This window comes from Amedibacillus sp. YH-ame6 (assembly GCF_053848845.1).
The window spans coordinates 1-43,419 of the sequence record NZ_JBSPEZ010000024.1; the positions used below are offsets into that span (position 1 = coordinate 1).

A 43,419-nucleotide genomic window follows, 5' to 3' on the forward strand; every position below is an offset into this window, starting at 1 on the left:
GAGACAATTGATATAAAAGCTTTACTACCCTATTCGCCAACAATTCCACAACGATTAAAAATCAAATGATGAAAGCCATCTCCTCTGCTACCTGCATAGTATAGACGATGGCTCTTTTATTTTCTAGATGTGCTGTATTAGACGCTTACAATCGTATACTACAATTATACAGTTTTGGTAGTGTTTTAGGCTTTATTAGCTACCATGTTCTATCAGGGCATGTTTTATCGACGCATTGTCGACACACTGTATTGTATACTTATATGGTAAGCGAAAGAAGAGGGATATATTAGGATGAAGTATATACTTAATTACAGTACATTTACTTCTGAGAGGTGTACTAGGAGGTAAAAATCCCAATGAAAAGAAGGAATCTAAAGGTGTATATTTGCACTTGTTTCAAGGACAGGAGAAGAATGTAAATATGTTAACAATTGATGACAATTCATATGAGTTGTCAAAAATCGTAGACGCAGTCAAGGAAATATTAGAAAGTGCCAAATACATTTATTCTCGACCTACTTTTATCTACAAAATTCATTTGCAATAACCAGGTGGACATGGTGTTTTAGCGGATGATATGCGTCCAGTGACGCCAATAAAACGAATGCCATCTGCGTGGGGACACGATTATCGCATTTAGCTCTTATTCGGCGAGAAACTTGGAAATTAGATGAAGAAACTTGTAGTGCAGTAGGGGACGATTTACAAACAAGCAAATAAAAAATGAAAAAATAAATATCATTTAGGAGGAAAAAGCAATGACACACAAGAAACTGAGTGCAAGGATACTATCCCTTGTACTAACGGTAGCAATGGTTGGTACCATGATGCCGTCAACCGTGCTTGCGGCGGAGGGCGAGGCAGCTCTTGGCACAAGCAGTACCGAAAAAATCACACGCACTATTACAGCATTTGATGAACTGGAGGGCTACACAAAATCTGTTCCCTTTGACGAACACACCTATGCGGTATCAGTGGCGCTGAACACACCTGTTGAAAAAATCAAACTGCCTACTGAGCTTAGTGTTACGGTGGAGAGCACTACAACCACCACACCACCGGCGAAGGATGAGGTTGTCAATTCTGGAGAGGCGCCGGAGGAGACTACTCCTGCTTTGGAGCAGGAGGAATCCTCTGTTACAACCGTGACAGAAGAAACAATTCCAGTCACATGGAAGAACGACAAGGAATATAACCCCACCGAGAACAGCAAGATGATTTATACCGCCGTGCTACCAGAGAGCTATGCCATAGCTGATGGTGTAAAAACACCACAAATTTATCTTATAGTGGGTAAGCAGGCAAGAGCGAGGGAAGTTGTCATAGTTAACACAGTGGAAGAGCTGCAAACTGCAATCACAAGTACGACTGATGATCTGAGCTTGCAACTTTCAGACACATTTGATAGCACTAAAAACAATACATCCATCGTCATTGCGAGCGAAAATGACAATGATATAACCATGGATCTGAATGGTAAAACATTGAATTCAACAGCGGGTATCACCATTGAAAACTTTGGAACTGGCACATTCACAGTTGCAGATACAAGTGGTGGAAGTACTGGGATATTGAGCAATACATATACGGGGTATTACGGAAGTAGTACTGTGATTGAAAATAGCTCCAGAGGAACAATCAATATCACTGGAGGCACGATAAGGGGGAGCAGACTAGCAAGTTCTGAGACAATTTCTAACGCATATATAAGTGGGACCGTTCCTTTGGGTGGTACAGTCAATGTTTCTGGTGGAAAGGTGGAGGCTATCGCATCGGTGGATGGAAAAGCAATCACAAGCTATGGCACAGTAAATATTTCGGGTGGTACTGTGGAATCAACCGGAAAAAGTGGTTCTGCCATTTTTCTTGACTATGCTGCAACTACCACTATTACAGGGGGTACAATATCTGCTACGGGCTCTGCAATAAAGATTCAGAGTAACAGTACTGGTATAGTTAATATTGGAGAAGATTCTGGAATAACTACTACAATCAGTAGTGATAGCGCTACAATTTATCATCAAGGCACTGGCGCTCTTATTATAACTGGTGGTAAGATAAAGAGCACTGATAGTAGTGCGGTAATGATAACTGCGGCAGGGAAAACTACCATCACTGGTACGGCAAAACTTGAAAACTCTGCTACTGACTCAGATTTTGCTACCATTAGTTTGACGGCAGTTCCGACTGTAACTACAGCGGACAAGGTTGTGTTAACTATAGGCACTGGTGTCAGTGTAAAAAATACGTATCTAAAGGGATATTCTGTAAAATTTAGAAATAACATCGCAACAAAGTATAATGTCAGAAAATATTACAGCATTGAAAACACTGCAGTTGGAGGAGAGAGCAAAATTTTCCCTGAACCAGCTAAATTCACCTTGAAATTCGAAGGCATTACTGATCCCATTAAGGACATAACAGGGTATGCTAATGATACAATTACATTGCCAATACCTACTTCAGATAATGAAACCACATTTATCGGGTGGTACACATCTTTAGATTCCACAGGTAAATTGGTAACTGCAGACACAGTGTACACAGCATTTACAGACGTGATTACCACTATCTATGCCAAATTTGCAAAGGCAATTACCTTTGACGCCCGTAATGGTACAACCATTTCTCCAGCGGAAATCAGTGCTGACGGCAAAATAACTCTGCCAGCCAATCTTACATGGGGTGATTACACATTTGATGGCTGGTGGACAGGCATTGACGGTACAGGTACAGAGGTAACAGTGGACACAGTTTTCTCCGCCAACACCACCGTCTACGCCAAGTGGACAAAGGGGAGCAAAACAGTCCGTACAGAACCACTGGATTTGACTGCAAGTCTACTTCCCACAAACCTCGGTGACCAAGGCTGGACATGGGACGCAGACAAAAGTACCCTCACACTGGACGGTATGAATATTGCTATTGGAAGCAGTTATATAGATGATGAATCTAAATCCCTAACCGCTATTAAAATGCCAAGTAATGCAATAATTGTGGTGAATGGTCAAAATAAGCTGAACACAATGGGACCGTCAACTACTTATGTTTATGGCATAAAGGGTACAAAAGATATCACATTTAACGGAACCGGTTCATTTGACCTAGAGATTTACGACAACGGCGGGAATCAGGCGTGCGGCATAGATGGAGAGTCACTTACCATTGACGGATCACTTAATGTGGGTGTGACGGGCGATGTGGGTCATGGTATTAAGGCTAATAATTCAATAATCATTAAGGGTGGTACTATTTCTGTACAAACTTTAGCTAAACCCACATACCCTGAACCTTATGCTTTCAAGGCAAAGAATGGAACGATTACCGCCGAAGGCGCAACTGTCACGGGTGCAAATCAAGTCTTTATAAGCGGTGTAACCAAAACTTTGACTGGTGGCACTGTTGTTATCAGTTTATCCCCGTCTATTGCAGTGGACGCACAGACAGGCGCGGCAACCTATGGCACGGCAGCTAGCCCAACATTTTCCGTGACAAATAGCAACTTTGGTGGCGGTTACCCTGATTTTGACCCAAGTGTTTTATGGATAGACGGCAGCGCACCGACAGGTGTGACGACTGCATTTAGCGGCACGAACAACGAAACACTTACCGTGAACACCACCAGCGCAACCCCTGCTGGAGAGTATAAGTTTAAGGTGGTTTCGGCTAAATCAAGCCCTGAAACCGGCGACTACGAATCCACTGAGGCAACCCTAAAGGTGGACAGACTCGTAGCGACCATCGCATGGGGGACAATAAATAGTTTCACCTATAATGGGAGTGAACAAGCTCCTACCGCAAGCGTTAGCAACAAGGTAGGTACTGATGCTGTTTCCGTTTCTGTAACAGGCGGGCAGTCAAATGTAGGCACTGACATTACAGCTACCGCAAATGAATTGATTGGTGCAGCGGCTAGCAACTATGCTATGCCAAGTAGCAAACCAACACAGGCATTTGCTATCAACGCAAAAGAAGTCACTGTTACCGACGGTACTTTAGAATTGAAAAAGGCTTTTGATAACAGCATGAGCGCAGGAACAGTGACTAGCGGTAAGCTGGGCTTAACTGGCGTTGTGGGGAGCGACGATGTTTCGGTAAAAGTAGATACGATTGGTGCCTATACTGATGTCAATATTGGAAAAAACAAAGCCGTGACTCTTACTATTTCATTGGATGGTGTTACAAAGGACAACTATACCTTGGGGTCAAACACCTACAGTTTTACAAAGGCTGAAATTACCAAAATAGCTTACATTGGCTTACCAGCAAGTGCTCCTGATAACACACCCGAAAACAAGAGTGATAAGAGCATTACTATTAAACCGGTAATTCCTCCAACAGATGAGAACGTGGAGTATGCTATGAGCAAGAATAGCACAGTTCCGACTTCGGATAATGATTGGCAGGACGGCACTACCTTTAACAATCTTAATCCAAACAGTGAGTATTTCTTCTTTGCAAGGGTGAAAGAGAACGATAACCATGCGGCTGGAGGAACCAGCTCGGGCACATCCATTACAACGGATAAGTCAAGCTACACGACAAAAACTTCCGCACCGGATGACAAAGTACAGAGCAAGACTGACATTAACATTACATTGAATCCAGTAACACCGCCTACAGGTGAAACGGTACAGTATGCAATGAGTAAAACCAACGTAGCTCCGACTTCGGACGATGAATGGCAGGATGAGAGAACCTTTGATAGCCTTGATTCAAACACGGATTATTACTTCTTCGCAAGAGTGAAGGAAAACGATATCCACAAGGCAGGACCTGCGAGTGATGAAACGAAGATTAAAACAGATTTAAGTGATGTAGATAAGATAGCTGCTGCAAAAAAAGTGGTAGAGAGTGCATTGAAGGAGTTCAATGCGACCAATGTCACGGATGCTAATGCTATCATGGCATTAGCGAACAAGGCAATTTCTGATGCTGGTATTATAGGAGTCACATTATCTTGGGATGTTTCTGGTGCCTTTGACAAATCAGAGGCAACAGAAGATGCTAAGGGTAAGGTAACCGGAACAATCAAACTAAGCTGTGGTACAGAGAATGCTACTGTAACATTGAATAAAACAATTGCACAGCTTCCTAATGATCCTAATGAAAAGATAGCAACTGTAAAGGCAGCAATTGAAGCGGCTTTGAATGCTTATACAGCGACCAATGATACTACAGTTGTTGACATCAAAGCTCTTGTCGATAAAGTAAATGTCGAATCTGGTGTAAAAGGTGTAAAAGTTGATTGGAAATTACCTAGTGACTTTAAGAATAATAATTCTACAAATGAAAAAGACGGAAAAATTACTGGTACACTTGTATTTAGCTGTACAACTAGCAGTGCTAGTGCAAGTGATACACTTTCAGTAAATCGCCCGATTTTACGCACGGATGATCAAAAGCTAGGATATGCAAAAGAAAAAGCAGAAGCGGCATTAAATGATATTATTGGTACCAACCTGACCTCTGCAGAGGAAATCATGAAAGCAGTGAATGATGCCATCGCTAAATTTGGTGTAAGTGCTACATGGAAAGTAGGAAGTGATTTCAAGAAAGTACTTGCAACAGATAAGGGAACTGGAAGTATTACTGGTACTATTACACTTGCCTTGAATGGAAAAACAGTGGACATAACTCTAGATAAAACCATTAGACGGTTCATCCAACAGGAATTGATAAGTACAGGCGAAACAGATAAGGTAAAAGTAAGTGGTATGATTAGCGAACACGGAAAACTATACGTGGAATTGATTGCAGCAAAAGGTGGATACGAAAATCTCAAGGCAAAAGTAGATACTACTAAAAATGAGATCATAGGAGCATTCGAAGCAAGGGTTATCGGTGGAACGTATGATGGAAAGCTTATCATCTCCTTTGGAATTGGTGAAAAGTATAATGGAAAGATCATAACGATTTATCACCAAAAAGCAGATGGAACTATTGAAACATTTATAACAGCCTGCAAGAATGGTGAAGCGGTGATTACCGTGGATGAACTTTCTCCGTTCGTTTTGAGTGTACCAAAAGATGCCTCTAATTCAGGAGGAATTACGAGAGAACCAAGTGTTCCTGCCACAGGAGACAATAGTAACTTGACTCTTCTTCTTATATTGCTTCTTTCTTCTAGCGGTACATGTACAGTACTGTTCGTAAGACGTAGAAAAGTAGCTAATAGATTATAATTGAAAATGGATTTTCCGCTCGACTTGATTTTAATCAAGTTGAGCGGGTTTTTATTGTCATGTGTAATTTTAAAATTATTGTAAAAAAAAGAATGAAAAGGTCGGATCATATATGAGAAACTTAAGGAACTATCTTCTTTTTCATGTCTGCGCAATTTTAGATATTTTAATCACAAAGCCGAATCGCCCGATTTAATTTAACAGATGAATTTGGCCTTTCTTATATGGTTCGTACACTTCTATTGGAAAAACAATTAAATTTAAGCTATAATGGGTACGAACATAAGTGAGGTAAAAGATGAATAGAAATTATCCTAACATAACAATTAGTGAAGAAGGCGAAACATGGCTTCGTAAGGGGCAAATGTGGATGTATAAAAACAATGCACAGGAAGTGGATGACAACATCGAAAATGGTGCACCTGTAGATATTATGACAACCCGTAAAGAATATATGGGAACTGGGTTTCTTTCTAGGGAAAGTCATATCACTGTACGTATTCTTTCTAAGGATCAAGAAGAATTGATTGACCGTGATTTTTTTAAGAAGAGAATTCAATTTGCATATGACTTTCGTAAAACATTAGAAGTAAATAATATTACAAATTGTAGATTGATCTTTGGAGAAGCAGATCTATTACCTGGTTTGACGGTTGATCGATACAACGATATATTAGTGAGTCAAATCAGTTCTTATGGTTTGGATAAAATCAAAGATATGATTTATGAAATTTTATTAGAGGTTTTACAGAATGATGGACAAGATGTAAAAGGAATCTATGAAAGAAATGATATCAAGGTACGTGAAAAAGAAGGACTACCTATGGAAAAGGGATATTGGAGAGGAATGGAGTTACCAACGAAAACCATTATTCAAGAAAATGGACTGTATTTGCATGTGGATGTAGAGAATGGTCAAAAGACAGGGTATTTCTTAGATCAAAAGGCAAATCGTGTGTTATTGAGAAATATGGCACATGGGAAACGGGTGTTGGATTGTTTTAGTCATACGGGAGGATTTGCGTTAAATGCAGCCTTTGGCAAGGCTAGTAAAGTCGTGGCGGTTGATGTATCTCAAACCGCATTAGATCAAGGATTAGAGAATGCAAAACTCAATCAATTAGAAGATCGTATTTCCTTTGTAAAAGCAGATGTATTTGATTATTTAGATCACTGCCAAGAAGAACAATTTGATATCATTGTACTGGATCCACCTGCATTTACGAAATCTAGAAGAACGATCGATCATGCCTATAGTGGATACAAGAAAATCAATAAAAAAGCAATGATGCTATTGGGAAAAGGTGGTTACTTAATTACCTGTAGTTGCTCACGCTTTATGGAAATCGATAACTTTGAAAAGATGTTGAGAGAATCCGCAATGGAAACTGGAGTAACTCTAAAACAAGTTTCAGTGACACAACAAAATCATGATCATCCTATTTTATGGACCATGGAAGAAACATCTTATCTGAAGTTTTATATATTTCAAATTTTATAAGAAAAAAACAGGGCGTTCTATCTTGTTAGATAGACACGGTCCTGTTTTTGTTTTGGTTCTTTCTTTGAAAAGAATTCGATTATCATGGAGATTGAAATAGAAATCAAAATACCTATCGTTGATACAAGTAAAGTTTTCTTAAAGAAATCAAAGGACAGTGTAGGAATATGGAGAATGTTAGGGAATAGGAATACCGCAAAAATAAAGCCCAAAACCATTACGCTACATATACATACACGAAGTCTTGTGAAGGGAATACAGGAGCGTATAACGGCTTGCATACTAATGATGGCTACACAGAAATACATCATCGTTTCCACAAGTTCACTATCGCTGAAGGAATTTGTAAATTGAATCATAAAGATTACAATTAAAATTGCAACTGCATTTGGTAATGCTTTTTGAAATACGGATGGAAGGAACTTTCCTTTGATAGGTGCAATGTTTGGTTCCAATATGGTAAGGAAGGCTGGAAAGGCTTCTACTGCTAGATCAATCAATGTGATTTGTATTGGAAGGAAAGGGAATGGGAAATTAAAGAGTACACATAGAATCGATAATATAACAGAATATATGGTTTTAATGAAGAATACACCAGCAACTCTACCCATATTATTTACAACTCGTCTTCCTTCTAGTAACACATCTGGAAGATAAGAGAACTCGGAGTTTAACAAGACAACCTGTGACATCTGTTTCACTGCGTCACTTCCTTGTGCAATCGCAATGGAACAATCCGCTTCTTTTAACGCCAGCATATCGTTCACTCCATCCCCCGTCATTGCGACACTATGCCCCTTCGCCTGTAGTGCTTGTACAAGCAATCTCTTTTGATTTGGTGTAACTCTACCAAATACACTATAGTCTTCCACAACATCCGAAATAGCTTCGAATGTATCTTCTACGGATGACATATCAAGGAATCGATCATACGTACTTAATCCTGCTTCTTTTGCAATCGCGGAAACAGTATCCACATGATCGCCTGAAATGATTTTGATATCAATGCCTTCCTCTTTGAAATAGGCAAGTGTTTGCGATACATTGGCACGTAAGGTATCACTTAATACGATGGCATACAAAGGTTCTATGGAGTTTATATTGGAAGTGGGTTCTATTTTGGTTGTGGTACGTCCTATGATGATGACGCGTTTACCGCTTTGAATATATTGTATAACGTTTGTAGGTATTTCTTGGAGTAGTTTATCGGGCGCACCAATGAGGAGTGTACCAAATCCCTCAAAACTAGATGCACTCCATTTACGTAGGGATGAAAAAGGTATTTGAGAACTAGGTTGATAAGGATGATGTTTAGGGAAATAAGAGCATAGTGCTTCATAAGTCGCATTGTTATCATCACTATAATATAAAGTGGAGGATACATAGTTTTGTAGTTTTTTGTCTTTATCTTCCACAAAGGATATGACATGTTCAACTTCTAGGTTTCCACTTGTAATCGTACCCGTCTTATCTAAACAAAGGGTATCAATATGCGCAAGAGTTTCCAAGGAGTATAAATCTTGAATTAGAATTTTTTGTTTCGCAAGTTTTCCTACACCCGCCGCCAAAGATACACTGATCAATAATACTAGTCCCTTTGGCAACATGCCTAAAAGCCCTGCACTACTTGATATCACACTACTTTGCAGTGATTGATCTCTTACAAAATAAGCTTGTACAAATAATAAGATACCTAATGGAATGATCATAAGACATGTAATTTTGGTAACTTTACGCATGGAATTCAATAATTCTGATTGTACATTGCGAACTTTTTTTACTTCATTGGCAATCTTCGCTGCATAATTATCATTTCCGATATGCATTACTTTCGCATAGCATTTTCCTGAAATGATACTACTTCCAGAAAGTAATTCACCATCCACTTCCTTATGAATAGCATCACTTTCTCCAGTTAATAAAGATTCATTTACTTCTATAGCACCATACACAATTTGACTATCGCAACAAACTTGCGTACCACTATCTAATATCATAATATCATCTAGTACAATATCATCCACTGAGATATGTTTTTCTTCCCCATCTCGAACAACATTTACTTCTGGTATCATCAACAAGGATAGTTCATCAACAAGTTTTTTTGCGTGTAATTCTTGTGCAATTCCAATGATTACATTCGCCAATATAATGGCGATAAATAACGTATTGCTATAAGCACCCACCAGTATTAAGGCAACCGCAATCAATACATTCAATAAATTAAAGAGTGTACATATATTTTCTTTTAAGATTTGTTTTGTACTTTTTGTAATAGAGTGTTGTGTTTGATTCACAAAACCCTTGGCTCTTCTTTGCTCAACCTCTTCCCTTGTAAGGAAAGGGATATTTTTAGGAAACTCTTTCTTCATAACATCAACACCTCTCCTTAATATTATGAGCGACAATTGTTAAGTAAGTCTTTCCATTGTATAAACTTTTCATAAACATTCAAAAGAGCGTAATTCTTATCTTTTTAGTATCTAAATTTGCAATTCTTCGTTATAATATACGTGAGGTGTTAAGATGGAACATGAAACTATGGAAGAACTGCAAAAACGTTTGAATTCATCTTCAATGTATTTGCAGAGTAATGATATGCATGTCGTAGAAGTGAAAGAAGGATATGCAAAAGTAGAGATGGTAATTGATGAACAAATATTAAATGTTCATGGGTTTGTACATGGTGGAGCTCTGTATTCTCTAGCAGATACAGCGGCAGGTGCCGCAAGTTTTGCGACCGGAAGAGATAGTGTGACGTTATCGGGTACTATCAACTATATCAAACCAGGTAAGGGTGGTAAGTTGATTGGTATTGCGCAGGAAATAACTGCAGGAAGAACGACTGGTTTATATGAAGTCTTTATCTTTAATGATCGTGAGGTATTGTTGTCAAGAGCTACCTTTACAATGTTTTTCTTGGATGGGGATCGTTATAAAAATAAATAGAAATTACGATAGAAAAGGCGTTTTCCAAGAGGAAGACGCCTTTTCATGTTAGGAGATAATATCTAGCATTTTTGCAATATCTTCTGATGCCATTTGAACTTTTGATTTCTCTATGAGGATATTTTTGCCTGTCATGATATAAGAGGGGATGATTCGTATATCCTTATAGTAGAAAGAAGTATCCCGTAATTTGTAAGTGGAAATGGATGGGATGACGGCCTTTTTACTTTGGTTCTTTGTGATTGTGTTATAGGCTTTTTTTGCGACATCACCCATTAACATAATGACTTTTACATTTGGAAATAAAGAAAGTTCTTTTTCTAGAATAGGTAAACTTCGTTCGATATCTTGTTTGGAAACTGTGGTCGTAAGTTTAGGGATTTTTATAGCGTTGGTGATATAGATACCAAGATCTAATATATCTTCTATCGTTTCTACATGTGCACCAGCATTTTGAAAGAGTGGAATGGTGGTACTTAAATATTCATCTCCAATCTCTCCATAGAAATCCTGTCTAGGGTCCATAGGAACTACCTCATTGATTATAATGGCATGAATGTTACTTGGATCTAGTGTAAGCGTAGGTACGCTCATATCGCTTGTTAATAGGGTAGAAAGTTCTTGTTTGATTTGCATAATGTCACCTCTTTATTTTAGTATAGCAGAGAAATGGGACAACAGTATGTCATATTCGATGATTATTGGAACTGACTTTCATATAATTGGGCATAGGAACCATGTTGAGATAAGAGTTCTTCATGTGTTCCTTGTTCGATGATATGTCCATGTTCCATAACGAGTATGAAATCACTATGAATGATGGTGGATAAACGATGTGCAATAACAAAGCTTGTTTTCCCTTCCATTAATTGTTTCATAGCGTTGTTTACATGTTGTTCACTGCGTGTATCTATGGAACTGGTTGCTTCATCAAGGATGAGAATGGAAGGATTCTTTAGTAAGACTCTTGTGATGGAGAGAAGTTGGCGTTGGCCTTGGGAAAGGGAACTACTATTGGTATGTAAGATTGTATCGTATCCATGTTTTAATTTACGAATGAATTCATGTGCTCCACTTTGTTTTGCGGCCTGCATGATTTCTTCTCTAGTTGCGTCTTTTTTACCATAGGCAATGTTTGCGGCGATACTATCTTCAAATAAGTAGGTATCTTGTAGTACCATACCAAATTGTTGTCGTAAGGAATCTCTTGTATACTCTACAACGTTCATTCCATCAATGGATATGGTTCCTGCTTGTATATCGTAAAAGCGCATAAGTAGGTTCACGAGGGTTGTTTTACCTGCACCAGTTCTCCCAACAATCGCAACTTTTGAACCAGCTTTGATATGTAAACATAAATTTTGCATAAGTGGTTGATCACTTACATAGGCAAAGGATACATCTGTGAATTGAATATCTCCTTTTGTTTGTTTCATATTTGGTAAATGTTCTTCTTGTGGTTCTTCTTCCATATCTAATATGGTAAAGATTCTTCGTGCACTCGCAACACCACTTTGTAATTGGGTGATCACACCTGTGATTTCATTGAAGGGTTTTGAAAACACATTAGAATACATTAAGAAGATGGAAATACTACCAATGGTAATCTCTCCAGAAAGGGCTAATAAAGCTCCTGCAAGTCCAACACAGGCATAGGCAATATTGGTCACAAAGCGTGTACTAGGGTTCGCAAGAGAACCATAGAACTGTGATTTCACACCTGCGTGATAGAGCACTTCATTTGTTTCTTGAAAGTGTTCATTCATCCAGGATTCAAATTGATATGCTTTTACTGTTTTTATTTGTGATAGCATTTCTTCACTATAGCCATTTAATTTTCCAAGGGTGTTTGCTTGTTGACGGAAATACTTTTGTGAACGTACGGTAATGGTTCTAGCGACAAGATAGGTAAAGGGAGCAGATAGAATAACAACGATACTCATTACAAGGTTAAGCTTTAACATAATCGCAATACAGAACACAACACTCACTGTTCCGCTAATAATTGTAGATAAACCTTGTAGTAATCCATCCGCAACAATATCGATATCATTGATATAACGGGATATTAAATCTCCATGTGCATGTGAATCAAAGAAAGAAATAGGGAGTTTTTGCATCTTATCATAAAGTAGTTTTCGTAAGGTTGCGCTACTCGAAAAAGCAATCTTATTGGACGTATACATCAGCACCCATTGAAATAGTGAATACCCAAGATACACACACGTTAATGCGATACAATATAGGACAACGCGATAAATTGAAGCGTGTGCTAAATAATCATCAATCGCATCTCCAATCAAGATAGGAGCTACTAGATTTAATACAACAAAGATAATGGAAGATAAAAATGCAAACACCAATAACCATTTGGATGTTTTCACAAATGCTAGAAGGCGACGTAAAATAGTTTTTGTACTCATGATGCATCCCTCCCAATTGCCTGTGTTTGACATGTTTCTTGATATACATCACAAGTATCGTATAAATTGGTATGGGTATCAAAACCAACCAGTTTTCCATCATGCAATACAAGGATTCTATCACAATCTAATAATGTCCCAACACGTTGGGATACGATGATTCTTGTCATTGGATAAGACCTAAGTGCTTTTCTTAACATCGCATCGGTTTTAAAATCTAAGGCAGAACAAGCATCATCTAGAATTAGAATGTCTGCTTTTCTTAATAATGCACGAGCGATACAAAGGCGCTGTTTTTGCCCACCAGAAAGATTTGCGCCTCCTCGTGTTAACATCGTGTGAAGTCCATCTTTCATCTCTTGTATAAAGTCCATTGCTTGAACATCACATAATGCTTTTTCAATATCGTTGGTAGCATAGTCTTTATGCAATGTGATGTTCTGTAGTATGGTGTCATTGAAGAGTTCACATGTTTGTGAAACAATGGCGATATGATCTCGAATAGAATTGTTTGTGAGGGTTTGAATAGGGTGTCCATAGAAAGACACTTGACCATCTGTTGCGTCATAAAAGCGCGCCATCAAATGAACGAGTGTAGATTTTCCTGATCCAGTACCACCAATGATTCCGATGGTTTCATTTGGACGAATGGAAAAACTTATATCTTCAAGAGAACGTTCACTATCATCATAGGAAAAACTGACATGATCAAACGTGATGGCATATTCTTTATCTTTTGTATTGGTTAGTTGTTCATGACCTTCTTTCATAGAGGGAGCATGCTCAAGAACTTCGTTCACCCTTTGCGCAGAAGCACTTGCCTTTGTGAAGATTACGATTAAATTACTTGTTGCGATAAGTGCAATTAAAATGGAGATAGCGTAATTGATAAAGGCGATAATCGTTCCTGGATCCATTGTACCTGTATGTATTTCGATAATCCCTGTCCATAATAAAAATACGATTGCACCATTGACAACAAGTGCAGTCAAAGGACTTAATAAGGCTGAACAGCGAGAGACTTTCATCATTTGTTTTGACAAATCATCCACTTGTGCATCAAAGGTTTGTTTTTCTTTTCGTTGGGAAACAAATGCTCGAATCACGCGTACTCCAGAGAAGTTATCATCTAGGATTTCCGCGAAACGATCAAGCTTCTTTTGATATGCACGGTATAAAGGAGAACTATAGCGAATGAAAATAAAGAGTATGGCTGCGATGAAGGGAATCGTTGCGATCAATATCAAAGACAATCGAACATCCAAGATCATCGACATAACCACTGCCCCAATGACGATGAAAGGAGAACGGATGAGCAAGCGAATTAACATGGCAATCGCAACTTGTAGTTGTTGAATATCATTGCTTAAGCGATTGCTAAGGGAAGAGGTGGTAAAGTGGTCAATATCTTGAAATGAAAATGATGAAATATGACGCATCATTGCATTTCTTAGATTTGTCCCAAAACCTTGTGAAGCAAGTGCCGCATGGTATTGACAAGTCATACTAAATCCAAACGCAATGATCACCATGAAAATCATGACGCCTCCCAAAATCATCACGACTTGAGTGTTATTTTTCACAACACCTTCATTGATGACAAATGCCATAATAGTCGGTAATAACAATTCTAAAATAGCCTCTATTAACTTGCATAGAGGTCCCACACTACATTGTATTTTAAAAGGTTTTAAGTAAATGGCCAGTTTTCTCATGTGTCTTCCTCTTTTTATCATTAGTATTATAACGTTTATCGTTCATGACATGCAAATAAGAAATCAAATTTCTAAAGAAAATCTATGAAAAAGGAAGGAAAATCCAAGTTTTCATGCTATACTATAAACAATAAAGGTGGTGCTAAACATGAGTAAATCGATACCCATTAGTGGGGCAAATGCTGTAAAAATTATCTTAAAAGATAAAGAGGATTTTATTTGTACGTTAAAGAATAAGATGGATGGCAACAATGAAGTAACGTATGTATTTGATATTACATATGGTACGTATATTGGAACATTTAACTTCCGTATAAAAGATGAAGAGTTTGTAGCCGCAAATCTAAATATTACAACTTTGAAAAAAGTGATTACGATGGATAATGATGCCAATATCAAAAAGCTTTGCGATTATGTATTTCAAACATACGTAAAATAAAAAACTGCTGTATCACACTCAGCAGTTTACAGGAACTATGGGGAAGTAGTTCTTTTTTTAATCTTTACTAGATACGTTAAAGTATACCATGGACAATGCCGGTTCGCTTTTTAAAGTGTCCTTTACGAAACGAACGATATCTTTGTCATCAGGATTTTCACATTCATATACCATATACATACCATCTTTACCTGTATAAGTAAACATGGGATCTTCGATTTTTAGAATAGCATCCTTGATGACATCAGCTTTTGTCGCAGCTCCAACAAGAATTTTCAAATTTACCCCTCCTTTTAAATATACCAGCACCTAAATTATATCACGTTTTCAGAAAGAAATAACAATTTATTGTAAAATTATTAGCCATTTTACATTTGTTTCATGGGTGTAAATATAAAGGGATTGCTTTTTATTTTTACGTATTTATATTACAATAAGGATAATGCCAGGAGGGTTTACTTTATGAAAGAGAATATAAACATAAAAGATTTTTTAGATTTCAAGTTTCTTTCAAATGTTCAATATGCAAATGATGGAAAACATTGTGCATTTGTGAAAAGTGTTTGCGATGAGGAAGAAAATACATATCATTCCTATCTGTATATCTATGATGGGAAACAATGTAGACAATTAACGAGCTATGGAAAAGAGAGTATGTATCTTTGGGAAGATGAAGAACATATTCTATTTGCAGGTATGCGTGATGAAAAAGATAAAGAGGACATCTCCAATGGAGAAGAAAGAACATGTTTTTATCGTATCTGTATCCATGGAGGAGAAGCGCAAAAAGCGTTTAGCATTCCTTTGTCACTGACATCCATAAAACAAATAGAGAAAGATCAATTTGTATTTAGCGCGAATTATGATTTGATGTATTCTTATATGTATGCACTTGATGAGGACAAAAAAGGACGCCTTCTAAAAGAAAAGAAGGAAATGCAAGATTATGAAATATTGGATGAAGTTCCTTTTTATGGTAACGGAGAAGGATTTACAAATAAAAAACGTAATAGTTTGTTTTTATATGATGTAAAGAATCATGAAATGACTCGTATAAGTGAAGAGTTATTTGCTTTACAGGATTATGAATTAAGTGAAGATCATAAAGGGGTATATTATGTTGGAGAAGCATACACTGCTTGTCCATCTCTAAAAGAGGGGATTTATTACTATGATTTCCAACAACAAAAAAGTGAGGTTTTCACAAAACCTGAGGTATATAGTATTTCTAAGATATTGCCTTATATGGGTACACTTCTCGTTATCGCTAGTGATCAAAAAAACTATGGAATCAATGAGAACAGTAAATTCTATGTATGGAATGCCACAACAAAAACTTTGGATTTATGGAAAGAGTATGAGGATTCTTTTGGTTCATCTGTTGGAAGTGATTGTCGATATGGTGGAGGACGTGTATTTAAAGTATACAAGGATGAAGTTTATTTTATAACGACATTATATAATCGAAGCGTTCTTTATAAATTAGATAAAGACGCAAATTTACAAAGTGTTTATGATGAAGAGGGTAGTGTTGATGCCTTTGATATTGCGAATGGATCGCTGGTGTTTGTTGGTATGAAACCAAATAAACTACAAGAACTATATCGTTACGATTTAGAAAATAAATCATGTACACAGTGTACGCATGAACATGATGCGTATCTACAAAGAAAAGATGTTAGAGAATGTGTTCCTTGTTCCATACAACAAGGGGATATGACGTTATATGGTTGGGTGTTAGAACCAAGAGATTATGATCCTAGTAAACATTATCCAGCGATATTAGATATTCATGGTGGACCAAAAACCGTGTATGGAGAAGTCTATTATCATGAAATGCAAGTGTGGGCGAATATGGGGTATTTTGTTTTCTTTATGAATCCAAGAGGAGGAGATGGAAGAGGAAATACATTTGCGGATATACGTGGGAAATATGGCACAATTGATTATGATGATTTGATGAAATTTACTGATGTGGTTTTAGAAAAATATCCATGTATAGATGCAAATCGAGTTGGCGTGACTGGTGGAAGCTATGGTGGATTTATGACCAATTGGATCATCACACATACCGATCGTTTTAAGGCCGCTGCCTCTCAACGTTCGATTTCCAACTGGATAAGTTTTGCGAATACTTCCGATATTGGAGAATTCTTTGCGAAAGACCAACAGGCAGCAGACCCACAAATTGATCATGAGAAATTATGGAGCCACTCTCCATTAAAATATGCGAAAAATTGTGTAACCCCTACTTTATTCATTCATAGTGATGAAGATTATCGTTGTCCTTTAACAGAAGGAATACAAATGTATATGGCGTTACGTAACCATGGTGTTGAAAGTAGACTTTGTATGTTTAAAAAAGAGAATCATGAATTATCAAGAAGTGGTCAACCAAGACATCGTGTGAAACGTTTAGAAGAAATTACGATGTGGATGGAGAAACATTTAAAATAAAAAAAAGTAGAGAAATTAGGGAGTTTTTCCTACGGGAAAAAGGAACATGTTATACTTCTACAAAAGGGGACATGTAGTATGAATGAGAATCAAAAGCAATATATCAAGGATGTGATTGAAACACTTTCCTCAAAAAAAGTGAATATAGCCCTATTATTTGTCTGTGGAATATTTGCCATGTTTGGCTTGGCTTATCCATTTCTATTGGTGGATATGGGAGTCGATGTAATACGTTTGCCAATATGGGATGTTCTTGTATTAATCATTAATGTAGTAAGTGCACTTGGGTTTGTATGTCTAGCTATTATGTTATATATTTCTGTGTACCTTAGACAATCTATCTTGTACTATATCAATCATCTTGCGATGATTCCCATCTTTTCAATTGCGGGTATGGTAACCTTGTTTATCCTCGCATCGAATTCCAATGAAACAACAACGCTACCTTTTGGTATAAGTGCTTGTTGTATGATGGGAAGTGCAGTCTTCTTTGTGTTCTTCTTTTTGAATATGAAAAACAGAAGATTACTGAAAGATAAAGTGTATCAACGTACGAAGAATTTACGAAGTGTGAAGATAGGTTTTATCCTTTTGATGCTAGTGATGATTGGGATAAAAATGTTGCCAATTCCTCAGGTTGAACGATATGCGAACATGATACTTATGGAACTTCTTGTGATTTTTATCTCTGCACTCATAGGACAACATTTATTAGCTACGAAACTAATTTCTCAATGTCGTGAGGAATTTATCGAAATTGAAAATACTCCTTATAACGCACGACTTCGTGAAGGCACGAGATGTCTTCAAAGACGGCTTTATATAGATGCGCCTATCTATCATGAAACAGCATTGGATGTGTTAGAGGAATATGGTTTATCTAGAAAGAAATGTGAACAAGCAATCTTGAAACATCAGAGTGTGTATACCTTTGTGGAAGGTATGCGATTGGACTTTGCCTATTTAGAAAAGCTACTACAACGTCTGCGGTATGAGGATATTTCCTTTCGTGTTGAAGAAGAACAAAATGGTCATTGGACTGCAAAAGATGCCTATTTTTATGATGGAATTATTGCGAAAAATGTACATCGAGTAGTGAAAGATGATGCTAAAAAGAAAAACGAAGAGGATACACCAGGACCGATTGCGAGTTTCATTGGATGGATGATAGTCCTTGCGGGCCTTTTGATTTACTTTGTGTGGACATTGATTTTTCCAGTGAACTTCTTTCGTCCAGTATTTCTTATGAAGGAAACATCCATAAAAGAATGTTTCAAATCTTTTACGTATTTTGATTTTAGGACATTTTATCATGGGTTCTTTATTTGGATAATCATCCTATTGTTTCTGTCTTCACCACAACTTCAAGAGGTATATTTAGAGTTGTCGGGTGTAAATGATTTCTTTGTGATTTTGATTGTGTTTGGGATTTTCTTTGTAGCTGAACTCTTTGTGTTTCCATTGTATTTACGACGTATGGAAAAGGTGTTGGAGAAGGAAACGATACAAGTACACAATTACGCAAAAGGGATTTGGTTTTTTATTATCGTTTCTTTTATCTTACGTGTATGGAATCGTGGACTTGTATTGTCACTTGTACAACTGACATTGATCATCTGTGCAATTGAGTCAGCGAAATTTATTGTGATTGTGTATCGTTATATTCGATATCGCAAAGATACGCCTAATGAAGATGTGGATACTCGTTATGAATTTCAAGAATACTATGATACGAAAGAGAATGAATATGATTATGATGAGATCGTGGATTCTGAATATGCGCCGTTTATCATAGAAGAAAATGGTGTACACTGCATTGTGTCATTAGAAATTGGTGTTTATTGTCGGGATGTGTTTGAAGATGTTGATGTATATGAAAATGGCTATAGTTGGGAAAGTATCGTGAAAAACATTTTAAAAACAAGATTGCCGGCCTTTCAAGATCAAGTGAGTTTTGACAGTGAAGCCGAACAATTTGTCATGTTATGTGAGGATTGCATTATTGCGAAAGCAATCGTAAAAGAAATAAAGCGTTGTTGTGAAAATAAAGAAATATGTTCACAACTTATACAGGTGATAGAATAAATGAGTTGGCTGAGAATGTGCGTATATCATTATGATAACGGAGCATTGTATGCCAGCTTTTTTCTTAGTGGGGAAGACATGAAAACATTGAAGTACACAGTAAAATGAATTATAATAGACAAAAGATGAAAGAAGTGATCAAGATGAAATTTTCAAAAAGAATGGATACATTATCAGTCGATGTTTTTACTCGATTAGACGAAGAGAAACAAGCATATATCAAAGCAGGAAAAGAAGTCTATGATTTTACCATTGGAAGTCCTAATATTGCGCCTTCAAAAGAAATACAAGAAGCATTGATTGGTGCGGCGAAAGATCCAAAGAGTTATATGTATGCACTGCATGATACTCCTAAATTAAGGAATACCATCAAAGAGTGGTACCATCGACGTTACCATGTAGAACTAGATGCACAAAATGAAATCTTGGCACTTCAAGGTTCTCAAGAAGGATTGGCACATATCGCACTTGCAGTTTGTGATGAAGGAGACATTGTTTTAATTCCAGCACCAAGTTATCCAGTGTTTGCGAATGGACCTCGTATTGCAGGAGCACAAATATATGAAATGCCAATGAAGGAAGAACATGACTATTTGATTCAATTTAATGAAATTCCAGAAGATATTGCTAAACGTGCAAAGATGATGATTGTATCTTATCCAAACAATCCAACGGGAGCTACAGCAAGCGATGCTTTCTATGAAGAATTGATTCGTTTTGCGAAGAAGTATGAAATTATTGTGTTACATGATACAGCTTATAGTGAATTGGTATTTGATGGAGAAGATGGAAAGAGCTTCCTTTATTATGAAGGAGCGAAAGATATTGGAATCGAATTCAACTCTTTTTCTAAGACCTATGGTATGGCAGGAGCACGTATTGGAATTTGTGTTGGAAATGAAGAAATCGTAGGAATGCTTCGCAAGTTGAAGAGCAATATTGACTATGGGATGTTTTTACCTATTCAAAAGGCTGCAATTTGTGCGCTAACACAGGATCAAAGCATTGTGAAAGAGACAAGAGAAATTTATCAACGCAGAAGAGATACCATAATCAAAGGATTTCATGAAGCAGGCTGGGTAGTGAAATCTCCGAAGAGTACAATGTTCATATGGGCAAAGATTCCACTCGATATGGATAGTGAAAGTTTTGCGATTGAGTTGTTACGAAAGAGTGGTTTGTTGGTAACACCTGGAAGTTCATTTGGAACATATGGAGAAGGATATGTACGTATTGCCCTTGTACAAAGTGATGAAGTAATTGAAAAAGCACTTGCTTCCTTAAAGGAATCTAAGATGTTTTTATGAAATTGATAGTCGCAATAGGGGGAGGCAGTTTTCAAAAGGGAGAAACCAAAGAACTTGATCAGTACATAATTTCTTGTACGAATAAAGTAAACCCAAAAGTCTTATTTTTACCAACAGCTAGTAAAGATGATCAAGGATATGCAAAACGTTTCAAACACTATTATCGTTCCCTTGGTTGCGAAGTAGAATCTTTGCGCTTGTTTCATACAAAATTAGGTAGAGATGAAATCAAAGAGAAGATATGTGGGTGTGATATTGTGTATATAGGCGCAGGCAATATGCGTATTTTAATGCAAGCTTTTCAAGATATGGGAATTGTTGAAATGTTACAAGAAGCATATCAAAAAGGGGTAGTATGTGTTGGAATGAGTGCTGGAGCGAGTTGTTTCTTTACATATGGATATAGTGATCTAAAGGATGATGGGACTGTATTTGATTATGTAAAGGGTTGTGATTTTATAAAGGGATGCTTTTGTCCACATGCACAAGATAAAAGACGCAAGGGGTTTTATGATTTGAAGGATACTATGCCGATACATATTGCTTGTGAAGATAAGAATGCTTTTATTATAAAGGAAGATGAACACTTTTATTTTTATGATTCCAAAGGCATATAAACATATGTTTCATGAGTAGTTTTACTAAGCAAATATCAAATTTATGGTAATGTCTGAATATCGTAGAACAACTCCTTATCACTAACAAGGATATTCTTGATTCCAAATTGGTTTTTTGCTTTTATGAAAGAGCTAGCTTCATCTAATGAAATATTCGTATGAGATATATTTAAATATGTCATATGAATATTTTTTATACTTTCTAGATTGTCAATGTCGTTATAAGAAATGTTTAATTCGCTTACGGATGCCTCCAAATCTTCAAAAGTATCTAATGAAGTTATTTTGGCGTTCATAATGCCAATATTGCTAAGCATGCTTTCATAAATATCTATCCATAGTCTCTCTTGATACCTTACACTCATAAAACTAAAATAAATTTCTTGTTGACGTAGTATTAGATTCTTAATAGGTGTTAAATCATTTATTATAGAGAAATTGATGTATAAATCTTTTAAGTAATCGAGATGAGATATAAAACTTATATCTTTTAGGTCAGGTGCTATGAAAATATATAATGCTTTTAAACTTTTAAAATGGTTTATAAGAGTATATTCATGTTCGCTTAACCAACACAAAATGAAGAGATGTGTATAGTCATATGCTATTTTGTTTATATAATTTATAAGGAATGAACTATCTCTTTGTTCAATTTTTGGTAATTCAAGGAATTCACATGGAACTTCTTGTTCGAATTCGCTAATATCGTACCATGGAATAAAGATTTGACTATCTAAAGGAACATAATCTGTGCTTCCTTTTTCATAAATAACAAGTCCTGTGTTCATGATTCTCTCTCTTCATTTTCATTTGATTGTTTATAATATAATATTTCATTTAATCGTTGTAGCATAAGCTCTTCACGTTTTTTTATTCTTTCTGTAGCATCATTTATAAAATCTAATGAATTTTCATAATATTCCTGAATTTCTATGTCATTAAAATCTTTAATTACTCTCCATCGCTTTGCTTTCTTTGGATAGGAGGAGTTGTTTATCTTATAGAATTTAATTTCATTATCGGAAATATACATATTCAAAAAATATGTTTCACAATACGTTGCAAAGGATCCTTTAAGATATTCCTTACAGCAATCCTTATGAAAGAACTTTTGTATACCGTTGCGATCACTTCCGCTATTTGCAAGTTTATTTTTAACCTCATTTAGAAACATATCAAAAAAGTCTTGAAGGTAAATAGATTGTCCTCTTGCAGTGTTAATTGTTTGTTTATTGCAAGTGTGATTTGGCATTAATATAAAATTACCAAGAGTATGGTATGTAGATAGATATGCTTCAATATTTGAAGTTAGTTTCGAATATTGTGTTCTCGTTAATCCTTCTGATAAATAGTCGCGAACAGATTCTTTATTTTCTTTTAAAATAGGATGTATTTGATCTTGTGTTTCATTTAGATACCACTTAAATAGTGAACGAAAAGAGTTTATTGTATCTCCTCGATATTTCTTTCCAGTGCCTATATCATGAAATGATAATCCTTGTATATCTTGGCGATGTAGTAAGTATAAAATGCATCGAATCAATAATGTATCATCAGCATCAGAGTATCTTGCTTTCTTACTTTTTTCTCCATAAAAATCGTAGTTCTTTCTGTTTTTGTATAGTAGTGAAAAATCAAATCCCTTTAGAAAATTGATGTCTCCATTTCCATAAGTATCAAGAAAATTCAAGACAATATTCTTACAAAAAATAATATCATTCATATTCATTGTCCTCCTGAAGGTCTATATAATTAGAACTTCTATGTTTATTAAAAGTATAAGATAATTATACCTCAATATCAAGAACCGAATGTTTATTTTGTGCTAATGTGTAAAAACCATATTTACGAAGCAAGAAAATAAGCTATGAGAGATCACAGCTTATATAGAATATTAACTTTCTTTGTTGTTTATATACCTCATGATAATTGCATTGATATCTTCCTTTATTTCAGTCCTCAATTTATTCATATAGGGAGACGCCTTATGCTCTACCATATAAATGTCAATTAAATTCTTTAAAACATCTTTGTCTGTAAGAATTACATTTTCATCTTCCATGGAAATCCTTTTTACATTCATTAATTTCAAGAATCTCTTATCAACGCAATATTTTTGTAATCCTGAAATAGAGAGCATAGACCTAGAGAATAACCATAGAGGTTTTAAAGAAGGACAATCTCCTAAATCATTTTGGGATAAAAAGTCAAATTCAATAGTGTCTTTTTTTATATTGCACGTAGAAATATGTTTATAGTTTCTTGAATGCTCGGATTTCCGATTATATGTTTCTACACATAACATAATTTGCTCGTCATAATTTAAAAAGTTATCCATCTTCTTAGAAGTAGTAATGCAGTAGTGATATTTATACATTTGATAACCACCTTTACGTAAATTATCATAACATAAGATAGGTGTTTTCACAAGAATCATCAGTCGGTTCTTGACATCTATTTAATAAAGATTAATACTATCAAAGTGAGGGAATTATATTTCATAAAAATTGTCGTTTGTATTAAAAACTGATTACTTCAAGGAAGGAATTGTAAAAAACAAATTTATCATATATAATAAACTTCGTCTTACGCATATCTAAACGATGCAATATGGAGGTTCTCCACAAGAGTGTTGAAGGATAAGTGTTGTAAGATTATCACAGTGCTTTTTGAAAGAAAAAAACAGGGAGGAAATTATGTTAGAAAAAGTATTTAAATTAAAAGAGAAGAATACAACTGTAAAAACCGAATTGATTGCGGGTGTTACTACGTTCTTAGCAATGGCGTACATTCTTGGAGTAAATCCAAATGTATTAGCAGATGCTGGAATGGATTTATCTTCTGTATTCTTAGCAACTGCATTATCTGCAGGTATTGCATCTGTAATTATGGGTGTTGTGGCAAACTATCCAGTTGCTTTAGCAGCAGGAATGGGAGTTAATGCATTGTTTGCTTATACCATTTGTGGACAGATGGGATTTAGTTGGCAAGCAGCTTTAGCTGGTGTCTTTGTTTCAGGATTGATCTTCGTTGTTATTTCTGTAACTGGAATACGTAAAATGATAATCAATGCAATTCCAAAACAATTGAAAATGGCAATCGGTGCGGGCATTGGTTTCTTTATTGCCTTTGTTGGTTTGAAGAATGCTGGAATCGTTGTAGCAAATGAAGCTACGGCAGTATCTATGGGGAACTTTGGGGATCCTACAGTATTGTTAGCAATCTTTGGAATCTTATTAACAATCTTTCTTTTGATCAAGAAAGTACCAGCAGCTGTATTTGTTGGTATGGTCATAACTGCTATTATTGGAATCATTTGTGGTAGCGTGCTTGATGTTGCGGGAATGCCTGCATTACCAGAAAAATGGATTGAAACAGATTTCCAAATGAAAGCAGCTGGAAGCTTTATGCAAGGATTTGGGGATTTATTTGCAGATCCAGTCAATGCATTCATCGTTATCTTCTCATTCTTATTCGTAGATTTCTTTGATACAGCAGGAACACTTGTGGCAATTGCGAACAAAATTGGTCTTGTGAATGAAGATGGAGAATTAGAAAATGTAGAACGTGCATTGCTTGCGGATGCAGTTGGTACTGTTGCTGGGGCAGCCTTAGGTACATCTACTGTGACTTCTTTTGTAGAATCCTCTTCTGGTGTTGCTGTTGGTGGTAAAACTGGATTAACTGCAGTTACCACTGGAGTTTTATTTTTTGTATCTGTATTATTTGCACCTGTTGTTTTATCTGCAGTAACAAATGCGGTCACTGCACCTGCACTTGTTGTAGTAGGTATCTTAATGGCTCAACAGTTAAAAGAAATCGATTGGGAAGATATGATTTTCGCTAGTTCAGGATTTATCACGGTAATTGCGATGATTCTTACATACTCTATTTCTAACGGTATTGCATTTGGTTTTATTTCTTATACAGTAGCTATGATTGCGGCTGGAAAAGCAAAACAAGTGCATATAACGGTATGGCTTCTAATGATTATCTTTGTGATCTATTTTGCATTACCACAAATAATGTAGAAAAATATTTAAAAAAACAAAAAATAATGCTATTATATTAGACGTCTAATATATAGTATTAAAATAACCGATACTATTCTTATATGGATGGTATCGGTTTATTTATAGAGGAGGATTTCAATGTCAGATAAAATTATCGTACTGGATTTTGGTAGTCAATACAATCAGTTGATCGCAAGACGTATCCGTGAATTTGGTGTGTACTCTGAGTTACATCCACATACCTTAACGCTAGAAGAAATAAAAGCGTTTGGGGACGTAAAAGGAATCATCTTTAGTGGTGGTCCAAATAGTGTTTATGAGGAAGATGCATTTAAGTGTGATCCTGCTATTTTTGATGCAGGGATTCCTGTACTTGGAATATGTTATGGAATGCAGATGACGCATGATATGAATGGTGGAAGTGTGAAAGCATGTGAAGCGAAAGAATATGGTCGTACAGAAATCACAGTAGAAACAGAAAGTCTTTTGTTCAAGAATCTTCCAAAGAAACAAATTGTATGGATGAGTCATGGTGATCAGGTTGCTGAATTAGCATCAGGATATGTAAAAAATGCATCAAGTGAGACTTGTACTTATGCAGCCACTAGCAATACACAAAAACAAATCTACACATTACAGTTTCACCCTGAAGTAAGACATAGTGAATTTGGAAATGATATTCTAAAGAACTTTGTCTTTGAAATATGTAAAGCAAATAACGATTGGTCTATGCACAGTTATGTGGATATGCAGATTGAAAAGATTCGTGAAACAGTTGGAAGCGATAAAGTGTTATTAGGATTAAGTGGTGGTGTTGACTCTAGTGTAGTTGCGGCATTATTACATAAAGCAATTGGTGATCAATTGATTTGTATGTTTATTGATCATGGATTGTTGAGAAAAGGTGAAGCAGAAAGCGTTATGGAAACATTTGGACGTGAGATGAATATCAACCTAGTAAAAATTGATGCGAAAGAGCGTTTCTTAGGAAAACTTGCGGGCGTAAGTGAACCTGAACAAAAACGTAAGATTATAGGAAATGAATTTGTTTATACATTTGATGAAGAAGTAAAGAAATTAACTTCTGGAGAAGATATCAAATGGTTAGCACAGGGAACTTTATATACGGATGTGATTGAATCTGGTACAGCAACAGCACAGACCATAAAGAGTCATCACAACGTAGGTGGATTACCTGAAGATATGCAGTTTAAGTTAATTGAGCCTTTAAATACTTTATTTAAGGATGAAGTGCGTGCATTAGGAGAAGAGTTGGGGTTACCTTCTAGTATGGTATGGCGTCAGCCATTCCCAGGACCAGGACTTGGTATTCGTATTCTTGGAGAAATCACAGAAGAAAAATTAACAATCGTTCGTGATTCCGATTTCATTTTACGTGAAGAGATTGCAAAAGCAGGATTGCAACGTGAAATTTGGCAGTATTTCACCGCAGTAACGAATATGCGTTCTGTTGGTGTCATGGGAGATCAAAGAACGTATGATTATGCAGTAGCCATTCGTGCTGTTACATCCATTGATGGTATGACAGGAGATTGGGCTAAGATACCTTATGAGGTATTGGATGTCATTTCGACTCGTATCGTAAATGAAGTGAAGCATGTAAATCGCGTACTGTATGATGTAACAAGTAAACCACCAGCAACAATCGAATTTGAATAGTAAACAACATACTTATTTTATTTAAAGCGCCATTAAATAGGTGCTTTTTATTATTGATTCTCTCCATTTCACTGAATATACAATATTTTGTATTTCAATGGTATCAAATTGGTATCAAAAGAGAACTTTTTATAATTAGGATTTAGATCAAATTAAGTAATTGAATATATTTTGTCAAGGTGTTATAATTTCGATATTAGATAGACAAAATAAAAAATGGAGGGCGATGTATGTATCAAGAAACGGTAGATGTAGAATTGAAGAGAGAATTAATTGAACCTATAAAAAATGAAATCATAGCTTTTCTAAATACGATGAATGGAACAATATATGTTGGTGTTGAAGATGACGGAAGTATATATGAACCATTCTTGTCTATAGATAGGGATTTAATTGATACGAAAATTGCTAATTGGATTCAAGATGTAATATTTCCGTTGCCATCGAATTTAATAAAACATTATTTTAATGCGGATGGTGTATTGGTAATAGAAGTACGAGAGGGAAAAGATAAACCATATTATTTGAAGGAAAAAGGCCCAAAGCCTAGTGGAGTTTATAAAAGAGTTGGTAGAAGTATCAGAAAAGCCAATGAAGATGAAATATTAAGAATGATTATGTTATCTAAAAATTATAATTATGAGGAAGATGATTCAGATGAGCAAGATTTAACATTTAAATCTTTAAATAAAATGTTTGAAGAAAATGAAATTGAACTAAATGAGAGAATTATGATTTCATTAGGAATTCAAAAGATAGATGGGAAATATACAAATCTTGGTTTTATTTTATCAGATCAATCAGATATTGTAGTTAAAGTTGCTGAATACGATAAAAATATGAATTTCAAATTAAAGAAACAATTCAAAGGATCATTGATCGAATTATTTAAAAATATAAAAGAACAAGCAGAACGATTAAATGATGTATCGGCGACCATTGATATTAAATCTTTTAAAAGGAAAGAAATTGTATCTTATCCTGGAGCATCACTTAGAGAGATGATTTTGAATGCGTTTTGTCATGCTGATTATTTTATTCGCTCAAATATTAAAGTAGAATTTTATACAGATAAATGCAGGATTACAAGTCCTGGAGGCATTTTTAATGCTACACTAGATGAAATAATGAAGGGAGTGCAAACATATAGAAATGATAAACTTGTTCATGTGTTCGATAAACTAGGCCTAATCGAAAATTTTGGGACAGGCATTCCTCGAACATTATTAGCATATGAAAATGAGAGGGTACAACCTAACTTTGAAACTTCTGATAATTTCTTTAGTGTAGTTCTTCCTAATTTAAATGGGATTAAGAATGACCAAATAAATGACGAAATAAATGACGAAATAAATGACAAAATAAATGACCTTGATTTAGAAGTTTTAAAAGTCATAAGTCATAATCCTGGTATTAAGGTTCCTGATATTTTTACGAAAATACGTATGGTTAATAATGAAGTAACCATAGATATGATAAGAAATTCAATCAGAAGGAAACTTCAAAACTATATCGAACTTAAAGGAGCTAAAAAAACAGGAGGTTATTTCATTAAGTAATACAACAATTAATAAGTCATAAGGTTAATTAAAGGGTATACTGTATATCTTACTGATACCAGTTTGATACCATCAGCTTGTATAGTCAGAAAATTTAGTGTAAAAAAAGGATGAAAAAGGGTTGAATTGAGAATTATACTAAACAAATTTGCTTAGTATAATAACTGTTGTGAAGAGAATAATTACTGAGTAATTCAAATCTCATAATGATGTTAATCAGTATGCAAGATGAATACTATCATTTTTTATTAGCTATACCAATGAGAAAGGGAATGTGAAGAATTATGTGTAAGTAATATTCGACAAGAATAAACAAGTAGATGTCGAACCATAGATGTTCATCTTTGATTTATCTATTATCAGTATGCCCTTTTCATTAAGGTTCATACTGATTTTTTTATGTTTTTATCTTTACATATTAACAGTGTGTGTTCATGATCTCAAGTTGATTCTGAATCATATCCCAATTACGGCATCGCTGTGTCCATCTGCTACTTAAATTCTGTATAGCTAGATACAACATTTTTCGTAAACTATCATCGTTAGGAAATACAGTCTTTGTTTTCGTTACCTTTCTGAATTGTCTATTTAATCCTTCTATAGCGTTCGTTGTGTAGATAATTTTTCGTACTTCAACTGGATAATCAAAGTAGGTGCTTAAGATATCCCAGTTATCCTCCCAACTGCGAATAGAGGTTGGATATAGTTTCCCCCATTTATCTTTGAAAATGCTTAACTGGTTGAGTGCTTGTTCCTCTGTATTTGCTTGGTAAACGGTTTTCAAATCTACCATGAACTCTTTGATATGCTTATAGCTAACAAAGCGTGTGCTATTGCGAATTTGATGCACAATGCATCGTTGAATTCTTGCCTTTGGATACACTGCTCCTATTGCCTCTCTAAAGCCTGTGAGTCCATCAACGCAGAATAAGGACACTTCCTTAATCCCTCTACTTTTGAGCTCATTTAACACTCCCATCCAATATTTTGCAGATTCACTTGCACCTACCCATAATCCAAGTACATCCTTCATTCCTTCGCTATTAATGCCCAAAACAACATAAGCTGCTTTTGTCACAACTTGATGATCTTCACGTATTTTATAATGAATTGCATCCATAAAAACAAATGGGTAATTCTCTTCAAGAGGACGATTCTGCCACTCGCTAACTTCTGGTAAAATACGCTCACTGATTTTACTAACAAGACCTTCAGAAATTTCTACATCATAAAGTCCTTTGATCTGGTCTTTGATATCACGAGTTGACATACCAGTAGCATATAAAGACAAAATACGTTCTTCTATGCCATCTGCATTACGTTGATATTTGCCTATAATTCTTGGCTCAAAATCGCCATTACGATCTCGTGGCACATTCACATCCACTTCACCTAATTGGGTCTTCATAGTACGTTTTACAGAGCCGTTACGATAGTTTTTACGCCCTTCCTGAGCTTGTCTTTCAGAATGATCATAACCTAAATGTAGATCCATTTCTGCTTGTAGTGTTTGTTCTAAAACATCCGCAAACATTCCCTTCATGCATTCCATAATATCCTGTGTTGATGTAAACTTTTGTTCATTGACAAGATCCTTTAGTTGTTTTGTCGAAATAAAAGATGTGTTCATAGTATTTTCCTCCTAGTAAGTTTGTTTTACATCTACATTCTTACCCGTTTTTTACTATTTACACATCTTTCGTTACATTCCCATGAGAAATAATTATAAATCTATGGTAGTTTAAATTTTCATTTAGGTTACAATCCATAACGTATAGATTTCTTTTAAAACTGAATATTTTCTAATTTATGTGATCATTATCCATATGATGTCATTTTTCTACATTACTAAAATGATAAATGTTATAATGTTCCATATGAAATTAAATTTAAGAACTCTTATTAGTGAAGCTAAGAGCATCTTTAAAAAGACATATTATTTTACTGATGTCGATAAAAAGATGATAAAATTAAAAATTTCATTCACCAAACGAATAGCGACTTTTAAGTGCTGTGGTTTGGAGATATGAACATGGGGGAAGAACATATGAAAATAGATATAAAAGAAAATGAAAAAAGATTAATAGGGAAATTTATTCAATACGAAAGAAAAAGAGTATATAAAAAGTCAAAAGATTCTAGATTTAAGGTTCATGAATTTATCAAAAATAAGGAAGGTAATATTTGTTCTTTACAATCGTATAATAAACTGAAAAATGGAGGCATTTTCAAGGAAAGTCAAATATATGATGATCTTTTAGACAACCTTAAACTAAAATATAACTATGATAAAGATAATTATGATTTATATAATAATATGAATCATAAAATATCTTTAATGATAGAATCTAAAGAATATAGTGATGATGTAATTGCTCCAATGATTAAAGAATTAGGAAATTATGATGAGTGTGTCATCGAAGTAATATATCTTAAAGTTTTTGAAATAATCGATAGTTATTTAAGTGAAAGATTATATAAAGATAATGATGACATAGCTTTTCTACTAACAGTATTTGATGAGTTGAATTTAAGAGATAAGGAAGTTGTAGCATATGTTATACTAAAGCATCATTACAACTATGATATAGATAAAATTGATTCTATTTGTGAAGCTATAGATTTTGAAAAACTAAAATCTGATTATAATCAAATGATGTTGTTAGCAATCTATATACGACAAATGAAGTTTTATAAAGCATCCATTCTATGTGATAAGTTAGAAAAAGCATATGAAATAAAGAATGATAAAAATAAATTGATAGAATTATATTTAAATAAATTGTTCATATATATGCATGTTGAACAACAGGAATTCATACGTCTTTGTAATAAAATAGAGCCAATTATAATTAAGCTAGGGAAACAGAATAAAAACTATTTAGATTATTACAGTTATAAAGGGTATTATAACTATCTAAAAGAAAATTATGATGAATCATTAAGAGCGTTTGACAAAGTCATATTTCATAAAGATTATTTTTTCCCAAATATAATCTTTGTTTATTCCATACATACGATATTAAATAGAGAAGTTTCAGACAGCTATTTGCTGAACAACGATATAGTATGTTATGACGATACAATTAAATTACTATATGGTTATTATGTATTGAAATATTCTAATAATAAAGTTCCACTATTAGAAGATTATTTGATGAAAAATAGAAAAAATATAATCTATAATTCATATCCTTCCGAAGTTGTAGCAAAATTATTGTTAGAAGAGTTTAAAGCATGTTGTGAAAAAAGTGGAAATAAAGAAAAACTATATCGATTTTTGCACTAGAGAATAGAATTGTGCAATAAATAATAACAAATCCTCAAAGAATTAGATGAAATTCTATTTCATATCTAATTCTTTTTTTTGATTTATAATCTAAATAATAAAGGAAAAGGACAATGTTGAATCGTATTTTATAGGAGAGAGATATGAATAAAGAATATAGATATTATAAAAACAAAGTAAAGGATATTAAAAAATATAAAATTGCGACTATCATATTTTCAATTATTTATATATTAACAAGTGCTTTGTTAGTAGTATATTTACAAGGGATAATTGATAAGGTAACATCAAATTCAGTCGTCGATATAATGAAAACAGGCATAAGCTATTTACTGGTTTTGTTATTTTATTTTTTAATTGTACTAATTTATCAATACTTTTTTAGGCTTTTATTAATTAAAGGAAAATACAGTACACAGAGAGTAATATATAAAGAAATTTTAAAAAATGATATTGGGTTCTTTAATAAAAATCAAGTTGGTAAATTGTCTTCCTTAATCAATAATGAAACGATTCAAATAGGTAATTATATTTCATCGGGGAATGTGATTATGTTCATTCAGTCATTCACTCTATTAATAAATATAGTTATTTTAATCTATTACCATTCGATTTTGACTTTCATTATTATGTGTATAGTATTCATGTGTTTTATCTCGACGAGAATCATAAGTGAACGTATCGCTCAGTATAATAATGAAATACTGAAACAGGCTGGAGAGAATAATGATTATATAATTCAGAGTTTTGAAGGGATTAAAACGATTAAATATTTATCAAAAGAAGGATTGTTTATAAAGAATTTTACTAATTTACTAAATATTGATTTGTTTAAATATGAAAGAAAATTCAATTTTATGAATGTGTTATATATTTGTATCTATGTTATCTTAAATCTAGGTTTACCACTTACTAGTGTATTAATAGGAGTATATTTTGTGAGCATAGACCAATTGAGCATAGGCTCATTACTTGCAATGTATACTCTTGTTAGTCAAATACAAGAACCAATAAGAATAATCGCAGATACGACAAATGAAAGAAAAGTATGTGGGAAATTATCAGTTAGATTATATAAAGAAATAAACAGTAATAAAAAAGACGATAGAGAAGTAGAATTAAACAATATTGATTGTATCAATGTTGAATTAGATTTCGTGCAATATGGGAATCAGAAAATATTAAACAACTTTAAATTAGAAATTAAAAAAGGTGAAATTATTTATCTTGAAGGAGAAAGTGGTTGTGGAAAAAGTACCTTATTAGGACTAGTTATGCAATCTATTGATAATTATGAAGGTAGAATAATGTTTAATGGTGTAAATTCAAAAAAAGTTTTATATAAAAGTTTATATGAAAATGTATTGATGGTTGATCAAAAAAATGTTTTATTTGATGATACAATAAAAAATAATATTTTTCTTGATGAAACATATGATGAAAACCTATTTAATGAAGTAATTCAAGTGTGTCAATTACAAGAATTGATTAAGGATAAAGGATTAAATTATAAACTATATGCAGGGTCATCCAATATTAGTGGTGGACAAAAACAAAGGATTTGTATTGCAAGAATGTTAATAAGAAAGCCAAATTACTTATTGTTAGACGAACCCACCAGTGCTTTGGATTACAACACAAGAGAAAAGTTTTCAATTGACTTAAATGAATTTGCTAAGAAATACGATTTAGGACTTGTGATTATCTCTCATAATAGTGATGCGAGTGTTGAGATTGGTAGAAAAGTAGTTATCATTTGATAAATAAAATACGAATTAATGAAATAAATAAAATAGAGTTTGTAATAAATTTCGTAGATTTTGGGTGTTTGTTATGAAGCCTAGAACAAGTAGTCAAAGCTATTCTTCAAAATCTGTTCATATTTACAATCTGTATTTTGCAGGTCAAAGATGAATGGTTCCAGGTGGAATGCCAGTCGCGATGATGACGAGTAGTACAGCTGTTTAGTATTTATGTAAAGATGCAGATACCATGTTTCAAGGAAAGCTATGATATAAGTCGAGAATTACTAGATAAAAGAATATCTGATAAGTCTTTTTAAATGAACTATGTCATGGTAAAATGACTTTATGGGCAGACTCATTTGAGGCAATAAAGAATAAAACCAAGACAATAGAAATGCGTTTAAATGATGAGAAAAGAGCTCAAATACAGCAGGATGTTATCATAGTGTTTACAAATATAGATACGAAAGAACTTTTGAAATGTCTCGTTTTAGATAAACATATTTATCCATCATTCAATGAATTATATCTGAACCATGACAAACTTTCCATTGGTTATATGAAGGAACAAATCGCAGATCCTAAGGACATGTTAGTATATTACTCGCAAAAAGAAATTGATAAGTATGGAGTTTTGGGAATTGAAGTACGTGTTATAAACGAATGATAATTATTCTTGTAATCTTATAAGGAGTAAAATTATATGAAAAGTGATATAGAACAAGATAAGGAAGAAATTTTACAGGAATTAAAATCTCTTATTTCGAGGTGTGAAAAAGCTCAGTTGAAATTTGAAGAAGGATGTTCTCAATATACTTTATTGAAGAATCGATTACATGCATTATATACTTCAAAAGAGCTTATTGAGAAACAGATACGGACGTATTCCAAAGAAGAATTAGAAAAGGCATTGCCTCCCATTCTATCAATTATTCACAAATGTACTAAGGCGCAAAGCAAATATGAAGTAAGGACAGCACAATACAATCGCTACCTTAAAACTTTACGTGCAATGGAGCTATCAAAGGAATTGATTGAAGAGAGTATGAAGAACCTTTAGTACTTATAATAAGGGAATTAGGTATGCTTTAAACTACGCATGATATTTTCAATAACGTAGTGTAAATGATGGAAAGGAAGTTTGAAACATGCATATTACAGACAAAAATATAGATGGTGGAAAAGTTTTTGATTGGGGTAAGACATCAGCTGATTACGCAAGATACAGAGACATATACACAAGAATTCTATGATAAAATCACTTCTTGCGGTCTTTGTATAGCAGGACAAAATGTTCTTGATATAGGTACTGGAACAGGGGTTTTGCCAAGAAATATGGTTCGCTATGGTGCAACATGGACAGGCACAGATATTTCTGAACAACAGATTGAACAGGCGAAAATGCTCTCTGTTGATATGGATATCAAGTATTATGCATTACCTACAGAACATATTGATTTTCCAAAGAATTCATTCGATGTGATTACCGCATGCCAGTGCTTTTGGTATTTTGATCATGAACACATCATGCCTAAGTTATATGATATGTTAAAGCCGAATGGAAGGATCCTTATCTTGTATATGGCATGGCTACCTTTTGAGGATAAAATTGCTGGGGCAAGTGAAAACCTTGTGTTGAAATATAATCCTGAATGGAACGGTTGTGGAGAGAGGATACATCCTATTTCCATACCTGAATGCTATCGCGATAAATTTGAATATGTTTATCATGAGGAATACCCTTTATCCATCAAATTCACACGTGAAAGTTGGCATGGAAGAATGAAAGCATGTCGAGGTGTTGGTGCTTCTCTAAGTGAATATGAAGTTAAAGCATGGGAAGAAGAACATATGCAGTTGTTACAGGAGATTGCTCTTTCTGAATTTGAAGTTTTGCATTATGGCGCAATTGCAGAATTAAGAAAAGTGTAATGTAAACTATACACCTTAGAAACCATACTGTAAGGGTATGAAGCGATTCTAATAATTCTCAAATTTTGTAAAACAAAATTGTTTTTTCTATCACAAAATGTCATAATTAAGCATATAAGGATTAGGGTGAACGCTGTGGAATTAGAAAAGTTGATGAATACCTATTACGATGCATTGAATACGAGTGATAAACAGATTCTTAAGACTATTTTATCAAATCGTTTATTGCTTGCCCAGGCATCTTGTGATGAAGTAGCACAAGCTTGTCATGTATCTCGAGCAACTCTTTTAAGAGTGTGTAGAAAAATATCCTTACAATCATTTTCAGAACTGAAGTATTTACTAAAAGAAAGTGATGTAGAACGGCCTACACAACTAGATTTTCATAATGTATGTGAATCGTATCATCTTATGATACAAGATTTAAATAAGATATCATTTACACAGATTTGCGAAAAACTATATCATGCGGATACCATTTATATATATGGCACTGGTAATGAACAAAAAAGCATTGCTCAGGAATTTAAACGTATCTTTTTGACGGTTGGGAAGTGTGTCATTGACCTATTTGATTATGGTGAGATAGCACTTATGAAAGATGGTTTTCAAAAAGATGACGTATTTATCATAATTTCATTGTCAGGAGAAACCAAAGAAGGAATCGAAGTCATGAAAGATATGTCTTCTCATATACATACCTTATCCATTACACGTTTACAAAATAATACGATTTCTTCGATGTGTGAAATGAATGTATATGCAGCAACACAACGATTGGATAATAAACAATATGTTTCTTATGAAATGGTTGGAGTTTTTTATGCGTTGTTGGATATGTTGTTTATGAAGTATTTAGAATATAAGAAAAAGATGGAACATGGGGGTGAAGAAAATGAAGTTTGAAGAATTAATCAACGTGCATTTTGATCACTTTACAGCCAATGATGAATATATTTGTACTTGTATCGTACAACATAGAGAAGATTGTATTCATTTAGGAATTGAAGAGTTCTCAAAGAAATATCATGTGTCCACAAGTGCGTTATCTAGATTTGCACAGAAATTACAGCTTCCAGGTTATAGTGAATTAAAAGCACTTCTACGTTTTGAAGGGAAAGCAGTTGATAGAAAAGAATACGACATGAAAGATGTATTAGATACCTATCATCATGTGATTGATCATGTAGAACAAAAGGATTGTACATTATTATTTGAAAAACTTTATAATGCGAAAAGAATCATCGTATATGGAGAAGGATACCAACAAGGAAGAGCCGCAAAAGAAATGAAGCGCATTTTTCTTCCAACAGGGAAGAGCTTCTATGATATGTATGGAGTAGATACGATACCATCGTTACAAAAGTTTGTACAAGAAGGGGATGTTGTCTTCTTTATATCTTTGCATGGTGAACAAAAAGAAGTGATATCTTTTGCGAAGCAGTTGAAATTAAAGGGAGCGTTTTTGATATCTATTACAAAAATGAAAAGTAATGAACTCTCTCATTTATGCGATGAAAGTTTCTATATCGATACCATGCAAATGGAAATAGATGACACATTGCACTATGAAGTTACAACACCGTATTTTATTCTTATAGAATTATTATATGTGAAATATAAGTTATATTGTGATGTGAACATTTTTTCAAACAATGAAAATAAGAACTAGAAAAGAACATATTTACGAAAGGGCTCTCAGCGATTGAAAGCCCTTTACTTTTGGTTTAAGATGAAATTGTCAAAAGAGAAAGGAACATATCATGGTCAAACTTATACTACTTGATATCGATGGAACACTGAGAGATGAACGTCTTGGAATTCCTAATTCCGCAATCACTGCGATACAAGAATGTCGAAAAGGGAATATCCTCGTAGTCATTTGCACAGGAAGAAGTAAAGCAACAATTCCAGATGATGTACTTACAATTTCATTGGATGGATATATCACGGGTGGAGGTAATCACATTGAACTGCATCACCAAGTGTTATGGGATGCGTACTTCCCTCAAGAAATGATGATGAAATGTATATCGGTTCTAAAAGATGCGAATATTGGATTTGCATTAGAAAGTGGCGATGAAGTATTCATGAATAAAAAGGCACAAGAAATCCTATGCGCGATGAATGAACAAAAAGGAAAGACACTACGATCAACAGATAAACAATTCATCCAAGAAAAAATTCGATACGTTGATAACATGGTACAGTACAATATGGAACCGATTCATAAGCTCTACCTTTGGGGAAAGCATGAAGTATATCAAAAGATACAAGATATCTTAGGTACTTCCATGTACTTGGTACAACAAGAAAAAGATACTGATACAACCTATTATGAAATTGTTCAAAGAGGGTGTGACAAAGGTTCTGCAGTACAAAGAGTACAACATGAGTGTGATATCAAGAAAGAAGAAACCCTATGCTTTGGAGATGGGCAAAATGATCTAGATATGTTTCAGTATTCCAATATAAAAATCGCAATGGCAAATGGGCATGAAGCACTAAAAGCAAAAGCCACATCGATTTGCGAAGACATATTTCAAGATGGTGTATACAACGAACTAAAAAGAAGAAAGCTTATTTAAGGAGGCGGCATTATGAAGAAACAATGGTGGCAAAAAGAGGTTGTTTATCAACTATATCCAAGAAGTTTTAAAGATAGCAATCAAGATGGAATAGGGGATCTTAAAGGTATTCAATCGCAATTAGAGTACTTGAAGAATTTAGGAATTACCATGATTTGGTTATGTCCAATCTTTAAATCTCCAATGGATGATAATGGATATGATATCAGTGATTACTTATCTGTGGCGGAAGATTTTGGAACGATGTCCGATTTAACGGATTTGATTGAAGAGGCAAAAGAAAAAGGAATTAAGATTATTCTTGATTTAGTATTAAACCATACCAGTGATGAACATCCTTGGTTTATAGAAGCATTGCATGATGTGAACAGTCCATATCATGATTACTATATTTTCAAAGAAGGAACGCAAGTACCAAACAATTGGCGTTCTGTATTTGGTGGAAGTGTATGGGAAAAGGTAGAAGGTAGAGATGAGTTTTACTTTCATTCCTTTGGTAAAAAACAACCAGATTTAAACTGGGAAAACCCAAAACTTAGAAAAGCATTGTATAATATTATTGAAAAATGGTCTCGTATAGGTGTTGCAGGATTTCGAGTGGATGCCATTACCTTTATCAAAAAAGATTTATCCTTTCAAAGCTTAGAAAGCGATGGTGTTGATGGTCTTGTGAAATGTACGAAGGCTACAAGAAACAAACCAGGTATTGAAAAGTTCTTGGAAGAAATGAAAGAAGAAACCTTTCAGAAATATGATTGTATGACCGTTGCGGAAGCAGCAGGAATTGAATACGATCAGTTAGAAGAATTTATAGGAGAGGATGGCTTCTTCTCTATGATATTTGATTTTAAACATGCAGATCTTGATATCGCTTCAGGAAGCGAATGGTTTCTAAGAATACCTTGGACCATTGAAGATTTACGCAATCGTATTTTAAATAGTCAAATGCAAGTACAAAAATACGGTTGGGCCGCAAACTTTATTGAAAATCATGATCAACCTCGAGCAACGACAAAGTATTTACAAGAACATCAAAGAAATAAAGATGCAGTAAAAATGTTGGGAGCTATGTATTTCTTCCTACGCGGAACTCCATTTATATACCAAGGACAAGAATTAGGAATGATCAATTTCGAAAGAGATGATGTATCACAGTTTAATGATCTATCTAGTATCGACCAATACCATCGTTCTTTAGAAGAAGGATTCTCTAAAGAAGAAGCAATGCACTTTGTGAATCTTAGAAGTCGTGATAATTCTAGAACTCCATTCCCTTGGGATGATTCAACCTATGCAGGGTTCTCCAATCATACACCTTGGCTAGCACTAGATGATCATTACAAAGAAATCAATGCCATCAACCAAGTTGGAAAAGAAGATAGTATTTATGAATTCTATAAGGAAATGATTGATGTTCGTCAACATAGTGAATACAGTGATTGTCTCATCTATGGTGATATCACACCAATCAAAACCCAAAGTAAAGAGTTGATTGCTTATAGAAGAACTTATCAGAATACTGTGATAGATTGTTACTTCAATTTTAGTAATCAAGAAATACATGAAGAAAGTCATGCAACATATGATATTATCTTTCAAAATTTAAAAGAAGATTTCATATCAAAAGATACAATAACGTTACAACCATTTCAAGCAGTATTGATGAAAGTGAGGGAATACCATGAATAAATATGCAATTATCGCAGAACAAATTATTGATACAATAGGAAGAGATAATATCCTATCTATCACACACTGTGCCACACGTTTACGCCTTCTTGTGAAAGATCGAAATAACATTGATGATGCGCTTGTGGATAAAATTGACGAGGTAAAGGGAGTCTTCTTTACAGCTGGACAATATCAAATCATTTTGGGAACTGGTATCGTCAATAAAGTCTATGCGGAAGTAGAACAAATGGGACTTAAAACAGTATCCAAAAAAGAACAAGAAGATGTCATGAAGAACCAAGAAAAAGGGATGAAGAGATTCATGCGTACATTAGCGGATATCTTTGTGCCAATCATTCCTGTGATTGCGGCTACTGGTTTATTCCTTGGATTAAAAGGATGTCTCTTCAACGATAGTGTACTATCTTTATTTGGTGCAACGAGTGCTAGTATTCCTGCATATATCCAAACACTAGTTTCCGTATTAACAGAAACAGCGTTTGCTTTCTTACCAGCAATCATTGTTTGGTCATCCTTTAAAGTATTTAAGGGAACTCCAGTGATAGGTTTGGTAATTGGATTGATGCTTGTCTCTCCAATCCTTCCTAATGCATATGCAGTTGCGGATCCTAACAGTGGAGTAAAAGCGATTATGGCGTTTGGTGTTATTCCACTAGTTGGTTGTCAAGGAAGTGTACTTACTGCTATTGTGACTGGGTATATAGGCGCAACTATTGAAAAATTCTTACGTAAGCATATGCCAAATGTATTGGATCTTATTTTTACACCATTCTTCGTTATGTTAATCACATTGCTTATCATATTGTTAGGAATTGGACCAATCATGCATATCATCGAATTGAAAATGGTGGATATCATTCGTATATTGATTGAACTTCCATTTGGAGTAGGTGGGTTCTTAATTGGATTTACGTATCCTCTTGCTGTTATTACTGGACTTCATCACACGTATGTTATGATTGAAACATCCTTACTAGCAAACACTGGATTTAACGCTCTTATTACCTTATGTGCAATGTATGGATTTGCGAATGTTGGTACTTGTCTCGCCTTTATTAAGAAAACAAAGATTCAAAAAGTAAAACAAACCGCAGTAGGAGCTATGTTATCGCAATTGTTTGGAATCAGCGAACCTGTATTATTTGGTATCCAACTGCGATATAATTTAAAACCATTATTTGTAATGTGTTTCTCATCTGGTCTTGGTGCAGCTTTATTATCTATTTTCCATATTCAATCAAATTCGTATGGACTCGCTGTAATTCCTTCTTACTTAATGTATATTTATGAAGGACATCAACTTCTGTTCTATTTCATCATTTCTATCCTAGTTGTTGTAGTATGCTTTACAATTACGTATCTATTTGCAATTCCGGAGGAAGCGATTCATGAAAATGAAGCGATTGAAGAGGATATGCAAGTATTGGGTGGTCCATGTGAACTTGTATTACAAGCTCCAGCAACTGGCAATCGTATCGCATTAGAAGATGTGGAAGATGAATTGTTTTCAAATAAAATGTTGGGAGATGGCTTTGCGATTGAAATCACAGAGGGAAAAATCGTAGCGCCTATTTCAGGTACATTAGAAACTGTATTTCCAAGTGGTCATGCTTTTGGCATTCGAGGTAAAGAAGGTACGTTATTACTACATGTTGGAATCGATACAGTGGAGTTAAATGGGGAAGGTTTTGAGGTATGTGTAAAACAAGGTGAAGAAGTAAAACAGGGGGATGTCTTAGTTCATGTAGATATCGACAAGATTCATAAACTTGGAAAGTCTACGACAACTATGGTCATTTTCACCGATGGTAAAAAGGTGAATCTATCAAAGGTTCAAAAAGATATGAAACATAACGATATGCTTTCTATCGAATGTTTATAAATAGGAAATATCAAAAGTAGTGTAAACGAAATATATAAGAAACACTCTGAAATTTTAAGGCGTGAGCAAGAAAGGTATACAATCTTTCATGGTTACGCCTTTTATAATGATAGAGGAGAAGCAGTACTTCAGTGTATCTTCATTTTAGATTGCGATATGAAATTTAGTAAAGAGCATGGGGGAACCTATAGAAAACATAAAAATTTGGTTTTTATATATCAAATTGATTATGTAAGCGCTATAATAAAGTTACATAGAAAGCGAGGAGTATATATGTTTAAGGATCGTTTTAAGGATAAAGTCATGGTTGTGACTGGGGGAACGAGTGGAATTGGAAAAGCAGTTTGTATTCGCGCAGGAGAAGAAGGAGCTATCGTTGTTGTTGCGGGAAGAAGTGTGGAACGTGGTAAAGAGATTGAAAAAACCATTGTTGATGCGGGTGGAAAAGCTTTATTTGTGGCATGTGATGTAACAAAGAAAGAAGATATCATCGCATTATATGCACGTACCATGGAAACTTATGGCCGCATTGATGTTGCGATTAATAATGCTGGGATCGTTGGTGATTCTAAGAAGATAGAAGATGTAAGTGATGATGATTGGTTTGATGTAGTGAATGCCAACTTAAATGCAATGTTCTATTGTATTCGTGAAGAGATTAAATATATGTTAAAGAATGAATTTGGTGGAACCATTGTCAATACTGCAAGTGTCGCAGGAATACGTGCAACTCCTGCTGGTCCTGCTTATGTTGCTAGTAAACATGGTGTGGTTGGATTAACAAAATCAACAGCTATGGATTACGCTACAAAAAATATCACATGTAATGCGGTTTGTCCTGCAGGAACAGATACGCCACTTACAGAAACTGCAAAGAATAAAATGATGAAAGTGATTGGTGATTTAAAGGCACAAGGAATTGATCCAAGTGAATATATTAAAAATTCTATGATGTCAGGTAAGATTGAAACATTACAAAAACGCAATGCGACAAGTGAAGAACAAGCCGGAACTATCTTGTATTTAGCAAGTGATGAGGCAAGACATATCACTGGTTCAATCGTAGTAAGTGATGGAGGATTTACAGTTTACTAATAAATGAAGGATTCAGTATAATTACTTGAATATAAGAAGAGAACGTCTTAGAAATGCTAGAGGGCATCGTTTGATAAGACGTTCTTTTTGTATGACTTGTAGATGAATAAAACCTTTATAAGTAGGAAAATAATAAATCAGTGTCAACCGTTTTTGAAAATGTCTCAAAAAAGATGAAACATAAGCGAAAATAAAATCTCTCACTAAAATGGCAGATCATCATAGATAAAGGCATTATCAGTAATCGGTGATGAGGGAATCAG

General features: G+C 34.5%; 31 protein-coding genes. 22 read left to right on the top strand and 9 right to left on the bottom strand.

The features are described 5' to 3' along the window. Positions 1 to 761 precede the first annotated feature (761 nt). Together ACWG0P_RS13235 and ACWG0P_RS13240 are read left to right on the top strand one after the other, a co-directional pair. The gene (locus ACWG0P_RS13235) at positions 762 to 6,188 is read left to right on the top strand and encodes a beta strand repeat-containing protein (protein WP_455802116.1); all 5,427 of its coding nucleotides are present in this window, start codon (positions 762 to 764) and stop codon (positions 6,186 to 6,188) included. A gap of 298 nt (positions 6,189 to 6,486) precedes the next feature. Further along, entirely contained in the window at positions 6,487 to 7,689 is a 1,203-nt protein-coding gene (locus ACWG0P_RS13240) for a class I SAM-dependent rRNA methyltransferase (protein ID WP_455802117.1), read from the top strand. A 17-nt stretch (positions 7,690 to 7,706) separates the two neighbouring features. Here the strand turns inward: ACWG0P_RS13240 and ACWG0P_RS13245 are convergent, their stop codons facing one another. Further along, a complete protein-coding gene (locus tag ACWG0P_RS13245) occupies positions 7,707 to 10,061 on the bottom strand; it encodes an HAD-IC family P-type ATPase (RefSeq protein WP_455802118.1) in 2,355 nt (784 codons plus the stop codon). 154 nt (positions 10,062 to 10,215) lie between these two features. Here ACWG0P_RS13245 and ACWG0P_RS13250 point away from each other — a divergent pair, with 154 nt between their 5' ends. Beyond that, a complete protein-coding gene (locus ACWG0P_RS13250) occupies positions 10,216 to 10,638 on the top strand; it encodes a PaaI family thioesterase (protein WP_455790581.1) in 423 nt (140 codons plus the stop codon). A gap of 48 nt (positions 10,639 to 10,686) precedes the next feature. Here ACWG0P_RS13250 and ACWG0P_RS13255 read toward each other — a convergent pair whose 3' ends face one another. The 3 genes from ACWG0P_RS13255 to ACWG0P_RS13265 all read right to left on the bottom strand — a co-directional run bounded on the left by ACWG0P_RS13255 (position 10,687) and on the right by ACWG0P_RS13265 (position 14,776). Then, entirely contained in the window at positions 10,687 to 11,274 is a 588-nt protein-coding gene (locus ACWG0P_RS13255) for a uracil-DNA glycosylase family protein (protein ID WP_455802119.1), read from the bottom strand. 62 nt (positions 11,275 to 11,336) lie between these two features. Then, positions 11,337 to 13,061: an ABC transporter ATP-binding protein gene (locus ACWG0P_RS13260; RefSeq protein WP_455802120.1), complete on the bottom strand. Its 1,725-nt coding sequence runs from the start codon at positions 13,059 to 13,061 to the stop codon at positions 11,337 to 11,339. Next, complete coding sequence (locus ACWG0P_RS13265) at positions 13,058 to 14,776, bottom strand: ABC transporter ATP-binding protein (RefSeq protein WP_455802121.1); 1,719 nt, start codon at positions 14,774 to 14,776, stop codon at positions 13,058 to 13,060. Before ACWG0P_RS13265 ends, ACWG0P_RS13260 begins: the two co-directional genes overlap by 4 nt. 148 nt (positions 14,777 to 14,924) lie before the next feature. Between ACWG0P_RS13265 and ACWG0P_RS13270 the strand changes: the two genes are divergently transcribed. Beyond that, on the top strand, positions 14,925 to 15,215 hold the full coding sequence (locus tag ACWG0P_RS13270) for a hypothetical protein (protein ID WP_455790586.1): 291 nt from the start codon (positions 14,925 to 14,927) through the stop codon (positions 15,213 to 15,215). A 57-nt stretch (positions 15,216 to 15,272) separates the two neighbouring features. On the opposite strand, the gene ACWG0P_RS13275 is transcribed toward ACWG0P_RS13270, so the two are convergent. Further along, positions 15,273 to 15,494: a hypothetical protein gene (locus ACWG0P_RS13275; protein ID WP_455802122.1), complete on the bottom strand. Its 222-nt coding sequence runs from the start codon at positions 15,492 to 15,494 to the stop codon at positions 15,273 to 15,275. 183 nt (positions 15,495 to 15,677) lie between these two features. Between ACWG0P_RS13275 and ACWG0P_RS13280 the strand changes: the two genes are divergently transcribed. The 4 genes from ACWG0P_RS13280 to ACWG0P_RS13295 all read left to right on the top strand — a co-directional run bounded on the left by ACWG0P_RS13280 (position 15,678) and on the right by ACWG0P_RS13295 (position 21,681). Further along, positions 15,678 to 17,672, top strand: coding sequence for an alpha/beta hydrolase family protein (locus tag ACWG0P_RS13280; RefSeq protein ID WP_455802123.1), 1,995 nt, complete (start codon positions 15,678 to 15,680; stop codon positions 17,670 to 17,672). Positions 17,673 to 17,750: 78 nt separating this feature from the next. Beyond that, positions 17,751 to 19,757, top strand: a complete 2,007-nt coding sequence (locus tag ACWG0P_RS13285; RefSeq protein WP_455802124.1) for an Imm51 family immunity protein — start codon at positions 17,751 to 17,753, stop codon at positions 19,755 to 19,757. 143 nt (positions 19,758 to 19,900) lie between these two features. Continuing rightward, positions 19,901 to 21,064 carry an aminotransferase class I/II-fold pyridoxal phosphate-dependent enzyme gene (locus tag ACWG0P_RS13290; RefSeq protein WP_455802142.1) on the top strand — a complete coding sequence of 388 codons (1,164 nt, stop codon included), beginning with the start codon at positions 19,901 to 19,903 and terminating at the stop codon, positions 21,062 to 21,064. Next, positions 21,061 to 21,681, top strand: a complete 621-nt coding sequence (locus ACWG0P_RS13295; protein ID WP_455802125.1) for a Type 1 glutamine amidotransferase-like domain-containing protein — start codon at positions 21,061 to 21,063, stop codon at positions 21,679 to 21,681. Before ACWG0P_RS13290 ends, ACWG0P_RS13295 begins: the two co-directional genes overlap by 4 nt. A 41-nt stretch (positions 21,682 to 21,722) precedes the next feature. Here the strand turns inward: ACWG0P_RS13295 and ACWG0P_RS13300 are convergent, their stop codons facing one another. The 3 genes from ACWG0P_RS13300 to ACWG0P_RS13310 all read right to left on the bottom strand — a co-directional run bounded on the left by ACWG0P_RS13300 (position 21,723) and on the right by ACWG0P_RS13310 (position 24,118). Then, on the bottom strand, positions 21,723 to 22,469 hold the full coding sequence (locus tag ACWG0P_RS13300; RefSeq protein ID WP_455802126.1) for a hypothetical protein: 747 nt from the start codon (positions 22,467 to 22,469) through the stop codon (positions 21,723 to 21,725). Further along, complete coding sequence (locus tag ACWG0P_RS13305; RefSeq protein ID WP_455802127.1) at positions 22,466 to 23,404, bottom strand: DUF6994 family protein; 939 nt, start codon at positions 23,402 to 23,404, stop codon at positions 22,466 to 22,468. The genes ACWG0P_RS13300 and ACWG0P_RS13305 overlap by 4 nt, the downstream gene beginning before the upstream one ends. Positions 23,405 to 23,575: 171 nt before the next feature. Then, positions 23,576 to 24,118: a hypothetical protein gene (locus ACWG0P_RS13310; protein WP_455802128.1), complete on the bottom strand. Its 543-nt coding sequence runs from the start codon at positions 24,116 to 24,118 to the stop codon at positions 23,576 to 23,578. 259 nt (positions 24,119 to 24,377) lie between these two features. On the opposite strand from ACWG0P_RS13310, the gene ACWG0P_RS13315 reads away from it, so the two are divergent. The 3 genes from ACWG0P_RS13315 to ACWG0P_RS13325 all read left to right on the top strand — a co-directional run bounded on the left by ACWG0P_RS13315 (position 24,378) and on the right by ACWG0P_RS13325 (position 28,933). Further along, the gene (locus tag ACWG0P_RS13315; protein ID WP_455802129.1) at positions 24,378 to 25,712 is read left to right on the top strand and encodes an NCS2 family permease; all 1,335 of its coding nucleotides are present in this window, start codon (positions 24,378 to 24,380) and stop codon (positions 25,710 to 25,712) included. Positions 25,713 to 25,832: 120 nt separating this feature from the next. Next, positions 25,833 to 27,374 carry a glutamine-hydrolyzing GMP synthase gene (gene guaA, locus ACWG0P_RS13320; protein ID WP_455802130.1) on the top strand — a complete coding sequence of 514 codons (1,542 nt, stop codon included), beginning with the start codon at positions 25,833 to 25,835 and terminating at the stop codon, positions 27,372 to 27,374. A gap of 230 nt (positions 27,375 to 27,604) precedes the next feature. Next, a complete protein-coding gene (locus ACWG0P_RS13325) occupies positions 27,605 to 28,933 on the top strand; it encodes an ATP-binding protein (protein WP_455802131.1) in 1,329 nt (442 codons plus the stop codon). 418 nt (positions 28,934 to 29,351) lie between these two features. On the opposite strand, the gene ACWG0P_RS13330 is transcribed toward ACWG0P_RS13325, so the two are convergent. After that, complete coding sequence (locus ACWG0P_RS13330) at positions 29,352 to 30,563, bottom strand: IS256 family transposase (RefSeq protein ID WP_455802132.1); 1,212 nt, start codon at positions 30,561 to 30,563, stop codon at positions 29,352 to 29,354. A 402-nt stretch (positions 30,564 to 30,965) separates the two neighbouring features. On the opposite strand from ACWG0P_RS13330, the gene ACWG0P_RS13335 reads away from it, so the two are divergent. The 11 genes from ACWG0P_RS13335 (at position 30,966) to ACWG0P_RS13385 (ending at position 43,156) form a co-directional block, all read left to right on the top strand. Further along, entirely contained in the window at positions 30,966 to 32,222 is a 1,257-nt protein-coding gene (locus ACWG0P_RS13335; protein WP_455802133.1) for a hypothetical protein, read from the top strand. A gap of 143 nt (positions 32,223 to 32,365) precedes the next feature. Further along, entirely contained in the window at positions 32,366 to 33,982 is a 1,617-nt protein-coding gene (locus tag ACWG0P_RS13340; protein WP_455802134.1) for an ABC transporter transmembrane domain-containing protein, read from the top strand. Positions 33,983 to 34,304: 322 nt separating this feature from the next. Next, on the top strand, positions 34,305 to 34,634 hold the full coding sequence (locus ACWG0P_RS13345; protein WP_455802135.1) for an ASCH domain-containing protein: 330 nt from the start codon (positions 34,305 to 34,307) through the stop codon (positions 34,632 to 34,634). A gap of 36 nt (positions 34,635 to 34,670) precedes the next feature. Next, on the top strand, positions 34,671 to 35,027 hold the full coding sequence (locus tag ACWG0P_RS13350) for a hypothetical protein (RefSeq protein WP_455802136.1): 357 nt from the start codon (positions 34,671 to 34,673) through the stop codon (positions 35,025 to 35,027). Between the two features lie 128 nt (positions 35,028 to 35,155). Beyond that, positions 35,156 to 35,899: a class I SAM-dependent methyltransferase gene (locus ACWG0P_RS13355; protein WP_455802137.1), complete on the top strand. Its 744-nt coding sequence runs from the start codon at positions 35,156 to 35,158 to the stop codon at positions 35,897 to 35,899. 135 nt (positions 35,900 to 36,034) lie between these two features. After that, complete coding sequence (locus ACWG0P_RS13360; protein WP_455802138.1) at positions 36,035 to 36,805, top strand: MurR/RpiR family transcriptional regulator; 771 nt, start codon at positions 36,035 to 36,037, stop codon at positions 36,803 to 36,805. Then, positions 36,795 to 37,571 carry a MurR/RpiR family transcriptional regulator gene (locus ACWG0P_RS13365; protein ID WP_455790622.1) on the top strand — a complete coding sequence of 259 codons (777 nt, stop codon included), beginning with the start codon at positions 36,795 to 36,797 and terminating at the stop codon, positions 37,569 to 37,571. The genes ACWG0P_RS13360 and ACWG0P_RS13365 overlap by 11 nt, the downstream gene beginning before the upstream one ends. Before the next feature lie 91 nt (positions 37,572 to 37,662). Beyond that, complete coding sequence (locus tag ACWG0P_RS13370; RefSeq protein WP_455802139.1) at positions 37,663 to 38,487, top strand: Cof-type HAD-IIB family hydrolase; 825 nt, start codon at positions 37,663 to 37,665, stop codon at positions 38,485 to 38,487. A 12-nt stretch (positions 38,488 to 38,499) separates the two neighbouring features. Beyond that, complete coding sequence (locus ACWG0P_RS13375; protein ID WP_455802140.1) at positions 38,500 to 40,176, top strand: alpha-glucosidase; 1,677 nt, start codon at positions 38,500 to 38,502, stop codon at positions 40,174 to 40,176. Next, positions 40,169 to 42,061 (top strand): glucose PTS transporter subunit IIA, encoded by a 1,893-nt coding sequence (locus ACWG0P_RS13380; protein WP_455802141.1) that lies wholly within the window; start codon positions 40,169 to 40,171, stop codon positions 42,059 to 42,061. Before ACWG0P_RS13375 ends, ACWG0P_RS13380 begins: the two co-directional genes overlap by 8 nt. A 273-nt stretch (positions 42,062 to 42,334) precedes the next feature. Beyond that, the gene (locus tag ACWG0P_RS13385) at positions 42,335 to 43,156 is read left to right on the top strand and encodes an SDR family NAD(P)-dependent oxidoreductase (protein WP_455790630.1); all 822 of its coding nucleotides are present in this window, start codon (positions 42,335 to 42,337) and stop codon (positions 43,154 to 43,156) included. Positions 43,157 to 43,419: the final 263 nt, after the last annotated feature.

What these genes read in the sequence shown, in the direction of transcription:
- ACWG0P_RS13285 (WP_455802124.1), top strand. Translation starts at nt 17,751, where the DNA reads ATGAATGAGAATCAAAAGCAATATATCAAGGATGTGATTGAAACACTT.
- ACWG0P_RS13350 (WP_455802136.1), top strand. Translation starts at nt 34,671, where the DNA reads ATGAAAAGTGATATAGAACAAGATAAGGAAGAAATTTTACAGGAATTA.
- ACWG0P_RS13330 (WP_455802132.1), bottom strand. Translation starts at nt 30,563, where the DNA reads ATGAACACATCTTTTATTTCGACAAAACAACTAAAGGATCTTGTCAAT.
- ACWG0P_RS13380 (WP_455802141.1), top strand. Translation starts at nt 40,169, where the DNA reads ATGAATAAATATGCAATTATCGCAGAACAAATTATTGATACAATAGGA.
- ACWG0P_RS13340 (WP_455802134.1), top strand. Translation starts at nt 32,366, where the DNA reads ATGAATAAAGAATATAGATATTATAAAAACAAAGTAAAGGATATTAAA.
- ACWG0P_RS13255 (WP_455802119.1), bottom strand. Translation starts at nt 11,274, where the DNA reads ATGCAAATCAAACAAGAACTTTCTACCCTATTAACAAGCGATATGAGC.
- ACWG0P_RS13315 (WP_455802129.1), top strand. Translation starts at nt 24,378, where the DNA reads ATGTTAGAAAAAGTATTTAAATTAAAAGAGAAGAATACAACTGTAAAA.
- ACWG0P_RS13295 (WP_455802125.1), top strand. Translation starts at nt 21,061, where the DNA reads ATGAAATTGATAGTCGCAATAGGGGGAGGCAGTTTTCAAAAGGGAGAA.
- ACWG0P_RS13290 (WP_455802142.1), top strand. Translation starts at nt 19,901, where the DNA reads ATGAAATTTTCAAAAAGAATGGATACATTATCAGTCGATGTTTTTACT.
- ACWG0P_RS13370 (WP_455802139.1), top strand. Translation starts at nt 37,663, where the DNA reads ATGGTCAAACTTATACTACTTGATATCGATGGAACACTGAGAGATGAA.
- ACWG0P_RS13250 (WP_455790581.1), top strand. Translation starts at nt 10,216, where the DNA reads ATGGAACATGAAACTATGGAAGAACTGCAAAAACGTTTGAATTCATCT.
- ACWG0P_RS13310 (WP_455802128.1), bottom strand. Translation starts at nt 24,118, where the DNA reads ATGATTCTTGTGAAAACACCTATCTTATGTTATGATAATTTACGTAAA.
- ACWG0P_RS13260 (WP_455802120.1), bottom strand. Translation starts at nt 13,061, where the DNA reads ATGAGTACAAAAACTATTTTACGTCGCCTTCTAGCATTTGTGAAAACA.
- ACWG0P_RS13265 (WP_455802121.1), bottom strand. Translation starts at nt 14,776, where the DNA reads ATGAGAAAACTGGCCATTTACTTAAAACCTTTTAAAATACAATGTAGT.
- guaA (WP_455802130.1), top strand. Translation starts at nt 25,833, where the DNA reads ATGTCAGATAAAATTATCGTACTGGATTTTGGTAGTCAATACAATCAG.
- ACWG0P_RS13335 (WP_455802133.1), top strand. Translation starts at nt 30,966, where the DNA reads ATGGGGGAAGAACATATGAAAATAGATATAAAAGAAAATGAAAAAAGA.
- ACWG0P_RS13305 (WP_455802127.1), bottom strand. Translation starts at nt 23,404, where the DNA reads ATGAATGATATTATTTTTTGTAAGAATATTGTCTTGAATTTTCTTGAT.
- ACWG0P_RS13375 (WP_455802140.1), top strand. Translation starts at nt 38,500, where the DNA reads ATGAAGAAACAATGGTGGCAAAAAGAGGTTGTTTATCAACTATATCCA.
- ACWG0P_RS13300 (WP_455802126.1), bottom strand. Translation starts at nt 22,469, where the DNA reads ATGAACACAGGACTTGTTATTTATGAAAAAGGAAGCACAGATTATGTT.
- ACWG0P_RS13280 (WP_455802123.1), top strand. Translation starts at nt 15,678, where the DNA reads ATGAAAGAGAATATAAACATAAAAGATTTTTTAGATTTCAAGTTTCTT.
- ACWG0P_RS13345 (WP_455802135.1), top strand. Translation starts at nt 34,305, where the DNA reads ATGACTTTATGGGCAGACTCATTTGAGGCAATAAAGAATAAAACCAAG.
- ACWG0P_RS13270 (WP_455790586.1), top strand. Translation starts at nt 14,925, where the DNA reads ATGAGTAAATCGATACCCATTAGTGGGGCAAATGCTGTAAAAATTATC.
- ACWG0P_RS13325 (WP_455802131.1), top strand. Translation starts at nt 27,605, where the DNA reads ATGTATCAAGAAACGGTAGATGTAGAATTGAAGAGAGAATTAATTGAA.
- ACWG0P_RS13245 (WP_455802118.1), bottom strand. Translation starts at nt 10,061, where the DNA reads ATGAAGAAAGAGTTTCCTAAAAATATCCCTTTCCTTACAAGGGAAGAG.
- ACWG0P_RS13240 (WP_455802117.1), top strand. Translation starts at nt 6,487, where the DNA reads ATGAATAGAAATTATCCTAACATAACAATTAGTGAAGAAGGCGAAACA.
- ACWG0P_RS13235 (WP_455802116.1), top strand. Translation starts at nt 762, where the DNA reads ATGACACACAAGAAACTGAGTGCAAGGATACTATCCCTTGTACTAACG.
- ACWG0P_RS13365 (WP_455790622.1), top strand. Translation starts at nt 36,795, where the DNA reads ATGAAGTTTGAAGAATTAATCAACGTGCATTTTGATCACTTTACAGCC.
- ACWG0P_RS13385 (WP_455790630.1), top strand. Translation starts at nt 42,335, where the DNA reads ATGTTTAAGGATCGTTTTAAGGATAAAGTCATGGTTGTGACTGGGGGA.